Below are 57,671 nucleotides of genomic sequence, written 5' to 3'. Positions count from 1 at the left end.
GTATGCTTCGACAATATCTTTTCTGGCTTGTAGCTTCGTGAGCATTGAAGAGTTAAAGATTTTGCCTTCGTATTCGCCTTTTTGCTTATCAAGCGCGGCTTGCGTTTCCACCTCAGCAGTTTGCAGCTTTGTTTGAAGAGCGGTGATCTCAGTTCTGAGCTTGTCAAGGTCGCCGGATCCACCTGCCGCAGCAGTTTTGGCCGCTTCGATCTTGGCAGCTATTTGAGCCTTGATCTTTTCAAGCTTTTGCGGGCCTTTCTCTTTTGCGATGGTTTTGATATCATCACCTAAGATGTCAGCCCAGGAAGCAAGTCCATCATCGAACTTGTCCAGATTTCCAGCCTTTTTAGCGAGATTCGCAAATTCGCTTGTGGCCTGGTTTGCTACCGTATCAAAGAAACTTTGAACTGGTGCAGATACTTCATCCTGTGGCAATTCAGCCAATACGGCTTTTTGCTCATCAGTTAATTTCACGCCGGCCGCAGCCAGTAGTGATGTCAGATTATCCGCTAATTTTGCCATGTGTGTTTTGGGTCGCAACCCGTTAATAGTGTTTGCCCGCAGGCGAATAAACTGTTACTTAAAATTTGATTACTTCATCATCTTCCACATATCCGATCAGCTTGGCGCCTCTCAGTGTAGAATATGCCGGATTTCCTTTGTCGTCCTTTTTGAGGCCCTGCCAGAAAGCATATTTCACGTGTTGAATGATCTTCTCCTTCTTTACCGAGCTTTCGCCATCTTCTTCCACGTGAACCGGATTTTTGAATTCGATCACCACATCGTCCGAGGATTTCAGATCATCGAGCGTTTTCTTCTTCTTAGAAGCTTTCGCCTTTTCCGCAGCGGCTTTGTCAGCTGCTTCCTGATCCGCTTTTGCCTTATCGGCGGCTTCTTTGTCGGCTTTTACCTTATCCGCTTTTGCTTTTTCAGCAGCAGATTTTTCAGCGGCATCTTTATCCGCTAGTGCTTTTTCAGCTGCTTCTTGGTCGGCTTTCGCCTTGTCCGCAGCGGCTTTGTCGGCTGCTGCTTTTTCTTCCTGAGTCATAGCTCGTGTGTTTGAATGGAAAACTGATTTAAACTTTACTCGTAGCGTGGTACGAGTGAATTACTCTTTGACTGTGTAAATCCTTAACGTGGATCCAGTTGCAGTGTAAGCGATGGCCGGAATGGGTTTGTACCGTCCTGTTTTTGGACTTCTCAATGCCTGAAAGATTACCGACTTACCCGCTGGGATTGAAACCGTCTGACCGCTTACAACAATGGAGCTCGCCGCGGATGCGTGATCATTGGCAATCTCGATGTAGGAGAATGTACTCGCCGCCAACGTTCCGGTTGTCGTGCTGTTAATGATCACCTGATCCGTGACCGCGTCACCACCGGAGAGGAAAGCCGTAATGACATCCGTTACCGTGGCGCCATATGCTGTATTCTCAGCTTTGCGTACCTGGTCCGGTGAAAGTGTCAGCCCGAAACCTGCAAACGTGAAACCGATCTTGCTACCTCTTTGGGCAATTTTCAGATCCTTTGCGGGTGTGATGCGATGCAAACCGCCGTTTGCGCTGTCAACTCTGACCTGATCAGCGGAAGTATGGTAAATGCGCCAGTTTTGGGCGTTTGCTTCAAGGCCGATCAACAGGCCGAGCGTCATTATCAAAGCAATGCACTTTTTCATAATCAATTGTTTTGGTTTAAACGGTTATACAATTCTTTCGTAATTGGGCGAAGCACATCTATGCAGTTGTACCCGCCGCAAAGCCAAAAAATAGATTCTTTGGTCGTGCCTGGAATCTTCCCTTGCCATTCTTCATCTGCCCAGCTTTCAATTTCCTTTTTGGTGAAAGCCTTACCTTTTTTCTTGATGCACCAAGTTCGGCTGTGAGCCACGGCAACGCCATCATAGTAGTAATGGGCAAGGTCAAGCATTGTGCCGATCGAGGTTGAGTAATTCCGGTGAAACATCCATAAGCTTTGCTTCGCCTGGTTAAAAACATAGTTGGCTGGCAGCTCACTGGTATGCACCACTTCCTTTACCTGCTTTCTAAGATCAGCCAGACTTTGACCGCGCATTACTGCATTTTCCAAGGCCTGGCTTACCGGCTCAATAAATGCTGTTTCGGGTATCACGTCAACCAGCTGCTTCCTGACCCGATCAAGCGCTTCCTGTCCAGCCTGGTGAAAGAAAGTCGAGTACTTGCTTACACCGTAAGGCTCGTAATAACTTTCAATGGAGATGATCACATCTTTCATTCCGGTCAGCAGCTCAGTCACCGCCGCATCATAACCAGCAGAAGCCAGGTGCGACCGCAGGTAAAGCCGGTAGCGAGTGACAGTCTTCCAGTCGTTCATTTTGCTCTCCCGGCTCATTTCAAGATCATCCATGAGATCGATCATTGCGTCAAGAAATGCGCGGGCGACCTTCTTCATGTTTACCATGAAACCGTTCAGGAGCTTTTCCTGCTTTACTTCCGCTTGTTCAAGGAATTCCAGTTCTTCCATGGTTATTCATTCATCTGGTTGATATCCTTGGCATTTACCAGCGGCGCCAGCGTGCTCATTTCAATTGGTTGACCTGCCGGACGAACGGAGAAATACAGTTTGTTTTCCGCGAGCAATAGTTCATACTGCTCATTTACTGCCATTTCAAAAAAAGCATCGTTTTTCAGGATCACATCCCGAAGCACCGTCTCGAAGTTGATGGAGAATTGAAGCTGTTCAATTGTTCTGTTGAATTCTTCCGATTCCCTGTTCATAGTCAGATATGCTTGTGAGAGCAGAAATGACTTGGTTTCATCATTTTTGTTTCGGTGTGGATCCAGCCGCATCTTAACCCGGAAAGTCTTGTATTCGATTGAATCCTTGCCGACTGTCTGATCCAGATACTTCACTTGCAGCGCATCCTTCAATTCCTCCGAGTAATTGTTAGTCATGGCGTCATTGAGCTCTTCGCGCGTCATGTCAATTGAGCTGATATCAAACCTTTTCGGGCTGACAATGATCGGCACCTGATCACCAGCCTTTCCAACGGGCCCGTAACGGATCGCATCAGTTCCGGCATATACCGGCTGTAAAACGCGCTCAATCAAATGACGGGAAGCATCAGTGATCATCTGCTCGCCTTCGTGACGGTCGTAACGCTTGGAAGTTCCGGATGTGGCCATGAAGACTTGATCAGCAATGTGCCCTAAACCGATGGCCTGATATGCCTCAACCATGTTGCGCTTGTATTCCTCCCGGAACTGAACAATAGCATTAGGCGACCTTTCAATCATGCCGGCCGGTGGTGTTGGCAAGTGCATTGGCTTAGCATCATCGTCGCCGAAACTCGTCTGCGTAGGCGCGCTGATCAGTATCTTTTCAAGGGCCGAATCGTAGATTTCATATCCTGCGCCGCTGCACTTTGTGCATTTCACCGTGGTGTTTTTCCTGCGACCATTGGTACCCTCGACGAAGCTTTTAACCTGGCCATCGCCGCCACATGCTTTGCATTGCTTGGTGACATACTGCCACTCCAAGGATCCTGTGTGGAGCAGCGCTTCGATGTCGATATCAGACGCCCTTTGCAAGACTGATTTCAGAGCCGGGATCGCATCAGACACATAGGACTCAAACAGTTTGTGAATGCCGTCTTCACTGGTTTTCTTAATCAGTGATCCGATCTTGAACACGGGCATTGTGCGGAAATAGTGAAGCGGGAACGCTTCTCCAAATCCGACAAACTTACCAGCTTCGTCCTGCTGAGCGCTCATTCCAAGAATATCCCATTCTGTTTTTGCGCCACTGACTGAAACTTGTTTTGCAATGCAATAGCTTTCCTGATCAAAGAAATACAGAATTAAACCCGACTTTTCTTTCTTGCCATTGATAGTGATCTCATTTTTCTTCTGAGAACAAATGACAGCTTTCTGACCTTCGCCGTAATACCATACTTGACCGGATAGCGCCCAGATGGGAACAACCTCACGGTATTTGGTAGGATCTTCCGGGATTTGAGGAAGCAAGACAGCGCATGCATTCGGATCATCAATGAAATGCTGAATTCCCTGTTCCCAAAACCACTGTTCAAGCGATTTCCATGCACCAAAGGCTTCGGAGGTGTAGTAGCTCAGCGTGTCTTCAAAAGGAATTGCAGCATCGACGGCCGGAAATTCGATGGTAAAATCATCAGCATTACGGATGGCCGAGATGGTCCTGATCAGCCTGCGACGGAAAGGTTTTGTAATCGCCTTATAGATTGCGGCTCGGAACTTGGTATGGCTGGGCTTTTCCTTCTCCTTCGGTCTTTCTACTTTCAGAAAATCCGGACACTCATCACTGAAAACGCTTTCAACGAGCTTGCTATGCTTCACCGATTCTTCGTAGAAAGGGTGCAGCAGCTTAGCATCCGGCTTGTCTTGACCGTGCTTAACCAGGTAAGGAGCAATATCTCGTTTGAAATCCAGCATTTCAGTGTGTGTTTAAAGTTAGCCCTCGTTTAAAGGGCTATGGAATCCGGCCAACTTTACCCGGAGAAGTCGTTGTCGAAATCTCCGTTAAAAGTTGGCTCAACTAGTTTACCAGTACCTCGACATACATTTCACCTTTTACGCCGGTCGCATTTAGGCAAAATATTTTGTAGATGTACTTGCCAGCCGCAAGCGTGTTAGGCAAGGTTAATGTTGCAGTGCCGGAATTGAAGGACCCTTTACCAGCTGCTGGCAATGGTGAACCATCGGCCTGGGTGCAATACCAATCAACGCATGCATTAGCCGGGTCGGTGGCAAACTCTAAGGATCCAGCACTAGCTTGAAGTTTCGTAAACTTCTTACGTCCAATGGTAGAGCATGTCGCTGGTGTAACCAAAGTTGGTGTCGGCTCAGCAATTACAAACTTCACATCATTCTTCAATGAAGCCTGGTTAATTCCCAACTGCACTGGCAGGAAGCCTGCAAATGACTTGTACATGGACGTGAAACCACCTACGATCTTTGCATCCTTATTTCCTTTGGCATTTGAGATCGCAGAATAAGAGATTCCATGGTCATCATAATAAGCCGCCTCAACGCTGTTATTGGTAAACATGAAGAAGTCAAACTCACGGTTTGCCATTAGCATGTTTAAGAAATTACGAGCGCTGTAAGCATGGTTTAGTCTCCAAACCACAGTTCCCAGAAGTGTATCTGTCAAACGTGGACCGGCAGACGGGCCGAACGCCTCCGCCTCAGACGTGACAGCCGGATCAGCTTCCTGACCAATGATGTCCGAGCTTCCAAAAAAATAAGCTTGATCAGTCAGGCAGAGCTCCTTGACGATCGAGACGATATTGGCCGACGAAACAGTCTCAGCTTCATATTGACCGCCAAGGCGCAAACCAACCGAAGCATCGACCATTCCGAGAGCAATGTAAGCGCCGAGCGTCTGATCTGCCTCGCTGTTATAATTGTGAAGTGGTTGCAGGTCAACCCCCTTCGATGTTAAAAAGTAACCTAGCATGTGCTTTCAGGTTTAAAGTTTATACTGTACTATTTTTTGAGCACTTCCGCTCGGATTCTATATTCGTACGGGAGTGCCGCCGACAGTTGGATGCTGACCTTTCCCTCTTCAAGCCTGTATGAACCCACCTTTTTGTCATTAAGGAATAGATTGATCCAGCTATTATATTCAGGGATTGTGACGTGAACCCATGGACCGGTTTTATCAATCTCGATGATTGGTTTAACTTTCTTTTTAACCGACCTTACCACGTCCGCTGCATTACCTTGCTCGCTCATGAGAAATAATTGTTTAGTTTGATCTGCCTTACCAGCTCCTGGCTGGAATCTGACGCTTTTCGGCATCGAATCGTATACTCGCCTTCCTCTACGAAATGCACGGGGCCATCGTACCGACCTGTTTCATTTGGCTGCATGCCGGTACTACTAGCGACAGCCCAAGTGTGTACTCCGTCAATTTGAACCTCCACTGGTACGGAAGAATAGACCTGAACTCGTAGCGGCCGTAATCCAGGCGAAGTCGAGTTACCGTAGTCGCAGAAATAAATCAAATCCACTACCGTAGTCCCAAAGTTGATGCTGGCCGTAGGCATCACCAGGGAATACGTTTTGATGATAGCCTGAGCTTCAAGCTGATTAACACCCCATACCTTCACCTGATAATTGCCATTGTCAGAATAAGTCTTTGTTAAGCTCGTCCCCTGAGCGTCTCCATCAAATTTGGTTTTGTACCCACCGATGGCGCCAGTTATATTTTCAATTGCAACCTGAACCGTCCCTCCCTGACTCTCAATCTGCCTCAAAATGAATGATATGGGAACATCTATCGCCCGGTCAATGCTATCCTTATCTCGTGAGAAGTTGCGGCATGAGGCAGGATCATACAAGTCTGGTAACGGCATCCCACCTGCGAGTAAATAAGCATCGTAGGGCTGACCATCAACTGTCTCAGGCGTTTTCCATCCTGAACTTTCCAGCTCTGAATCTGTGACAATTATAGATCCTTGTGTGTCCCTTCCAAATTCGGAAACGTAGGCAATGATGCGCTGGCCTGAATAAAGGATTGGAGCCACAGGGACCAAAGCAACGCCGGATTCCGTTGGCGCAGAGCCAAGCAAATCCTTGGTTTCATCATCGTAAATGAGCACGATAGTTCCGTTGGCCACGTCGGCCGTAATAGATACGAAACCGCTCCCAGCGACAAAACCTGATGTTATGATTGCCAAATCCATGTTAGATCATTTACCGAATTGAACCCAATCCGTCGCTACGCCCCTCATTACCGGCTTAGATGAGCTGATCTCAAACTGTCCATTTACAGTGGAAGAGATCGATATATCTGTGTCAAGCGAAATAGATCCGGTAACGCCAGGTATTTGCGCTGCTTTATCAAGTATGCCTGACACAAGGATACGGCCCATTTTACCAACAGGAATCGGTTCTAATGCCACACCAATGAATTTCGATGCAGGATCGGCGGTTGTAATTAATCGCATATTGGTCCGGTCTGTATTATAGCCTACTGCATTCCACCTTGGTATACCAGTTGTCCCGGTATTTGTCAAAATCAAGATTCTGTCTTGAAATTCGGGATAGTACTCACCCTGTGCCGAGTTATATTCTGATGCGGTAGCAGACGACCCTAGCGCCGCATTAATTGTCGCAAGAATATTAGCATTTGTTTCAGACGAGAGATTCGTATTGAAGACAACATTTATCGGTGCTCCATTATCAATGGTTATAGTCAACGTTTTGCTGACTGTGCTGCAATCTCCAAGTCTTCTGCCGAGCGTATTATTAACAGTTACATTCTGTGCTAATCCGACCAGTATGCCAGAAATATCCCAGTGTCCGTAACTATACCCCTGCAATCCAACCCCGCCATCGATCTCATGCACGCGGCCAAAGATGGCCGGAACAGCAGTGCCGGAAACCCTGACCTTACTTCCAGCTGAAACCGAGTTACTTCGAATTCGGAGTGCGCGTCCGCGAGTCGCATCCCGGTACCCAACCATGGAAGATCCGGAGGCGAATATCTTATAGTCCGCATGGTTTGCGTACTGATTTTGTGGAATCTGAGAAATCCAAGGGGTGTCATCTTGCCTAATAAAGCCGGGGGTGATTGAACACCCATAGAGATTGACTAGATCGTTCTGACCACTGCCAAGCGACTGAACGACTATCACAGCATTGAAATTCTTGCGAGCCATTGCAGAATTTCGCAGTGTGTTGACATTTGGCTTGTTAAAGTTCAAATTACTGTGAACATAATAGGCCTCAACACCCTGAGAATAGAAAGATGTGTTATCGTAATTCTCAATCAAGCCAGATGCAGCTCCATAACCCCAAGGTCTAGCAGAAGCCCATACATTACTTACCAGTAGGCCGGATCCGCTGTTTGCGGTCCTCCAATCTATCATCCCCTGGTTGCCATAATGTTCCAAATGGCAGTTCACCACGTTATGAACGGCATCAGGATTTGCACCAGACTCTTCACTATGAACTGCATACCGCATATTTTTTGCGGTAATCTTTAAATTGACAAGGCTTGCGGTTTTAACCAGCCAGAGCGTAGACGTTTCACGGTGTCCATCTCCGGTGCTATCAGGCAGCTCACCTTTAAGCCAACAAGCATTTTTATCTGTCCCTCGCCACGTAACGAACGGCTTACTTCTCCATTCAACTTCGGTGTAAATGCCTGGGTAAATGGTTACGTCATACTGCTTGATCGGACTGCTGTCAGTAATGGCATCGTTTGCCAATTTGGGACTAAGATAGTCGCCTGTACCATCCGGTTTCACAGTCTTGGTTACCACTGTGATGGCCGTGGAGCTGTTCTCCAATGCACCTACTCGCCCGGCCAGCGTTGAAACTTTTCCATTCAGCCAGCTACGATCCTTCGCTATCGGATATGTATTCTCTGTTGGAAAGCCGAGTGGTGATGCATGAGAATATGTAACGTCCTGAATTTCAAAAAATGAAGTTGATGCTACGAGTGATATTGATGATAAAGAGATTTGAAGCGAAGGCGCCAAGATTGCATCATTAGCATCAGGCGTATATGTGAACCTGATTTGTAATACAGTGGGCGATAATTTTGTAATGCTCGTTCCGGTGATCGATGCGGTAAAATTCCAGGCACCTGACCGGAAAGCGGCCATGCTAACAGTAAAATTCTTTGTTGGGTAAAAATCCGCGCTCGTAGCGACCTTGAATGCAAATGAAACAGGTACACCAACAATATCATTCCAATTCGAGAATTCACTGATCGGTATTTGTGCCCTGATGTATGAGGTATGCCCGCTACTTCCTGACGGAATGGTAATCCTTTTAGTATTAGCCCCGGTCGCACCATTAAGAGCTTCACCTGAATAGGATGTCGGAATCGCAGTAAGATTTACGGATTTCGTCGCTATCGTGGTGTTGGCAGTGACGATACTTGTATTTATTGACTTTAATCGGTCAGTGATAACGTTGGTTTCTGTGGCGGGATTAACCACTTGCCAATACATACTTTGGACCGACACGACCCAAGGTGAGCCACTCGAATTCGAGACACTCATTCCAAGTATTTGAAGATATGGCTGCAAGAGGTCATCACCAGACTGAATGGTATATTCAAATTGATACCGGCGCGTGGTTGCATCTATGACATAGGTGCTGCTAGCATTTACTCCAACATTTGTTACAAAGCTGCCAGACCTACGAACAGAGAGAAAACAGCCAGCCTTGGTATTAGTAAGCCCGGCAACACTCTCTTTTACAACTACGAAAAACCTAATTCTAGCCCCAATCACCATTGCTGGATGATTTGAAAAAAGCATAGATTTCCGCAGGTTAGAAGCGAATCCGGTCTGACCTATCGGAATTGTAATCGTACCAGCCGAGCCGTCCACTACACCTCCGTTTTGTGCGAGCGTTTCCAGCGGTTCGGCAATGAGGTCAGAGATCGCCAATTGGTTTTCTACCGCTGCAATCTTTCCGTCTGTGGCGGAAATCAGCTGATTTGTAGCTGTTATACTGGTTGCATTGGTTTGAATAGCTCCCTCTACTGCGATAAGCTTCTCAGAAATTGGTGTCAGTTCATTTCCAGTCGCCTTAACATTGGCAACAATGGAACTCCAAGTCCAGGTTTGTGTAGACCCGGATGAATTAGTGGCGCTGGTAGCCATTTGCATCAGAGGTCTAAGTATCTCATCCCCCGATTGAATAGTATAATCCAGATCAAGCTGGATTTGTGTACTTGAAATCCGGCTCATTGAACCAATCAAACCAGTCTGAACAATACTTCCATTGCGCGTTACATTCAAAGAGAATCTTGGCTTCAAGGAAGTTGAAATGCCTGCTGTGTTTTCAGTAACAACGGAGCTGAAATGAATAGTTGAACCTACTTTCCAAAGTGGCCTTGATGAAATTGGGATTGGTTTCTGGATATAGGTGCCAAATCCGGAAGAACCGTTGGGGACACTAATGCTGCTTGCAGTCAAATCGATTGTAGCTCCTGCCGCAGCTTCCCCACCGCTTGAAATATTTAGCTTTTCAACTAACCGTGTATCTGTCTGGGCCTGAATAGCCTTTTGAAGTGCCATGTCGGACGGAGGTATATAAGCCCATTTCGTTCCCCGGACAATGATTTTTGACCCGACAACCATGTCGATTGCAGTGCCGGTAATTGATTGGGCACCCGCTTTAACAACATCAAAATGAGAGCCGTCTGCAAATGCTGGTGTTGTGCCTGGTGTGCTTTCTGATCCTGTGGCGGTTACTTTCGCTACGCCAGTGCTGGCATCATACTCGCCGATATTCTCGGCCAGAGATAAGGTTGTATAAATCGAATCAATAGCATCTGCGGAAGCACTGAACACAGACCGCAGCTTTGCGGCAGTAATAGCCTTCGAGTTATTCGTAGGTAAGTCTTGATTTATTCTTTGCCTAAATTTCGCAGTTCCGACCTGAGCAACGCTAAGATGCGAGATCAGAACCGAAATCGTTAGAAAACTCACCGAAAGCAGGTTTTTCAATCGTTTCGCAGTCATAAATTAATGTGTGATGTTGAGTTGATTCGCACTGATAGGTAATCTCTGGGGCTGCTGAGCAAGCACCTGAAAGGCTAATCTGGATAATCCAGTTTTCGCCTGTCTGCATTTTCAGGTAGTCCGATAGTCTGACACGTTGACCTTTCGGAAGAAACGCGACTAGATAAGGAGATCCGGCATGATAAATGGTTAGGTTTACGTTCTCGAATGTCTCAGCTATAAGCTGGTAAGCGGCAGTGTTAAGAAGCTGCCAATCCTCTATTTCTCGTACAATTTCAGAACTGCGTAACCACAGCTGCAACCTGCCTTTAATGCCCTCGCCGATAACTTTACAGAACCCACCATAAGCCCCTGATTGATAGTAATTTGACCTATACCGTGAAAAGTTGTTTTTCTCTTTCGAAAGTTCAGTTATCTCACAGGTTGCCTGACGAAGATCCTTACCACTAACAAGCATATTCTCGGTGTATTCACCGGCGTTATAATAGGCTTTGTCTCCAATGCGCAGGTGCTCATGTTTCAGGAAGCTGGCAAGTGTTACATGCATTGGCAAATGCCCCGCAGTTGTGACAAGCTTGCTGACATATACCAGTTTAGTCGTCGTCCTTCGGTATCCACCCATGAACTTGACGACCCGCTCTTCTTCTGATTGCTGCTTTGGAGGATTTATGTAAACTGGCATGCGTAAACGTTGGGTCAGTCCATTTTCGTAATATTCAAAGCCGAAAGCATCGCCATAGTCAGCCACTTCAATAAGCTCACCAACGGCCTTGCTTTTGACCTGCACATGATTGCCAAGTGAAATTAACGTAGGGATTTCAGTCTGCTTGTTGACGATGCCGAGTTGATAGGCTCCGCTTTCGATATCGCAATTGAACTCGGCTTCAAACACCAGCTGTGAAGATCTGGCCAACTTAGGACCTTCGGTGATTGTCACATCTGCAATATTGTTTTCATTGTAAAGAAACCCTTTGATGGCATAAGCATTGGGCTTTACACCAGTTTCGGTTTCAACGGTGAAGCTCACAGAGTCAAAACCAAAGTGAGCGGCGATGTCAAGAGCTGTGTCGTTGTCATCGGCTGTGTATTGCTGATCACCAAAATAGAAGATATTGCCTGACCTGACATCTGACCCAATGATGATTCGCCACCGTCTTACTGCGTAAGTGTTGATGTGCTGATATCCGGATAGGTTAATTGATGGAGTGTTTTTGTTTTCTATCACCTGAATTCCTGCCAAAAAACTAACCTGTGGTATAACACCGGTGGCAACCGTGTAAAAACTACCTGCATCTGTATTGAAGAAATCCTCAATGTCGTCGGTCGAGTCGCCGACCTTAACTGTGTAGCTTTTTGTCGTTTTGCCAGTTGCTGATACCTGTACGACATTTCCCGGCTGCGGTGTGCCATTCACTCGGATGTGATAATTATCATTTCCAGCGAGCACGCCGTCGAAAACCGCCTGAACTGTCAGTTTGTTGGTGTTAGATATGGTCCGGGTTCCAGCTTCCGCATAAGCCTCTACGGGCTGATCTTCCGGTACATTGTAGCGAGTTCCAGCAATGAGCTGCTTTAAAACCTTATCAGGCGTATCGCCCGCAACAGCAACGTAAGTGACGTTGTCGAGCGTGAACTGATTTCCTTCTAAGATGCTCGCGCCAATCTTAACCAAATAACTGTCCTGGGCAGGGTAATTAAAAGCTCCTTGATCGATCCGATCAATAACCGGGTTATTGCTATTTGAGATGGAGGTATTACCCAATCCGACGATCAAGCCCTCGTCTGACAATTGGAAAACGCCTTGTTTTTCCCAAATCCTGACACGCATCTTGCTGCCATCAACATCACAAAGAACCTTTGTATATGGAAATGATTCATAAAACTCTTTGAGGGCCTGCATGTATTCGGCTTTGGAAGTCTGCTGACCTTTGAAAGTCCCGATCACGATCTGACTGTTCGCTCGCTGTAAAGCGAACTGCTTCCAATTGTCAGCCGATGGCAAAGACCCCACCCAAATGCTCAGATCGACATACTTCTCGGATTCCTGGGGACGAATGATTCCAATTGTGTGACGAATGGCATTGATTTCAGGGACGTCCCCACAATCTGGGATATAAGTCGGTTTTACAAGGACGAGCGCAAGGTTTCGAACGTCAATCCCCTGTACAATGGATTTGGGAGCGAGCCAACGCCATACATCCCCCTTCTGAGCTTGCAGAGAATCGTGAAATTCTTTTGCAGCATAATAACTTTTATCGGTGCCGTCCGCTTTCTCAAAGCAGATCACATGTTCGTATATGTTCATTGTAACTCGATTGCTTTGATTGATACTTTGCCGGTGGAAAACCTGTAACTGTCATCGATGATCAGCGCCGCCTTCTCCGTTCCGTCATGATCTAAGTATTCGACAACCTCGCCTATGTCAGAGTATTGTCGCATGCTCATTCCGGTCTCGATGATCACGCTACGGTCTGAAAAGATTTGATTCTCACCAGGCGAAACATCGGCGCTTTCTACAATGCCATCAATTCGCGCGGCTGTATTGCCAGTGCCGGAGGTGAAAGAGGCCTTGCCATTCACACCGAGCATGTTCATCCATCTGGTTAAAATGTTGCGCGGGGAAAGCCCGCCATTAATTGCATTTTCTGGGTTGATGACATTTTCGACCGATCCGGTTCGGGCAACGTAAATGGATCCTGCTCTGTCAGCCTCGATCACAAACAGCTTTTCATCTTGGCTCGTGTCGGCCTTCTCTGAATTTGGATTGCGTCGGAGCACTTCCATCGTTTTACCGGAAGCGGATATGTTGCTGGCCATAATCGAAAGCGTTGCCTTCATTTTCACCTGGCTGGTTTGATACGTGCGCTGAGTGCAAAATTCATCGCGCCCCGCGGCTGTTCCAGACTGCCAGTCACTATAACCCACCTGATAAGATGAGAAATAATAGGGCGATGCTGAATGTTCCAGCGTTTCAAAGTCCGTGATCCGAGACCGGCCCACCTTGCCGATCATATCTGCTTTGCTTTCAATATAGAGCACATTGCCACGCTTCCAACATGCTAGGTTATCCAGCATATTGATATCATCAAAGAACGATTTGAACGACAGTTGAATGTCTGACCGGTAGCCTCGCAGGTTCATTTCACTTGTCAAGGTGCGAGACGCGCCAACGCCTTTCGAGAGATAAATACTCGACAGCGTCACGGATCCTGCTGTTAGTTTTTCGAGTAGACCTTCGATGGCCTGTTTAAACGTCAGCCCCCAAATCAGCGAAGAATCAGAATCCGAGTTCTCAAATATTGTCAGGAAACTTTCAGCATTGTAAGTCACATTCAGACCGTTACTGCCTGACACAACCAGACGCAAATATGCACCTTGCGGAATCTCGATGCGTTCGGAAATAAAGGAGGTTTGCTGAAAGCCGGACGCCGAAAGGATCGAAATAACGCGGCTATCTTTCGTGACGCCGTCTTGTGTCACCTCTGCGATCAGCCGCACGTTGCCGCCCCCATTCCATACGCCAATCACTTTGCCTTCCAAGTTCAGGATAGCCTTTCGATCTGTGCTATTGCGATAAATCGGCTCGATTGCTCCCAGCGTGGATGCGGATAAGCCATTTCCCTCACCTGATTTCGAAGTTGCAAAAGGGACTGAGTGTGTTGATCCGTCAATCCTTGCCGGACGAGACAACCCTTCACCAACTGCATATTCAATGCCCGCCGATATAGTTTGCTCTGGTAGCCTGATTTGTATTTTCGGATCAATGGCGACTGTCATCGATGACAGTGCGTCCAGCTCGGTATCCTCATCTCGAAAACTTACATTGAAGTAACGGCCATTATCTTTCCAGATACCGAAATCAATCTCCGCACTATAAATCGCTTCGCCACCTTCTTTCACCTCAAATGTCGCGGAAGCGTTAACGCCATATTTTTTCCAAAGCGATTTCAGGATGTAGCGAGCTTCGCCATCAAAGCCTACTTCACCAATTCCCATCACCTTTGCAGTGCGATGGCGCCAAATACCAAAGTAGCCCGGGTGTCTGACCCGTGTCCAATATACGCCCGACCATCCGACCGGCTCGTTTATCTGTGTACCATTGAGATAAAACATCAGTCAGCCAGTTTATAATATTCGGTCGTACGCCTGCGATAATTCTTCAACTCGCTTTGCAGCTTGCGGGCATTGTGATTGATGTTAATCCGGGTTTGAGCGGTTTCGCTCTCCTTATTGATCAGCATGGTCAGGCAGGTGATGATCTTGTCAAGCTCGACAATATCAAACACTGCCACCGGTGTAACGGTCTTGATCTTACGTTCTTTCTTTGCGGATTTGGTTGCAGGCTTTTTCGGCGTGATAGAGGACATATTATTGTTTAAAAAGTGTGTCGTAGTAAGTGGCTTTATGGCTTTCCCATTGCTCGGAGATGCTCACCGCATTTCCGTCGATATTGACTTGGAGCAGTGATTTATTGGCAAACGTGTTGTTAAGCTGATCGAGCTTTCGCTCAACCCGATCCATAGAAATCACATTTTGATTACTCACAGAGAATTCAGGAAGCACCATTTGCGGAATTTGAGCAACCGACGTATCTGGCATGCGGTCCATGAAGTTTGCGTACTGCAGATATCCATGCACGAGCTGCTCGTTGGAAACGTTGGCACCTAAATGCTGATTGAGATACAAAGGCATAAGACGCTCCCCCTCATGAGTCCTCATGTAAATTTCGTCAAGACCGTATTTTGCATCAGGATCCCATTTTGCACGAGTTAGCCACGGATCACCATTGAATCCAGGCCGTGGGCCGTTTGTGCGCCCGTCATCATCCGGATCATTGCCACGAGGCGTGTTTGGTCGTGGCGTAGTCCCGCCGCTGCCATCGCCACGAGATGGATTTTCGTATCCATACGGGTTTCCGATACCACCCATCTCGCCAATTGCAGCTTCTAAATCTCCAATGGCCTCGTTAATCTTGCCTCTATTGAAAATATTGCGTTTGGATTTGAGCAGAGCAATTTCAACTCGGAGCTGGGCAATGGCCATTTGCCGCTCAGCCTCAAACATCTGCCCTTGCGTATGTTTTACATAATCTGCATACTCCTTTTGCGCCGCTTGCTTGTCAGCTGATACCTGTTGTTCTAGTTTTAGGATCTGATCTTTCAGGACCTGGATTTGATCTTTCGTCGCACCTTCAAGCTCTAAGATCTTATCTTTCTCCTGGGCCTTTTGCTCCTGAATGGCAAGGGAAGTTTCTTTGTCCTTATTGCCTCTGGCATCCGAGTATTCCGCATGCTTCTGGGTAATCAGTTCGTTAAAGGCATTTGTAATCCGGGCTATTTCTTCGGAGGATACGTTTCTGCGCTGAGCTTCTGCAATTTCACGTTGCTTCGCCGCTTCAAGCATGGCAACTTCTCTTGCTTCGCCCTGTGCCATTAATTGCGCCCTGAACACATCATCCTCTTGCAAGCGCAATTGCTTGTCGGACGAGCTCTGTTCCATTAAGCTCTTTTCCTTTGCAAACCGCTCTTCCAACGCGGCTATTTCCGCATTTTTGGTTTCCCGGAATTTTTCAAGCTCCTGATCCCAGAGCTCAAATTTCTTTTGTAGTAATTCTTGCGCTTGCTGCAATTCAAGGTTCCACTGATAAAGGCGACGTTCGTTCATCCTGATAATGGATTCCTGTTCGTTCTGTTCACGCAAAGCGAGCTGCTCTTTCCAATGCGTACCCATATCAGAAAACATCTTCACAAGGCTTCCGATGGTTGCGCCGATATCTCCATTCAGGGCGCTTGTTATAGCAGAGAACCCTGCACTAGTTTCTTCAAAACCATCCTTCAACTCTTTCATATACTCCGCGTTCTCGCCGCGCAAGTATTCAAAATCGTTTTGAGCACGAAGGATTTGCCGCTGGGTTTCCATAGCATTCTTCAAGGCCTCTGTGGTTTGCTCGTAGGTCAGCGTAGTATCTGCCAGGATAGCATCCATGGCCTCTTCGTTCGCTTCTTTTAGTCCGTCATAAGCTGCAATAGCATTTTCATACGCACTATCAATTTGCTCTAACCCTTTATTTATTGCGTTGTAATATGCTTCAAAGCCCATCTGCGCAAGTTTAACCAGTTCGGCAAACCAGTTCGCATTCATTTCAGATAGATTCGCCTGAAAGCCTTCATATTGTTTGGTAGCCTCTGCTAGATCTTCTTCATTTACAAGAAAATCTGCAAGGCTGCTTTCATATTCCTCGCTATTGCCGCCGTACAATTCGAGCATCTTAGCCATGTGGTCCGCCCGCTGCTTGCGGATTTCCTTATAGCCTTCGATTTCCTGCTCCTTAACTTTAATCCAGTATCGGGTGATTGCGCCCTCCCTGGTTTCCCAAAACTTCTTATTTTCTCCCGCCTCCATTGCGCCCTGCTTAGCCATTTCCTCGTAAGCGCGCTTGGTAATATCAACAAGACGATCGTGCGTTTTAATAGCTTTATCAATATCCTCCAACCTCTGTTTTTCTTGCAAGGCCGCAACGTACCCGTCCAAATTTTCAATCTCCTCAGCCTCTTTCTCTTTGATTGCTATATACTTATCAGAAGCAGCCTGAGCCGCTTTCAAATCTTTCATATCGTAGTCAATACGACTCTCGATTTCCTTGCGCATTATTTCTTCACGCTTGGCTGCATATTGTAATGTCAGTGAGGTGAGTCGATTGTGAAGATCGGTCTGGCTAGTGATGGTGCGACGAGCTATCTCCTTCTGCAATTCTTCCTCTTTCTCCAAAACCTTCATTTTTTGCATGTAGGTTTGCTCGACAGATTTCAGCTCTTTCAGATCATTCTCCAATGATAATTCCAGCGTGGACTTTTTCTTAGCGACTTTACTATCCTCGAATTTGTGGATCTGAGTGCTGGTTTTGCCCGCTAGTTCCTGGACCTTCTTTTCGTGATCTGCTTGGGCTGCTTCGTACTCCTTCGAACCTTTCTTCATTTGAGCGGAGACTGCTGTCCATCTTGTATTCTCAGCAGCAACGGCATTTTGTTGCTCCTTTTTACTGAGCGTTTCACGGCGTTGAGATGCTGCTAAAATCTCCCTATCAACTTCTTTCAGGCCCTTGGAAACAGCATCGGCCGATTTAAGGATGCTGCCGTTCATGGCGTTATCCCATACGTTTTTCAGCAAGCTGCCTTGCCCTTCAAGCTGTTTAAGGAATGATGTGCCGCCCTTGCGAAGCGCCTCCATCAACTTCTCGCTATCGCCGTTGATTTGCTTGTAAAGTTCAGGAGAGCGCATTTTGATACGCTCCATCAATTCAAACTCTTCTTTCAAAAGTTCGGAGCGCTTTTCTTCCAGTTTGCTGATGTTATACGCCTGCCTGGCTAGATCGATCCGTTCCTTGTAGGAGTTATTTACCTGACCAAGGATCTTATTCAGTGTTGCATTGTTAGTCCCTTCGGCAGACAGACCTCTGAAATATTCAGGGTAATTGCTGATCAGGCTTTCCATTGCGATCCGACGCTTATCGGTACCTTCCTTCAAAGCCATCACGGCCAGAACTGAATCGTTGAATAGTTGCTTTTGGTTTTTAAGTTTGATCTCTTCCTCTCCCAATGCACTTATTACTTCGGTCTGAGCTGCTCCCCACATTTGGTATACACCGATAGCGGCAGTGATCACAGTGATTAATGCACCCCATGGATTTGCCTTCATCACAGTCCACAAGCCGGATAAAGACGCCCGCAACCCGGTTGTAGCAGTTGACATTGTAACCGTGGCCAAAGTCGATGCTTCCTTTGCCGCCAGATCTTGGAGTGTAGCAACCTGGTTTGCTTTTAGTGCGGCAGAAGTAGATAGAACAGCAGCGCGATACGCTACCCACATGGTCAGTGCGGCACTAAAATACTTTGTCAGTCTTTCGATTGCCGAAGCGCTGCCGATGGTTGCATCTATCAGATCTCCGAGCATTCCAATGCCCTTCTTGATGCCATTCTCAAAGAAGTCGCCAACTTTGGCTTTTGCCAATGTATACTTATCGGCAAGGTTGGCCACTTTACCACCAAGCTGCTCGGCTTGAACGGCCATCTGTCCATAGTACAAGCCGCCTTTTTGAGTGGACTGCATTAATGCCTTTTCTACATCTGCAAAAGCTATCTTATGATCATGAGCAAGTTTGACTACCTCTTCACGTGGCTTTTGCATCGATTTCGCCAACAAATCAAACAGAGGAATACCATTTTCCGTGAACTGCTTTATTTCTTGCCCCATCAGGATGCCCTTGTTCTGGACATCCGTCATAGCCTTTGCAATGAGAGGAAGCTTCTGAGTGCCGACGACCGAAGCGATATCACCCAGCATGTTTACGTACGGAATGAGCTTGTTGGTCTCAACTCCCATACCTTGCAACTTCTTGGTTACTTCCTGAATCTGATCAATGGTGAAAGGAGATTTTTGAGCGATCTCCATCAGCTTTGCATTCAGCTCTTCCGCTTTTAATCTGGAACCTAGCATCTGTTCCATGGAAGCGACAAAGCCATCTTGTGCAGATTTGGCCGCGATCACCTCCATGACGTAGGTCTTCAACTGATTAACAGCCCATGCGCCGGCTGCGAGTTGAGCCAGTCCGGAAAGCGTCTTGGAAAGTAGGTCGTACTCCTTGCGAAGAGCGCCCATCATATCAGACTGCTGTTTTACACCCTGAGAAGTGGTAGTATTTGCTTTGGTTTGTGCAGATGACAACTGCTCGATCTGCTCACGTTGCCTTTGTATAGCCAGAGCTGTCGAAGTGGTATTCTGCTGGGTAAGTTCGTTCTGGGTTTGTTGAAGTTGAATCAGCCGTTCGAGCTGCTTATTGACATCAGGAATGTTTGAGGTTGCCTCAATTATCCACCTTGTTCGTTTGTCTGCCATTCCGCGTTAGAATGATTGCGTTCTGGCCGTTGGCGATTCTTTTCATTGTTTTCTTTGATCTTCTGGTTTTGCTCGACGTGATACGACATCAGTTTGTGGAAGTCGTATGCAGGTAGTCTAAGGAATCGTTCACATTTGCCCACATCTCCGTTTGCGAGTTCAAGGAGTCTCTTAGTTCGTTGCTTATCCTTGAAAACTCGCCACTCTTGGACCGAGTGAATATCTGGTTCTGCAATATTTCCGACAGAGCCAGGTCCCTGATAGCATTCTGCAAAGAGCTGTCCAAGTACTTGGGCAAAGCGTTCCAAACGTTCTTTGCCCATCTCTGAAAAAAACCGGTAAGCTCCGGCCGGGTTTGAAAGTCCAGTACTTTCTTTCTGTTTCGAATCGGGTCATTGATCTCTGGATCCTCATCCTCGGCCAGGAACCAGATTGCAGATATTTCCCAAATGCGTTCGACTGATGCACCCAGCATAAGGCGCTGTTGTGTCGTTTGAGCCCTGAACCTGGCCTGTGTAATCAGGTTCAAGCATTCACGCGGTTCAGTGTTGACAACCATTAGCGCCTCGGCAAGTGTTTCCTCAATGAAAGTCATCGCTGTTTGCAGGTCCTCTTTTCTGGCAACAAAACGGTTGTGTTCATCCAGAAAGTCAGAGAAGGCGTAAAGCCTGGACTGCGTGAATTTCTCACCTGAATTGGAGAAAACATAGTACTTGGTACCGTTGACTTCCATGTGGGAATTGTCAGACATTAAGGCTGGTTCGACGTAACCGCGTTCGAGGGCGAATGATAGTTGTGGGTGCATTAATCCAAATCGGTTAAACCTTCCAAGATCATGAGATCCTCACGATCTAAGGTCGGCAGTGTGTATGAATAGGAAATACGGAATGCGTTGTATTCGGGATTGTGCCCGAACTTCTCCTGATTGATTCCCCAATGGGAGTAAAGGATCCGTTCTGTATTGTTGTCGAAGTCCGTAGCTGAAATGTTGTACGATTCAAGCTGTTCGAACACAGACATAGCCAGTAGCCCGGCTGTTTTTGGAACGCCTACGCCCAGCCAGCTGCATTCGACGGTGTAAACCGGAACATTAATGCCGAATTCGACCTTCTGCTTCCGGATCCTGTCAACCAGGTGACACATCTGTAAATCGTACTGATCTTCACGGACAATAAATGAGTTGCCCTGATCATGCATGTACCGGATGGAATCAGCAGTATTCCAAACCAATTTGCCTAGGCCGTTGAGTTGATGGCGCCAAACGGATTCACCGCACTTCGTTGGAAGTAGGTCCGCAAATGTTTCGTTCAATAAGTTTATGTGATGATTTATCATACTTTATCAATCAGTTTCTCAATGCGTGACATGGCATCTTCCATGATATCATCTTCCTCCTGTTCGGATGGGACGAAGATCTCAGCTCCATAATATTCTTCAAGCCAGCCTGCTTTTTCATCGGACTCGTCCGACAGGAAGCCGACGCCTACCGCATGCTTTGATCGTTCGGTCAAGTTGTAGTCGAGCAGCATCTTGCCGGTCATGTTTAGGTCAACACGTGCAGTCTGGCGCCCTGCTTCTTTCCGGACGCCTGCATATCGCTTCGAATATGCACCGGACCGGCTGGCTGACTTCGTGTCAAGTGTACCGCCGAGAGCGTCCTTGCCTTCTCGCTTGATACGGTGTGAAACTACGACCACCACATCGGCCCCGGCTCTGAGCAGCTCCCTTTCGAGATCTTCCTCGATCAGCTGACCAATATTTTGAAGGGAGATTGCGACTCCCAGTACTTCGCTGCTGTCTGATTTCGAGATCATGGATTGTCAGATCGGTTATCAATTGTTGTAAATCAATTTCTGGCGGCTCTTCAAGTCTTTTGATTTCAGATTCTAACAGCTCGAATACATTCAATCTGATGTTAACTTTTGAATCTTGAAACTCATTAAGGTGCTCGCAATACAGAAAATAAGTTGCTGGATCGAACGCAAATACAAAAGCGATGTGGTCGATGTCTTCAATATCTCTAAACATAGTCGCCAACGAAATAGCCCTGCTGATCATCTGGCCGCGAGATCAGAGCAAGCTTCTCCTGTTCAACCTGACCATAGATCTGGCGGCATGCACCGGCCATCTCCTTTTTCAGATCAGCTTTCAAATCTTCCAGGTTCTGCTTTTCAGCATCTCGGTTTACCATTGTCCAACGGCTGGCCCGCTTTGATTTCAATCCGCGATCAATGATGCCGATTGCACACATGATCGCGTAAGTCCTGCGAAGCCTGTCAGCAAACTGAGCGATTACCTGGTCAATGGAAAGCCTGATCTCATATTCGAGAGCGACATAGCAATCATCCATGTCATTCAGGTTTGAAAGGATCGGAGCATCCGGGGTTGTGAGATTGTACAGGTAAGCGCCCGCGTAGCTGCACGGGTTCGACCAGTTGAAAGACCGCAGCTCTGTATTCTCGTCTACAACCACACCAATGAAGATCGAACGGTTTCCCGTTTTGCTGCAATCGACAGTGACATTTACTGGCATGTGCACCTGGTTAGCAACAACGACTAGAATGTCTGCTCCGATCTGAACGCCCTTGTCAACATCAAAGATCTTAATTGTCACACTTTCGGGAGTTTGACCCGGTGCATGGTCCACATAGAGATTACGGATGAACAAGGACTGATACCGGCTTTTCGGCATAGTGATCATCACGCCAATGATACGTTCCTCTGTGAAGAAGATCGATTCAGGATCATTGATCAGATCAGGCAGTTCAGAACTTTCAACCACTTCACGGAAGTTGGCACGCTTAGCCATTTCGGAAAGCAGGTCAGATTTCAGACAGTCATACGCCTCATCCTTTACTTCCTGCCAGATGGTTGCAAGGCCAGTCGGATCACTCACTGACTTTTCTTCCGATTCGGCAATGGCTTCGATCAGCTCAGCATTGACGTTGGGCATGCGGTTGACATACATCCGGTTCGGTCCAGTGTCAACGGGTGAAAGTCCTACGATAGATTCAAGTGCGTTCATGCTGCTTGTTTAAGTTGGATTTCCGATACAAACAATTGCTGCCTTGTGTGATTGCGAAGCGTTACGAAAATGCCTACCCATGTTTTCGGCCTCGATACGGTGATCCGCTTTGATTTGCCATTGGCCACACCGAAGAATTCGAATTTTGCAATCCATGGGAACGGTGACTTTTGCAAGGGCGGGCGTGAGCTGGCCGTAACAATGCAAGTATTGCCGCGCATGCTCTTGTGCTGGAAAGCCCAAACACCATGGCTGATGCTGGTAATCTCGTACCCGAAATAATGGAACAGCTTCATTACCTGGTCCAAGTCAACTGATAGTGTGTGCTTCATTGCTTATTTGACTTTGTGCGTTTTGAGTGCCATTTGAAATTGCTCACTGTCTTTGCCGTACGGGTCAAGCCCATAATCCCGGAAGGTTGAAGCGAACTGGCTTTCCAATTCCTGCTGTTGCCTGGTAAGGTCAACGAGCTGCTTCAATGGCTTCGCTTGCTGCCTTTGCATTTTCCTGCGTTCTCGTCGTGCTGCTGACATATTAGTATGCGTTGTTTTTAGCGTTGTTATCCTCGACCTGGAATTCCTTAGGAACGGCGATGTTCTTCTTCACGTCAAGCCAGATGTCAAAACAGAACACCCAGACAAAGTATCTCAGGGTATCAAGTAAGTGGCCAACGTCATTATCATCACAGAACTTCTTATCTAAATCGCCTTCTGCATCACAGGGAACTGAAACGATGTCAGCCCAAAGCTGGGTGCAGCTCTCATCGATGGCGAAGTTTGCTCCCAGCTCCTTTGTGATGGCGTTGGTAACAAACCGGCTTTTCTTTCTGCGCGGGTTACTGTTCAGCTTGTTGTAGGTTAGGAACTCACAACCGTGCTTTTTCAGATAACCGTATACAATCTTGAAGGCCTCTGCATTCCCTTTGGTCAAAGCGCTCTTGCTATTGCCAGAGCTGTCACCACTGAACGAGATCTCACGTTCACCATAATCCTCGGCGATGATTCGGCAGATCGCTTCCAGATCCGTATCCTCCGTTCCACCCATCCGTATTTCGCGAAGGCACTGAACATGCCAGCCGTCTTCCTCATCTTCCCACTTCTGCCAGATCGAAACCGAGTTCTTTACATTGAAGTCAAAGGATAGGATAATGCCCTCATCTTCGTTGTCAATGACTTTTACCGCATTAAGATTGCGGCGCAAGTGCATCAGGTACGGATTCTTGGCGCGGATAACACCCCATTCGCCCCAACGGTAAATGCGGTACTCATCCTCATCGATTTCTTTCAATGCTTCAAGCTCAGCGTAATCATCAGCGGTTGCAAAGCGGTTGTCATCGATGGTGAACACATGATGTTCAGCGCGATTTGCGTAATGCGGCGTATCGAACAAGATCTCTTTGATCCAGTGATTTTCGCTGACCGGGTTAAAGATGAAAATGAACTGAATGCCGGTGACACCGCGGAAACGGCGAACGAGCTCTTTGAAATCCTCGACTGTGAATGCATCCGCTTCTTCAAGTATCACGCGCTTGATGCCGACAATGGATTTAAGCTTGTCCGGCTCATCGAGTCCAGACATTACGATCCGGTTTCCACCGATCCGGCAAACCATTTCCCTTTTGTCTCCCGAATAGTAGAAATCAAAAAGGTGAAAGATGCCCAGCTGCTTGGAAACCATTTTAAGGTTTTCATAAACCGAATTCCTCAGCGTGGATCCGTGCTTTCGAAAAACGATCGCGTTTTCATTTCCCTGCAAAAGCCAAAGAACAAGATGCTGGTAATTAGACCAGCTTTTGGAAGAGTTGCTACCTCCCCGCAAAATCACAAACCGCGCTACTGCTGCACTTAAAACCCAGTAAGCCCGGTTAAAAAACCTGCGATCAATCCTCAGTTTCATCCGGTCCGTCAGTGTATTCAACTGTCACATCAGCATTGATGGACATATCTTTCTTATCAATCAAGCCGAGATCACGGGCAATGATGTTCGGATTCAAAAAGCCCGATGCAGCACCAGTGAACTTCTGTTCGTAAATGGTTTCTTTAATGCGCGTGATGATGCGAGAAAAACCTTGCTGATCGTCCTTTAACCGATCTTCAAACTGACGGAAGTATTGTGTATTACAATCCAGATAGCGGCAAAGCCCCTGCATTGTGAACGGCCTCATCTTTGGGATATGAACTTCATCTGCATCCTTACCACGGAAGTCAACCTCCATAAGCGGATTATCTTCACACCATTCAAAGTATTCACATGCAGCTTCCCACATCATGTCAGGTGATTCAAACAAAGTATCCCTTCCATGCTTACTTCTTAGAGTCCAGAAGCTATTTCCTTGTGCAGCGCTCATTTGGATTCAAACAGTCTACAAGTGTGTGTATTCTTTACAAAAAAATGTCCGATGCCACATTTGCTGCGGTGCATCGGAGGTAAATTATCTTTTGCGGGAAGCTGGACAGATTCTATGTGCAGGCAATTCTGACAAATTGAAGCTGATTGATTAATACGATAATCCTGATCAGCCTGCACCTCCTTGAAATTAAAGGCCATGGGAAAGTGAGTGTATAGAGTTGGGTTATACTATGCGAGCCGGCTTCCTGGTTGATCATCTCCATTTCACCGGCTCTTTTCCGAGTTGTTCCTTGCGTGTGTGCTATGTAGTTCAAAGATATAAAAACTGAATCCATTTTTTGGGATTCAATCGCAAAATAATTTTAAGTTGACAGTTGTCAGAATAGATTTTAACTTTCAAGAAACTACAACCTATGGATACTTTGCTCCTTATTGTCGGACAGCAGATTAAAGATGCGAGAACAAAACTTGGTATGAGTCAACAAGAGCTGGCTCAAAAATGCGGTATTGAGGAAGCTGTCATTTCAGACATTGAGAATGGAAAACGAGACATCAGTTTGCTAACACTTCAAAAAGTGACATCTGCCGTTGATATGGAAATTCGGCTGAACTTAGAGGAAATGTTTCCTGACCCCGAGGAATGGAAAAAATATGAGGGGAAGTTTAACGGCATTAAAGCTTGGATCGTGCTCGAAAACTCTATGGTTTATAAAGTGATCCTGAACCATCACTTTGGAGCTAAAACCGTTCAAAACTTTGATGGGACACCCTGGGAGGGAGATATTGATAAAATTAAGGAGTGGCAGCACTACTACCCGGAACTTAGATACTTCAATTAAAAAGAGTGACAAGCTTTTTGCCAAAGTCTGTGAGGGAGTAATAAACAAAGTAGCTTTCACGTCTGGATGTCAATATTCCATTCGAGTGCATATCCTTTAAGTATTCCGTGACCTTATTAGCCTTAATACCTGTTACACCTGCCAGTTCATCGGCGCTCGCTTCTTTGAGCTTGTGAATCTGCGTGGCTATTGATAATTTTCTCGGGTTCGAATACACCGAGGAAATGATCCGGCTTTTGTCTTCTTCTGTCAGTACAGGTTTGTCCATTTTAATAACGCTGAGTAAAATCAGTATTTTGTCAGATTTTAGGCGACTTCAATTTTATCTTTCCATTCCCTGACGATCCTTCTTTCTTTGATCCGGCCGTAGTGCTTGACTTGCCGCGTCGTTGTATGCCCGAGCATCTTTGCCACCACTTCATCCGACAAACCATAGTCGTTCAAGCACACATCTGTAAAAGTTTTCCGGGCCATTTTATTGGTCATGTTCTTTGTGATACCTACGCGTTCGGCAATCAACTTTAGGTAATCATTTGACTTTTGTCCCGATATCCTGGGGAGATTATTCAAACCTCCGTACTTGTCAATGATTGCAAGAGCGTCGTTACTCAATGGAAACACTGCCTCCACATTGGTTTTTATCCTGCGGACCTTCATGAACTCCACTCCCTCAAAAGTATACCGCGCCTCCTGCCGAACATCTCGATAGTCTCCAATATGCAGACCCGTATAACACATGAAGAGAAAAGAATCGACCACACGTTGAAGCCTCGGACTCCATTCATATTCTTTAATCTGTTCCAACTCGTGCGGGTCCAGGGCTGTGGTATCTAATTCCTTTTTCCATTCCAGTGTATACCCTGAAAATGGATTCCGTTCAAACAGACCCTCCCTTATCCCATACCTGAATAAACCAATGCAGGCCTGTACAATCTTGTTACAATAGTCGTTATGGAAATCCCGACTCTTCAACCATAGCCAGAACCCGGCCACGTGGCGCCTTTCAATAGATCCGACTACCATATCAACTTTCAGGTAATCGGCCAGGTAGGCAAAGCATCTTTTATACCGGTTCAAGGTGGTTTTCGCCCTTCCCTTTAAGACAAGCTCATTGTGATAGTTTGCCGCCATCTTCGAATAGTAGAAAGTGATTTCTGTTTTACCTAAGTAAATGTCTTTCACTTCCAGGGCTGACAAATGAACTCCCCTTGACCTGGCTGAAAGATAAATCTCTTCCAGTTCTGATTTGATGATGTCGAGCCTGCGGTTTATGTCCACCGCACTGTTGGCAGCGCCCTTGACTCGCTGTAACTTACTATCCCACTTTTTTGGATCAACCGACAGGCCGACGGCAAATTCACTTGTTTTGATTTTATTGACAGTAATACGGCAATTGACAGGGCATGTCCCTGCCTGATTAAGCCTTGCCCTTCGGATTACAAACCGGCTGCGCATTCTAATTAGTTGGTTTCTGAGAAAGGTGAACATGAGTAGTAAATTTGGTAAGAACCGAAAAAGACTACCATGTTCTTTAGGCTACCATTTTGCCACCCTTTTGTTTCTAAATTTATAACGGTTACAAATTGCCTTTAAAAGAAATAGGCAGGGTATTAACCTGCCTATGGCCTCAATTTAAATGTGTTTGTGGAGATGCGGGGAGTCGAACCCCGGTCCAGAACAGGGAAACCCTGCGCCTTCTACATGCTTATCCGTGATTAGGTTGTCGGGCCAGACAAGGTGCACGGCGGACCCGCGTCATGGCCTTAGATACTGGTGTCTCGTTGAATTTCCGTATCACTATTTCAACCAGCGCTGATTTGCGACACCCCGGAGCCCAACCATCAGCACGTAGGTTGGAGGAATGATGGCATTAGCTAAATCCTCCGGATTAGGCTGCCATGGCGTAAGTAGATTCGCCAGTTATTGTTTGAGACCATTATTTACGGGAGGTAATCTCAACTCCCGACATGCTTACACACAGACTTCCAACCCGCTGTCAATTCCAGTCACCCCCATAATTTAGTTGGCTTTGGACTTTACAATAGCAGCAAAATACCGCCAGGTTAAAGCTTAATTGCAAATCAAATTACAACATTTCAAATCAAAAAGTTCACACTAGAAAACACTTTTTTCAAACAACCCCACTAACAAACTGATCTGTAACCAATTAAAAAAACAAGATCACCCCATTCTCTCATTCACTCATTCAATCATTCACTCATTCAGCGCAGCGGCGCCCGATCATTCAGCGCAGGGGCGCGCGCTCATTCAGCGCAGGGGCGCCCGCTCGTTCAAAATTCTAAAACTCCCAACGATAGCTCAACACGGGAATTAGCCCCAGTTGATATTGCGTCACCACCGCATTCTTTCGCTTATCAAAATAACGGTAAGCTTCGTTTTTTGTGCCTGAGACGTTTTGCAGGTCGATGGCCAGGGTCGTGTTGAATCTGGCTCTGCTTTTTTTCCAGTAGATCCGCAGATCGGGCCTGAAATAGTCTTTCATTTTTACCGAATAATGGCTTTGTTCTTCGTAAAGGGTGGTTTTCAACGTTTTGGAATATTCGACATCAATGGGCTTGTCCCGGAAACCACCCAGCCAGAGCATTTTCACATTAACACCCCACAAGCTTTGGTTCCTGGTCTTGAATTCTTTTCCACCCGTAAAACTGAATGTATGCCGTCCATTGAATCTGGCCGTGTGCCTTTGACCAAAAAAATCGACGTAAGTGGCATCATATAACGACCCTGAAATCAGCATGTAATAATCATCTGTCAGCAGTTTCTGAAAACTTGCCTCGATGCCGTAGTTTCTTGCTGTTCCGTTGTTTTTCATAAACACGTAAGGGATTTCTTCAACCAGGTTCACAGCTGAATAATTGTCTCGCAACGTTTGTCCAACAGGCACATCAAACAAATGTTGCCAGTAAGCCTCTACTTTCAGGCTGCTGTTTTTGGGAAAAGTCCTTTGATAGCCTACTACAATATGTTGAGAGCGAGTTGGAGAGAGGCGTCTGTTATTGTAATCGTCGGTATCATAAATGTGAGTTGCATACACTCCCGCCGTTTGCAATTGGCTGTGCAGGCCATAAGATGCGCTGATTTGGTTACGCTCATTGAGCTGCCATTTGATAGCAGCCCGCGGTTCGGGCAATGCACTTACCTTATCTGTTCTTTCCATTCCGCTCACCATGGCATGAAGTCCGGCCTCTGCCGAAATCCGACGCGTCAGCTGAAAGGACCATTTTACGAAAGGCTCAATCACCAAACTTTTCAGTTCCGTATTGACAGACCAAACATCCGTCGTGTATTGATTCAATGTCACGAAAATCCCTCCCTGAAACCTGAAACGAAGATTGTAACGATATGTGACAGATGTATGCAACGAAAGCTTGCCATTGATAAGCTCTTGATCACCCAGGAGCTCCTCTCTTTCCAGATTCCGACTATTCACGGCATAAGCGACTCGGGAAGTATACAGCGTTGAGCCAACCAGAGCGGCGCGCAGCGACAGTTTCTTGCCAAGCGGTTGTTCAAAAGTCAATCCGCTGGCAAACATTCTGTTTTTATATAAGATATTTTGTTCATCCTTTGCAAATTCCCAGGTTGTCGTGTCTTTTTCGGGCTCAAAAGTGTTGCTGCTCACGCCGCCCATTCCGAAAACAGTGAGCTTCCCTCCTTTTGCCGTTGGGAAATTGAGATTAAACGACAAATCCTGAAACCGGATGTCCTCTCCGCCAAACTTTACGCCCACAGCGCCCAGCAAACCTGTAAAAGAATAGCGGTAATTGACCAGATACGATGCTCTTGATTTTTTGGAAAATGGCCCTTCGGCTGCAAAATCAAGCCCTAGTAAGCTGGCTTGGGCGGTAAATTCGGTCTTCTGATCATTCCCGTTTCGCAAATGCATGTCCAGGATGCCGCCGTTAACATTGCCGTATTGGGCTGGAAATGGTCCTGACAGAAACTGTGAAGTTCCCAAAAGCTGCGTACTCAGAATGTTCACACCGCCGCCTGTCGATGTGGGCCGGTCGCTGAATGTGCCTGCATTGGACAAGTGGTTAGGGTTAACGATCTCTACGCCTTCCAGCCTCCACTGCATACTGTTGGGCGAGTTGGCCCTGATCACCAAGCCATTGGCCTGATCATTGGCTGCTGCAACGCCCGGAAAAGAAGTTGCGACCCTTGCCGGATCCATATAAGTGGCGGCGTACCGGAGTGTTTGCTCAATGGTTATTTCCTGGACGCTGTTGAATGCGACCGGTCGTGCGCCGGTGACGGTGGCCTCGTTCAACTGTTTGCCGGCTGGTGCGAGTCTGACTTGCTGCACATTTTCCTTTCCCGATTCCAAAAGCAGTTCGGGAATGCGGACCGTTTCATATCCTACATACGAAACCATAAGCTGATAGCGTCCCGGCGGCAGGTTATCAAATCGGAATGTGCCCGCTGAATCAGTGATTGTTCCGGTTTGTGGTGACGTCAGGGATACGGTTGCGCCTGCAAGTGGCGATCTTGTATCTAAGTCACTCACCGCGCCACGGATCGTTGATGTAATGGTCTGGGCAAAACCCTGTGTTATAAAAAACAGTGAAAAAAGCAGAATTCTAAGCATTGCAGAACGTTATAAAGTCTTATCGACAAAAATAAGTCGTTACCAGTTACAAACTACCCTGCGCCCTATCTGTATTCTAGAATTGATGACTGGATAACCGGATGGATGTTATATAAAAAGCGAGGGCGACCCATTGGCCGCCCTCGCTTTTGTTTGTTATGCACAGATCTTAATAACCTGGGTTTTGCGTCAATGTAGGCTTACCATCCAGCTGGCTGTTCAGGATTTCATCCTGTGGCAGCGGATAGTAGTTGTTTTTCTCCGTAAAGGTTTTACCAGCCATGTAACCTCTTTTGCTAAATGTCCGGCCAGATGGCTCTTTGCCAGGAACAGCTTCCTCAGCAGCGTACTTATTAAGCACTTTGGCTGCAATGCCCCAGCGAACCAGGTCAAAGAAACGGTGGCCCTCCATGGCAAATTCAAGTCTCTGCTCCATACGCACTGCATTTCTTGCGTATTCCACGCCTTTGCTTGCAAATGTTCCTGCTGGATACGGCTCCACTTTGTAAGTAACAGAAGCATCCTGCACCGAACCTGTTTTCGCGCGAAGGCGGATTTGGTTTACATAGCCTTCCGCAACTGCAAGGTTTCCAAGTTCAACTTCGCATTCAGCCAGCCACAACAATACGTGTGAAAGTTTGATCATACGGAAGTTGTTGTTCACATTACGCTTGCTTGTAGAGTGCGTTGTGCTGTTTTCCTCAGCCAGGTAATACATCCATTTTTTTCCTGTAAATGGTCCTGCATACACCTGATCACGGATCCAGGCAGAACCTGGCATCGGGCCCCAGTCCAGGAAGTTCACACCGCGGCGGCCAACGGTCCAGTCAAGGCGTGGGTCCACAGGAACTGTTTTGTCCAATGTAAATGCAGCCGAAGTCACAATTCCCTGGTCATTTGGCAGATCCACTTTGTTGTAAGTGTCCAGCGAGCCGTCGCCGGCAGCACCGATCATAGGTAGACCGTTTTCTGTCTTAAATGCATTCACCAGATTGTGTGAAGGCTGATAAAAACCGCAGCATCCACGTCCGGGAGCACCCGCAGAGTAAGGCCAGTTGAGGTTATCACCTGCATTACCGTTGTTACCATTCGTTCCGTCATTCACAGAGAACTGCACCTCGAAAATCGATTCTGTGTTGTTGTTTCCTGTTGTTCTGTAATTGTCGTGATAGTTGGCAACCAGCTTTTTACCGGAATTTTTCACCACATCATCGAGCAAAGTCTTAGCAGCCGCCCATTTCTTTTGAAACAAAAGAGATTTTGCAAGGAAAGATTTGGCGGCCCATTGTGTCGCTCTTCCTTTTTGAGCTTGAACGGCGGGCAATTTATCAGCAGCAAACTGGAAGTCGGCTTCGATTTTTGGCCAGATATCCTCCGTATTAGGGATTTTAGTAGAGTTAGGATCCGCAGATACATATACCGTTTCATCGATATAAGGGATCTTATTCCACATTTTCTTGGCTTCAAAATGAAAGAAGCCTCTCAAAAAACGCGCTTCTGCAATCACCTGCTCCTTTTCAGCATCGGTCATGTCCTTAACCAGCTCCCCGGTGACGACCTGAATCACTTCGTTACATCTTGCGACACCGTCATATTGGTGCCACCACTTGCCCAGGAAATAAGTGTTGTCGGAAAGCCAGTTATACTGCTCAATGAATGACTGCTCAGGCTGGTCACCGGCATCTGTTCCTTTCACCGCGTCATCACTGGCAATCCCGCCAAAAACATAATTGGAAACAGTGGACTGACGACCCGTATTTCCGGAACCAACACCGTCAACGAGCGAGTAGGCACCTATTAACAAGGCATTTACACCATTCTTGTTGCTCAATTGTTCGACAGATGCACGGCCTTGGGGTTTCAGATCGAAAAAGCTGTCAGAGCAGGAAAAGCTCAGTCCAATCAGAACGATTAATATGGTTATTTTTTTCATTGTAATAATATGAAATTTCGTGAATGTCAAAGGATTAGAAACCAAAACGCAAGCCTACCAGATATGATTTAGAAACCGGATAAGCACCTTCATCCACACCCATGTGCTTGTCTTCGTTGTTGTTACCAGATCTTCTCAGGTTAATGTCCGGATCAAGTCCTGTGTATTTGGTGAATGTGAACATGTTCTGTCCTTGCAGATAAACCTGCGCCGAAGCGATTTTCACCCTTTTGAGCAATGTGGCTGGCAAAGTGTAAGTCAGCTGAACATTTTTCACACGGAAATAAGAACCGTCTTCCAGGAAGTAAGATGAGACCTGCTGGCTGGTTGCATCACCTGAGTTAAGGCGTGGCAATTTGGCGTCGTCACCTGGTTTTTTCCAGGAATTGTAAAGCATATCTTTCGATCTGTTACCCTGGAAAACGTTGAAATCCGTCCAGTATCTAACATAGTTGAAGATCTCATTACCTTGAACTCCCTGGCCGAACACCGTCAGATCAAATGCTTTGTAACCAACATTCAGGTTAACACCATAGTTGAAATCAGGGTGCGGGCTTCCGATGATCGTACGGTCGGCGGCAGTAATGATACCATCGCCATTCACATCACGGAATTTGAATGTTCCCTCACGTGTATACGAACCAAATTTAGGCGCTGCATCTGCTTCTGCCTGATCTTTGATTACACCATCCACAAAATAACCATAGTAGCTCGCGATCGGGTAACCTGCTTTGGAAGCGGACATGGCCGGCAGACGCGTTGAGAAACCAAAGATCGTTGCATTAGGATCATTATTCAACTTAATCACTTCGTTTTTATAGTGACCAAAGTTCACACCCGCTGCGTAATAAAAATCTCCTTTTTTGTCACGGTAGTTAAGTCCGATGTCAAAACCTTTGTTACTAACCTCACCAATGTTGGTATACGGGATCGTTCCTGTTCCGGCTGTTCTCGGAATGGCGATCTGCGTTAACATATCGGTTGTTTTACGGTTGTACAAGTCGAGCACAAATTCCATTTTACCATTCAGCAACACGGCGTCAAGACCAATGTTAGTAGAAGTGTTGGTTTCCCATTTACCATTGTTGTTACCAAACTGCACCAGGTCAAATCCGCCCACGATGGAAGTTCCTGTTCCGTTGATATCGTAAGCATTGTTCTGAGGATCCGGCGCGTACAAGGTGTAAGCATTGTAAACGTTCGGGATGAGCTGGTTACCTGTTTTACCCCAACCAAAACGAAGTTTTAGGTCATCCAGCACTTTCTTGGTTGGCTTCATGAATTCCAGTTCCGTCAAGCGCATACCCACCGAGAATGCAGGGAATATACCGTAACGGTTGGCTTCTGAGAAGCGGGAAGAACCATCGCGGCGTAATGTGAAGTCAGCAAGCAAAAGCTCTTTGAAACCGTAGTTGATTTTTCCAAACTGAGAGAAAAGTGCAGTTCTTTCCGCACCTGCGCCCGCATTGGCCAAACCTGACGCCGAACCTGCATCCAGGTAACGATAATCCAGGTCATCGAACGCGAATCCGCTCCGTGTGGCCTGGAAAGCAGCAAAATAGGTTTTAACAGCTTCCGTACCAACCAGGAAATTGAAGTTGTGCACTCCAAACGTTTTTGCATAGTTCAATGTGTTAAACCAGGTGATCGAACGGTCAAGGTTGTTGATCACGTTCAGGTTATTCGCATTTCTGGATTCTGCTGCTTCAATGTCGCGATGGAAATATTCAGAGCGGTTTGTCTGATTGTATTCCAAACCAAAGCTTGTACGCGCACCCAGTCCTGGCAAGATATCCACCTGTGCAAACATGTTTCCGAACACGTGCGTACCTCTTGTAATGTTGTCTTGCTCACGATACAGACGTGCCAATGGGTTTGGCGCATTACCCAGGTTACTACCACGGCTTCCTGCGAATCCATTGTAAGCAGATGTGTTGGTTCCACCCAATGCGGCAGGTCCGCCGGTGATGTCAAAAACCGGGATGATCGGGTGAACACGGATGGCGAACATGATCGGGTTACCCTCATCATTGTTTGTGATTCCTTGTCTTTCGTCATAAGAGAATGTAAGGTTCTCTCCCACAGTGATTTTACCCTTTGTAAACTCTGTATTTGCCCGAACTGAATACCTTTTGTATTTGGTATATCTCAAAATACCGTCCTGCTTGAAATGGTTAGCAGAAATCGCATATTTAGCTGATTTGGAGCCACCGCTCGCACCGATCTGATAGTTGGAAATTGGTGCCGGGTCGAAGATTACGTCCTGCCAGTCTGTTCCTTCCTTGTTGGCCTTGGTGATGTTGAATGCTGTTTTACCCAGCGCCGGATCAGCAATGTCGTTTGTATAAGTGTAATTGGATGGCAATTCACCGTAAACATTTGGATAAATGTAATCCGCGATCGTTTGGTTGCCGTTTTCGTCAAACTTATATTGTACAGAAGGTGAAGTAGCAGAAGGGTTTTTACCTGCGCCCAGATCCGACTGATACAAATACTGCCCTAACTCCTTTGTATTAAGCAGATCCAGCATCTTACCAGGTCTTTGCGTTCCTGTGTAGAAGTCGAATGTAATGCTGGGGTCGCCTTGTTTTCCTTTTTTGGTCGTGATGATCACAACGCCATTCGCTGCGCGGGCACCATATATAGAAGCCGCAGAAGCATCTTTCAACACCTGCATGGATTCTATATCATTCGGGTTCAGCTGGTTAAGCGTTCCCTGTGTAGGAACACCATCAATTACATACAGCGGGCTGTTGTTATTGATAGACCCAAATCCGCGGATACGGACCATTGTTCCACCACCCGGAGAGTTGTCATTTCCAACCGTCACACCGGCCGCACGTCCCTGCAACATTTGCGTAACGCTTGCAGAAGGCACAGCCGTCAGTTCCTTGGTGTTGATTACCGTCACAGCCCCGGTAATGTCCTTTTTACGTTGCGCTGCATAACCCGTTACAACAACTTCTGTGAGTGATTTCACATCGGCGCTCATGGAAATGTCGATCGAGCTTCTGTTTCCGATCTCAACTTCCTGGGTGAAATAACCGATGTAGGAAACTACAAGTGTTCCTGTTTTGGAGGGAGTGGCAAGCGTAAAACGGCCGTCAGCATCCGTCGTCGTTCCCGTTGTTGTTCCTTTTAAGAGAACGCTAACTCCGGGTAATGGCACATTTTCGGAGGCATCGGTAATGCGTCCACTTAGCTGGTTTTGTGCCCAGACGTGCAGCACACAGAAACACAGTAAGAAAGTCAGGTAGAGATTTTTTTTCATTAACTGTTCGGGTTTGTTTAAATATTAATAAAAAAGAAGTATTTGTAACCTACTGTCACATAACAGGCCGGGCAAAAAATGATGTCTGCGAGTAAAATAGGCTATTACTGGCAAATTATAGAAAAAATCATAGATACCAAGAGATTCGGATGCGAATTAGCAACATTATCTTTCAAACGACGTTGTGAGCGTTTTTTCGGTATTAAGTCACCTTTTGTTTACATTTTTATCACTATTCTGGCTGAAAGTTTACTTAATCTAATTATTTCGACGCAGCGTTCCTGGCTCTCATGCTAACCCATGCCTGTTTTGCAGATCCGGCCGGGGGACGTTTTAAGTTTTATCGTATTTTTGCCCGCTACGATAACGGTTAGGTATGAAGGTTGACGAAATAGAAGCTTTTTTTAAGGTATTGCAGGACAGCATTTGCAGTGCCATTGCGGAAACGGATGGGACAGGAAAATTCAAGGAAGACTTGTGGGAACACCACTCCGGCGGCGGCGGCAGAACGCGGCTGATCCAGCATGGCAGCGTGCTAGAAAAGGGCGGAGTTAACTTTTCCAAAGTCCAGGGCGAAGTGCATCCCAGGCTACGGCAGCAAATGAACCTGGGCGACAATGACGATTTCCACTTTACGGCCACCGGCGTTTCGATCGTCATGCATCCGTATAATCCGCACGTGCCTATTATACATATGAATGTGCGCTATTTCGAGTTAAGCAACGGCACCTGCTGGTTTGGCGGAGGCATTGATTTAACCCCACATTATATTAATGAAGCAGATGCAGCTTTTTTTCACAATTATCTGAAACAAGCATGCGACAAGCACCACATTGATTTTTATCCCAAATTCAAAACCTGGGCCGACGATTACTTTTTTATCCAGCACAGAAACGAAACCCGTGGCATAGGAGGCATTTTCTTTGACTATCTGAAACCCGGCGATGCGGGAAATGGAAATGGGTTGTCGAAAGAGGAGCTTTTTGCTTTTGTAAAGGAGGTCGGCGAATCGTTTGCGCCTATTTACACGACGCTTATGCAGAAACACCGCGACGAACCATTTACAGAAGCGCAAAAACAATGGCAATTTCTGCGCCGGGGCCGCTATGTTGAGTTCAATCTGGTTTGGGACCGCGGGACGAAGTTTGGCCTCGAAACCAATGGGCGCACGGAATCCATATTGATGAGCTTGCCGCCACAGGCCAATTGGGAATACAATCATGAACCCGAAGCAGGCTCGCCGGAAGCTGCTACTTTGGAGGCGTTAAAAAAAGGGCTGAATTGGGCTTCCTGATTTGTCGTAGGTAAGGTAACCATTTTGCACAACCAGCGGCGACTCGAAATTATTGGTATAAAGCTGGCCCGTTCCCAAACCCTGCGGAAGCGGATTTTGATAGGAAGCCGTAAACTGTGCGATCGCGCTGAGGCCAATGTTGGATTCCAGTGCAGATGTGATCCACCAGCCAATGTTGAGCCGGTTTGCTATTTCGATCCATTCGGCTGTGTGCCGGAAGCCTCCGAGTAATGTGGGTTTCAAAATGATAAAAGGAGGCATCAGCTTTTTCAGCATGGCGAACTTCTCGCGGTAATCGAAAATGCCGATCAGCTCTTCGTCCAGCGCAACGGGGATGGGCGATGAAACGCACAATTCCTGCATAAGCTGATGTTGTCCGGGCTTCACCGGCTGTTCAATGGAATGCAGATCGAATTCAGCCAATCTTTTCAGCTTATCATCCACGTTATCCGCTTCGAACGCGCCGTTTGCGTCTACCCTTAATGTAATGTTCTCTTTATCAAAACGCTTGCGGATGGATTCCAGAATGCGGCACTCCTGATCAAAGTTGATCGCGCCGACTTTCATTTTTAATGTAGAAAAACCCTGCGCTAATTTGTCCTGCACCTGCTCCGACATATTTTCATAGGAACCCATCCAGATCAGCCCGTTCATAAGGATGCCGCTTTCACCTCTCGAAAAGGCATTTTTGAACTGAACCCTTTCCCCGCCATTCATAATATCCAGCAAAGCCATTTCAATCCCAAACCGAACGGAAGGCAGATGTTGCGGGATAACCTGATCGAGAATGATGCCGAGATTGAAAGGAAAAACATCCAGGTCCATGTCGTTAAAAAGATCACAGACGGCGGCTAGTTGCTGCTCATAGTCGGGCATGTCGTCGACGCTCAGCCCTAGCAGCGGGCCGCATTCGCCGTAACCTTCCACGCCTGGTTGCTCAGAATCGGTGATTTTTATGAGCCACGACGTCTTTTGTGTAAGAACCCCCCGGGAGGTGCGCGCTTCATTGCGAAAATGCAGCGTGTACGGTTTATACACAATTTTTAAAGGCATGTTTTTGAGGTGTCAGCGTTTTTCGGGGCACAATATTAGCCAAAAAATACGTAATTATGCACCAGTTATGAAAGAACATAATTGGATAAAAATCGCATTGACACCGTTTTCGTGGGTATATGGTTTGATCACCAACCTCCGCAATCTGTGTTACGATTACCGGTTATTCTCTTCCGGAAGGCCTTCCCAATTCGTTATTTCCATCGGCAATCTCACCGTCGGCGGAACGGGTAAAACGCCTGTAACTGAATATCTCACGAAGTTATTTTCCGATAAAATCCCCACAGCCATATTAAGCAGAGGTTACGGGCGAGAAACGCGTGGTTTTCTTTTAGCTGATCCCACATCAACGCCCTCCGGGATCGGGGATGAGCCTATGCAGTATTTTTTAAAATTTCATCCCAATGTTACAGTGGCTGTTTCGGAAAACCGCTTCAAAGGTGCTGAGAATATTGCGGTATCCAATCCTGATAAAAAGCTGCTGCTCCTCGACGACGCGTTTCAGCACAGGGCCATTGCCCGGGATGTCAACCTGCTTTTAAATGATTTCCAGAGACCGTTTTACAATGATCTTCCCTTTCCGGCCGGCCGTCTCCGTGAAAACCGCAACGGCGCCCAAAGGGCCGATGCCATCATTGTGACCAAGACCCCTGCCCTGCTTGCAGATGATGTGCGGAAAGACATTACCATGCAACTTCAAAGATACAGCCGCCCGGAAACACCCGTCTTTTTTTCATTTATTGAATACGGGCATCCCGAAAGTTACGCCGGAGAGCCATTATCGTTAAAGAAAGTTAAAATGGCGGCCGGCATTGCAAATCCTTTACCATTCTCTGCACATCTTCGGGCCCGGTTTGACGTTACAGATGAGGTTGTTTTCCGGGATCACCATAATTACACTTCCGTAGACGTGCAAGAACTGATTAAGAACTTAAAAAACGATACTTTTGTGGTAACAACCGAAAAGGATATGGTTAAGTTGAAACCCCTGGTTGAAGCGTTGGGCGCGGCAGGAAAGTTTGCCTATATTCCTGTTACCGTGAGTTTCGGCAGTGATACCGGACGCTTCCATGAATGGATTTTTAAACAGACCGCTCACCTCTTTCAGGCAGAACGATAGTTGCTTCTATGAGAATTGCTTTTTATATAATACTGTGGGTTTTAGGCAGTTTCATTTTTTTCACTCCGACCATTCAGGCGCAGGTAAGGATGCCGGGCGGCATGCAAATGCCAGGTAATACGGGTAGCGGCGGCGCCCGAGGACAGCAGGGAAGCACAACTAACACAGGCGGATCCCAGACAGGCGGCGTAATCCTCGATGACAGCACCAAGAACATCTACGGCCCGAGCACGACGCACCATTACTTCGAAAATGACATTCTAAATAACCGGGATTCAACACGTTACCGGGTAGATACGAGCTTAACGAATTTTCACCGCTGGACGCCGGTGGACCGGTCGTGGGGAAAGCTGACTGATCTTGGAAACACCGTAACTGCCACCCGGAACCTGCTTTTTGCACCACGCGAGGACATTGGGACGCAACTCGGTTTCAGAGCTTACGACGCCTATGCGATCAAGCCTGAGGAAGTGCAGTATATGGACACCAAATCGCAGCATACGGAACTCAATTTCATTTCGGGAGCTCGAAAAACCTCGCTAGGAAGCTTTTCTTACACACAGAATGTGCATTCCCGTTTCAATTTTGGGCTTGGCTTCCGGAGGCTTACTTCCAATAAGCAATACGGATTTGTCAATACATTGAATTCGGGTGCTTTTCTGGGACAAAACTGGACGCTTCTGGCGCATACCAGCTTTTTTTCTAAAAACAAAAAATACCTGATCCTCGCCCATTACCGCCACATGAACCAGAAAGTGCGCGAACAGGGCGGAGTAATTCCAAATATTGGCGAGGACGGCATCGTTGAGAAATATTCCTACGACGGTGCGGCCAGAATCAGCGATGACGCCAATTCCTGGGAGCGAAGACAGGGACTGCACATTTATCAGCAGTATCGACTCGTCAACGGGTTCCAGCTATTTCAGCAAGCTGATTATTCCACGGTGATAGACCGTTACACCGACCTCGACATTACGCGCGGGTTGGAAAAGGAGGTTTACCCAGCTGCAAAATACGATCTGGCAAAGACCAGGCAGGACATTTATTACAAGCTTTTTGATAACAAAATCGGGATTAAAGGCTTTTATTCCGGTTTCAATTACCGGGCTTATATCCGGCAACGCTTCTATGGCATGCGTGCGGCCACGCAGCTGGGTAACGAGATCGGCGAGACTTACGCCACTTACCGGACCGGTTTAAAATTTGACAACATTATCGGTGCATGGCTTGGTTACTATTTAAAAGACTCCGTTAATTATCTGACTGCCGAGGCCGACCTCAACCTGGCTGCCAATGTGGAATATCGCTTAAAAGGAGAGCTTAACACGCGTTGGGGAAAGGCTGGTTTTCAGAGCATCCAAACAGCACCGGATCTGCTGGTGCAACGTTATTTAAGCAACCATTTTGACTGGCGAAACAATTTCGACCCAACCAAAGTGCAGACCATTTACGCATCCCTGCCCTTAAAAACGGATAAAATATCGTTCGTGCCCGAGATTCAGATCCATCAGGTGAACGATTACATTTACTACGACACATTGGCCCTTCCGAAGCAGCTGAATTCGGGCTTCCGGTTGCTCAGGGTTGGTTTTAATTCAGGGATCAATCTCAACAAATGGAATTTCATAACGATGGGTTTCCTGACTTTGAACGACAATAAGGATGTGATCCGCATTCCTGCCTTGTTTGCCAGCGGCGAGGTTACTTATGATTTTGTGTATGCCAAAGTCCTTTTTATACAGCTTGGTCTGGCAGCCCGCTATCGTTCTGGTTATCTGGCGGATAGTTATATGCCTGTTACTCAGCAATTCCACATTCAGAACAGTTACAGGCTGGGACAGAATGTGATTGTGGATGGCTTCGCGAATGTGCGCATCAAGCGCGTAAGGCTGTTTTTCAAAATGCAATATCTGAACCAGGGCGGCAATTTCGGTCTTTTTCCAAAAGGATATTACATTGCTCCCTCCTATCTCGGGCTGGCCAGGTCCTTTTCTTTCGGCGTAAACTGGCCGTTATTTGACTAATTAATCCTGAACATTATGGCTGCATCGCTTACCACATTGGGACTTGAACTGCCAACCGATCCGCGTTGGACTGACATCGCGGCCATGCAGCTGGACGAAATCCTGATCGACCACGCCTACTGCGAGCAAAAAGCCGCTTCGACTTGCATTTCCATCATTGTACATTATCCCGAACGAACAGAACTGGTCGAAACCCTGACGCCCATCGTAGCGGAAGAATGGGGCCATTTTCAAAGGGTTTTGAAGGAGCTGAAAAAGCGTAATATTCCTTTGGGACGTCAGCGGAAAGATGAATATGTAGGCCAGCTCATGAAGCTGGTGCGTAAGAAGGGAGATTATGAAGGCGCTATGCTCGACCGCCTGCTTATCAGCGGATTAATAGAAGCGCGCAGCTGCGAACGCTTCAAACTTTTATCGGAATCTCTGGAAGATGAGTCGCTTCAAAAATTCTATCGTGAGCTGATGATCTCGGAAGCAGGACATTACCGCACATTCATTGAACTTGCCGAAAAATATCTGCCGGTGGAGGAAGTAAGGGCACGCTGGAAGGAGTTATTACACCAGGAGGCAGAAATCATGCGCTCGATAACGCCCCGCGGCGACCGGATACATTAATTTTTTCACGAACACATTCGCATGCAATCCTTTCTTAATCTTGTTGCAAAACACATTCTTGGTAACCATGCAACGCTGGAGAGGGTAAATATCATTGTGCCCACGCGCCGGGCAGCCTTTTTTCTGATGCAGGAACTGGCAAAGGAAACGACGGAAGCCATTGTGAGCCCGAATGTGGTTGCCGTGGACGACTTCGTTGAAAGCATGTCTACGCTGGAAATTGAAGATCCGGTGCATTTGCTGTTTGATCTTTATGAAACATTCCAGGAGATCGATCCCGATGTGCAATTTGATCGCTTCATGGGCTGGGCTTCTGTGCTGCTCAATGACCTCGACCGCATTGACCAGTATCTAGTAAAAACCTCCTATCTGTTTGATTATCTTACAGAAGCGCATGCGATCACGCGCTGGCAGGAAAGCATGCCTGCCGGAAAAACGCTTCAAACAGAAGGCGGAACAAAGCAATATTTTTCGCTTTTTGACAATATAAACAGGGTCTACATTTCATTTCGCAGCCGCTTGCTGGCCAAAGGCAAGGCATACCGCGGCATGGCTTACCGCGAGGTGGCAGAAGATGTCGAAGGGATTTTGGTTGAAAAAAGTGATTTTGAAAAACTCTATTTTGCCGGTTTCAATGCATTCACAGAGTCCGAAAAAGTGATTGTCAGCGCATTGATCAAAGCTAAGAAAGCGGAAGTGCTTTGGGATACGGATCGTTACTATATGTCTGAAAATGCAGGCGTTGAAGCGGGAAAGAGTTTGAGGGAATATCAGAAAAGCAATGCATTTGGCACTTGGAGCTGGACTACGGACCATTTAATGTCGTCTGAAAAGCACATTACCATTTACGGCGTGCCCAATGCAACATTGCAGACCAAGGTTGCCGGACAACTTTACAAGCAAATGCGGGAGCTGGATGCCCAGGGCGATGCTATTCCCACGGCCATTGTGCTCGCGGACGAAAACCTGCTTTCGCCCATGCTGTATTCGCTGGACGAAAGCGTGAGCGACTTGAATGTTACCATGGGCCTCTCTATGCGTAACTCGCTGCTTTATACATTGATAGACAGCATTTTTGAGCTTCAACAGAATGTTGTTGAATTTAAAAATAAAAAAGGACAACTGATCCGGATCCCGAAATTCGGGCATAAATCGATCAATAAGGTCCTTAACCACCCTTTTATCAGACATTATGAATATGTGGCGCTGAAACCGCTGAGCGGCGGGCAAACGATCATTCAGAAAACGCTTTGGGCAATAACCAGCGGCAATCAGGTGTTCCTGAGCCCCGAGGACCTGATGGCGCTGAGTGATAGTCATCCACTGTTCAAAATCCTGTTCACACATTGGCAGAAAAACAATTCCCGGCAGGTTATCCAGACTTTCTACCAGCTGATTGAACTGCTCCGGGAAGTGTATAAGGATTACAAAAATGCCCTGGAAACAGAATATCTCTATCTTTTTTATACACTACTCAAACAATTTGAACAGACGATCGAGGAAAAATCGGAGCTGATCACCTTACGGACATTGCGTTCGTTTATGTTTGAGTTGATCCGCCAGACCAAAATCCCTTTCAGCGGCGAACCGGTGAGCAATCTGCAAATCATGGGAATGCTCGAAACCCGTGCGCTTGATTTTGAGCGCATTATCATTCTTTCGGTGAATGAAGGAATGATTCCGCAGGCAAAAAGGCAAAACTCACTTATTCCGTACGACGCTGCACAGGCCGTTGGATTGCCTACGCACCAGCATCAGGAAGCGGTCATGTCTTATCATTTTTACAGGCTTTTGCAGCGTGCAAAAGAGGTGCATATGCTTTATACCAGCACCAATGATGCGCCCGGCGGCGGTGAAAAAAGCCGGTTCATCCGGCAGGTGGAATATGAGCTGTCGCAGTATAATCCGCTGATCCGTATCGAGAATAAAACCGTTGTGCTGGAAAGCCGGAAGCAGGACGAGCTGGATGAGGTTGTGCATAAGGACGAGGCCATGCTGGCCGTCATCCGGAACTATCTGGCTGGTAAGGGCATTTTCCCTACACATTTGAATGAATTCATCCGCTGTTCCATGCAGTTTTATCTAAAACACATTGTGGGCGTGAAGGAGAAGGAAGAGGTGGAGGAAGAGCTCGGCATGGACAAGATCGGGACCTGGCTGCACGCCTCGCTGGAAAGGCTGGATAATGAATTTTTTCTTCAAAAAACAGATCCTTCGGAGGAACAGATCAAGGCTGTTTTAAGGGAAGAATTCGATGATAAATTCAAGGGTTATGTGACGGATATGGGCCTTAACCGGATCTATTATCAGGTGGGTGAAAATCAGATCCTCGTTTTCCTGAAACATCAGATGTCGCAACGGCCGCGCCGGGAAATCCTTGCGGCAGAACAACCACTAAGCACCAAAATCCAGCTTATACTGCAAGGCGCTTACACACCCGTGCGCATTGGCGGCAAAATCGACCGTATCGAACAAAGCGAAGACGGAACATTATATGTGATGGATTACAAAACCGGAAGCGTTGAGCTGACCGGAAAACAGAAGCTAGCCGATCCTGTGCGCCGTGAAGAAGTGATCCGCAATGATCCGGACCGGAAAATGGGTTACGTGCGGCAGCTTTGGATGTATGAATATCTGATGTACCGCAAAATGCTGGATGAGCAGGGTTTGAAAATTGCAGGAAAAAATCACGCTTTCGGCGACTACGCGGTAAAGTCAGGTTTCTACTCCTTCCGCGATCCTAAGAACCTGATATCAAACCCGCTGGACCTTACCGAAGAACTTGCTCCTGGGCAGTTTATTGAAAAGTCGGAAGTGATTTTGACGGATATTTTGAATGTACTGCTGGATCCCGATGTTCCATTCCGCAAAACGCCTGACCTGAGCACTTGCCAGTATTGTGATTTTGTCGGGATTTGCGGCAGATAGTGCATTGTAAACGAAAAAAGCGATTGGGATCACCAACCGCTTTTTCATTTATCAAGTTTTTCTTATTTCTTTTTGAATTCCAGGTAACCTTCGTAGGAAGTTTTTCCGTTGTCTGGGTCAGCCAGTTTTATATTGGTATTCAACTGCGCTACGCCGGAAGCGCCAGCCGCTCTCGTCGCAATGCCCGTTACCACATGCCTCAACGGCTTTCCGTTGTCCTGTTTTACATCCACCGTTTCGTTGATCGTGAATGAATCCTTGGTAGTCTTTACGTCTTTCAGATTATATTCCTGAACCACATCCACTTCGGTGCCGGCAATTTCAACGTGGATATTTCTGGTGTAAACGATCGCCAGTTGATTTTTTCCGGTTGCCGTGATCACCCAGTCATTCTGAACCGAAGTTGGCCCGTCCACAACCAGCGTTCCGTAACTTCCAGCGTATTCAGGCGCATAATCAACTTCTGGTTCCACATCGTCTTCTTTATCTTTGCAAGAACCCATTAAAACGACCAGGCAGCAAAAAATCAGCTTTTTCATACTTTAACTTTAAGAGTAAATAACATCTAAATTAATAAGCCGGAGTGCGGCAATTTTCTACTAATAACGGCAATGAAGTGTTAACCGCATATTTAACCGCAACTAAATTGTAATCACTTACAAAAGTCGCGCCTGAACGCGGCTAAAATGGCAATTTTCCAAGATCCACATTTCCACCGGTTAGGATAATCCCTACTTTTTTCCCTTCGAATTGACCCTTATTTTTAATGAACGCAGCGAGCGGCACTGCACCCGATGGTTCCACAACGAGCTTCATCCGCTCCCACAAAAAGCGCATCGACTGAATGATCTCTTCATCGGAAACCGTAAGAATATCGGTAACATGCTGCTTAATGATCGGGAATGTTTTGTCGCCCAGATAGGTCAGCAACCCGTCTGCAATGGTCTTAATATAAGGCGCTCTTTCGATCTTATCGCTTCTGAATGAAAGCACTGCGTCCGCTGCGCCTTCGGGCTCGCCCGCGTAAACTTTGGTTTCCGGAGAAAAATAATGTGCTGCCAATGCAGTTCCGCTCAGCAAACCGCCGCCGCCAACCGGGGCGAAAATAAGGTCCAGTTTATCGCTGCTGTCTTCCATCAATTCCTTCGCTGCGGTGGCCTGCCCGGCTATCACTTCGTAGTTGTTGAACGGATGAATAAATGTTGCACCCGTTTTCTTGGTTATTTCCTGCACTGTGCGCTCCCTTTCCTCAGGTGTATTTTTACAAAAAGTAATTTCCCCACCGTAATCTTCCACCGCTTTGATCTTCACCAAAGGAGAATTGTCGGGCATAACAATATATGCCTTCGCCCCCACTTTTGCCGCCGAAAACGCAATTGCCTGGGCATGGTTTCCACTTGAATGAGTGGTCACTCCATTTTTCAGCTGTTCCCGGGAAAGCGAAAGAATAGCATTAAGCCCTCCCCTGGCCTTGAATGCACCGATTTTCTGCAAGTTTTCACATTTGAAAAAAATCTCTGCTTTACACAGATCATTCAGGAAGCTGGAAGTGAGAACGGGCGTGTGGTGAATGTATGGCGCGATAAGCTTGTGCGCCGCCTCAATTGTTTCCCTGTTTGGTACAGTATCAGACATTTGAAGGATTTGTTTTAAAGGTCATTTGATGGGTCAAAGTACTCAGAATTTATAAAAAAAGAGCCCGTCGTACCGGACGGGCTCTAAAAATAAAACAATCCAACTATTACTTGCCAGCGTTAGGCGTGTAAAGGTTAAAGAATTGATCCAATTTCGGCGTAATGATAATTTCCGTGCGACGGTTCAGGCTGCGGTTAGGTGCCGAATCATTTGCCACTTTGGGTAGATATTCGCCACGGCCACCAGCAATCATACGAACTGGCTCTACACCATATTTCTTTTGAAGCGTACGGGCAACTGACGTAGCACGCAATACGCTAAGATCCCAGTTGTCAGCCACTCTATCTGTTGCGATAGGCACATTATCCGTGTGGCCCTCGATCAGGATTTCGATTTCTTTGTAGTCATTCAGGATCTTTGCAACTTTGCTCAACACCGACTCAGCTTGTGTATTGATCACAGAGCTTCCCGATTTGAAAAGCATTTTGTCTGAAAGTGAAACGTATACAACGCCTTTTTTCACTTCAATCTGAACATCTTCATCACTAACATCAGCCAATGAACGTTTCAGGTTCAGCACAAGCGCCATGTTAAGTGAGTCTTTTTTCTGGATGCTGGAATTCAGATCACGGATCTGCATGCCTTGTGCGTCCATCATAGCAAGTGATTTCTTAATGCTTTCCGAACCTTCTTTGCTGATAACCGACAGATCAGACATGCGGTCAAGCAGATTATTGTTGTTCTTTTTAAGGAATTCAACTTGTTCTTCCAGCTCTTTCAATTTTGCATTTTTGCTGGTAAGCTCATCATTTTTGGCCTTCAAATCATTATTTAATCCAGCAGTTCTGCTGTCGCAATCGTTAAGATCAGCACGCGCTTTGTCAAGTTGGATCTGGATTTCACTGGCTTGTTTCTGTGCAGACAGCATTTTTTTCTTGCTCGCGCAGGAGCCAAGAATAAAAAGCATGGCAACGGCCAAAATCGTTTGTTTCATAATAAAGGGTGGTTAATTAAATCAACAGTGTTAAGTATAAAAATCGGTACGTTAGGAAATTTTCTAAAAATATCGAGCCAAACAAAAGCAGGCCCTGCCCGTTTCAGGTCGCAAAGGTACAAAAAAAGGGAAGATTGTTCCAGACAATCTTCCCTTTTTACGCTTTTTGGATAATTCTAATTAAAAACTAATATGGCATGGACCAGTATGGATTGCGGTGTGCTTTCATGCTGTCACGAATATGCTCAGCAACCAACTGTTCGTATTTTAGTGTATCCAGCTTTTTTCCTTTCATCTTCTTGGGTAGCGCCATTTCTTCACCTTTCACCTCTCTCAATTTCACTTCCTTGGCCGTAATGACCACGTCGCCTTCATTAATATCCAGTTCAAGGATCAGGCCGGGCAAACCAGAATAAAGCTCCGGACCAGCGGAAACGGGAATGTTGTCTGCAAACCAGGCTGTGATTTTCTGACCTTTCGTTGTATCCTCGGTCACGGCCATCATGCACATATAGCCTGCGATTTCCTTGATCTTATTCATGACCTTCCATTTGGGCACTTTCAGCGAATCTTCGAGAATGTAAGTTTTGCCCAGCATAGCAATGATGTCCGTCCGTTTTTCCTTTTCAAAATCCCGGTATATTTTGTACTCATCTTTCTGCCACGAATAGCCGCCTTCGGACAGGTCTTCTTTCGCCGGATAGCTGTAATAGCTTTGTTTTTCATTGAACAGCAGGACAAAATCCTGTTTCTGCTCATCATTGTTTGCCCATGTCGTAGCCGCACGTTCCTTCTCTTCCTTGCTTAAAAAGGTCATCCGGTTGTTGATCCGTGACCAGGTTTTCACGCGTTCGTAACTGATTTCGCCCGAGGTTTTCTGCGCCGTTGCAGCAAATCCCAGCAACATGAATATGAGTAAGCTAGCTGATTTCATAGGTGATCGTCTGTTTTAAAAGTTATTGCGTTTCACAGAAGCCGTTACACCGCGCATATTATACGTAAAGCTCAGCATGAAATACCGGGACAATGTCGCCACTTTTCGTTCAGTATAATAGTTCTGGTTGACATTTTGGGTGATTCCCAGGTTTTTCTTGAACACGTCATTGGCAGTAAGCCGGATCTCGCCTTTTTTACTTTTCAAAATAATCTTATAAACAGACAAGTTGAGGATCGGCAGTTTTTGATCAAAGCCAAACTGGTCATTTTTATAAATCCTGTAATTGAAACGTGCATTGAAATAAATGTCTCTCGGCCCTTTCGCATTCACATCAGCGCCGTAAGTCGCATTGAAGATCTTCTGGTTCTGATTCGTATTGATAGAATATTCCGAGTTACTGAAACCCCAGTTGGCATTTCCATAGAATGTAAATGCATCGCTAGGCGTCAGGTCCAGGCGCGTTCCGAAATTGTAGCTATTTGTATTTGTTTCGTTTTCAACGTTGTTAATGTAGGTAATGTTGTTGTTCAGATTGACGCTCGCATTCAGGTTCATCGTAGCCTTTGTTTTCTTCAACGGAAACCCGAATCCGCCATAAGTGCCGTAACTGTAACCGCCTGAAACGTTGATCGGCTTTGTAGTTGTGATCAGGTTCTCGACATTCACCGTGCGGTTGTAGACGATCTGGTTCACATTATAATTGTACGAAAGACCGATATACACATTCATGAATGTAGCCGGATTGAACATATTATAACCCGCATAAACGCTGTGTGACGACGACGGAATCAGGTCCGGATTTCCTTCCGTGATGAACAGCGGGTTGCTGTTGTCAATGATAGGCTGCAAGTCGGTAATGGAGGGCTCGCGAACATTCAAACCATATTCCGCGTAGATATAGCGGTTGTTTTTAAGGTCATAATTGATTGACACATTAGGCACAAAGGTGAAATAGCTTTTACTGACCCGCATAAAATCGGCGGCAGCTTTGTCCGCAGCAAATTTTCCTCTGAGCTCGAACTGCACACCGGCAAGCCCGGCAGCGACATTGAATCCTTTGTTCGAGTAACGCACGCTGGTCCCAATGCGGTTATAGGTGAAATCGTTGGAATAAAAACGGGTCAGAAAAGGGTTAACCTCGCGCTCGGTGCCCGAAACGTTGAATACATCGCGGTCTACTTTGTCCTTCCGCATGCTGTAATTGTAGAATGTCTCCCAAAAGAATTTCTTGGCAAAAGGCTCGATATAGGACAAACTGCCTTTAAAGTTGCCGCGCGAGCTTTCGGTCTCATTCAGCTGGTTGATAATGCTGTTCCGCGTCGAATCCTGGAAGAAAATATTGTCCGATCTCAGGTTTTTGTTCTCGTCGCCATTGTTGACGTTGTAAGCAACGCTAGCCGCAAAATTCCGTCCTTTCTTCTTAAACTTATGGCGATAGATGAGCAGGTTAGCCATCGCGAAAGAGCTGTATTCGCTTACATTTCGCACGGTTGACTGGTTAGTAGCATTTCCCTCATTCAGGAACGACTGCTGGAAACTGTTAAAGCTGTCATCCCCTGAGTTGATCCGGGAATTGCTGATCAGGATAATGGTGTTCAGCGAATCAATGTTCTTTTCAAACCGCAGGCTTGGACGATGGTTTCCTGTAAATCCGATTGTTTTGGAATTGGCGATCGAGCTGTAAGAATCGTTGGTCAGGAAATTCTCCGTGCGCGACTCCACATCCATGATCGCCTTTGTCTGGTTATAAAAATAGCTGGTGCTAAGCTTTGTTTTTTTGTCGTCATAATTATAGTTGGCGCCGCCCGCAAAGTTCTTTGTAAAACCTTCCGATCCACCTCCGCCCCAGTTGGGCTGAATGGTGATTTCATCGCCTCCGTAATAACGGCCGCTGTTGAAACCAAAATCCCCGTCATCGCCCCAGTTGAATGACTGGCTTCCCTTGAAATCCTGGTAATCGTTCCTGGCAATGCCCGATTGGTTCGTATTGTTCCCGAAACCAAGGAGCGCAAACTGCTGCTTGTCGTTAAAGCGGTTATAGCTCACTTTTCCTTCCAGACGCTTATCGGTTCCCACACCGGCGATCGCCTTTCCGAAACCGCCCTTTTTATGGCTGTCTTTCAATTCGAGGTTAACCGTCTTCTCCCGTTTCCCATCGTCCACACCAGTTACTTTGGACTGTTCCGTTTTACCATTGAAAACCTGGACTTTATTGATGGCTTCGGCCGGCAGATTTTTGGTCGCCATTTTAGGATCATCGCCGAAGAAGCGCTTACCGTCGACGGTTACACGTTTCACTTCTTCGCCCTGAGCTTTAATGTTCCCGTCGGCATCCACCTGCATACCCGGCAACTTGCGCAGCAAATCTTCTACCGTCGATCCAGGCGGCACTTTAAACGCGCGGGCATCAAACTCCACGGTATCGCCTCTGATACTCAATGGCGCACGGGCCGTTTTGATCACGATTTCATAGAGTTCTTGTTGCAGCACTTTCATTTTCATCCTGCCCAGGTCCGTCACATCGCCGTCCTTGGGATTGACTGTTTCCTGGTAAGGAACAAATCCTACATAAGAAACTTTGAAAATGTACTGTGCACGTTTCAGGTTTTTCAACTCAAATGCACCTTCTTTGTTGGTTCTTCCGAAATTCACCAGCGATGAATCTTTGGGAAGCAGCAGCATCACCGTAGCTTCGGGCAGGGTTGCGCCAGAGGTGTCTGTGACTACACCTTTCAGCGTGAAACGTCCCCCGGTCTGTGCATGCACAACCGCCAGGTGAAGACATAAATAGAACAGAAGTAGGATTTTTTTCAAGGCCATTCGTGGTTAGATGAGTCGAAGTATGTAACTGATAAATTACAATACGCAATAATATAGAAAGTGCTGCAACTTTACAACTAATAAATTAGTTTGAAAGCCGTTTTATAAGATGTTAATAAAAAATTAACTTTAATTAAGATTTGAAACCTAATATATGAAAAGGTTATATATAAGTTACTTTAATCTTCAAGAAAAATAAATTAATTTATTTTGCGGTTACAAAATGCGGGGAATGTTTGCACTGAATTGATATTTATTTAAACAGAATGAAAACAATTGGCTTAATATCAGACACACACGGCTATCTGGACGAACGGGTCTTTGATCATTTTAAAAATTGTGATGAGATATGGCATGCAGGAGATATCGGATCGGTAAAGATCATTGAGCAGCTGGAAGTGTTCAAGCCCTGCCGCATTGTTTTTGGGAACATTGATAACAATGATATCCGGGCGAGGACAGTGGAAAACCTGCATTTTGAGCTGGAAGGGTTCCGGGTCTGGATCACGCACATTGGCGGCGCGCCTCCGCGTTACAACCCGATGGTCATGCCGGAACTGAAATCACAAACTCCTGATATTTTTGTGTGCGGGCATTCGCACATCCTGCGGGTGATACGCGACAAAGCATTGAACAATATGCTTTACATTAACCCCGGCGCGGCAGGGCGGGAAGGTTTTCATAAATTCCGCACGCTGCTGCGGTTCAATATACACGAAGGATTGATCAGCCAGATGGAGGCTATTGAGCTGGGAAAACGCGGGGCGATGATCAGTTAGAAAGTGATTGAAACCTTTTTCGTTTCGGATCCACGTAAGAATTCTGCGTCCACTTTTTCTCCCTTTTCATGCTTGCCGAGCACTTCCATGTAATCGTAAATAGATGTTATCTCTTTACCGGCAAGCTTAGTAATGATGTCACCAGCCTGTATCCCGGCATTTTCGGCTGGACGGGCTTTGGAAACGCCGTCGATTTTCAGGCCTTTGCCCGAATAGCTGTAATCCGGCATCACGCCCAAGGTTACCTTGAAATCAGATGTTTTGTTGCCTGTATGCGGATTGTCGGCTGTTATAAACTGTGGATCCGTTGTTTCTTTATCTATGTTTTCCAGCAGACCAGCAATAATGGTCAGGATTTTGGCCTCACCTTCAAAATTAATGCGCTCAATGTCATCGCTAACCTTATGATAATCGCCATGACCGCCTGTAAAGAACTGCACAACAGGAATATTTTTCAAATAAAATGAAGTGTGATCCGATGCGCCTACGCCAGAGGAATCAACCGTATATTTCAGATTCTGCGCCTTGACAAGATCAGGAATCAGCTTTCCCCAGACCGGGCTTGTCCCCCAACCCGATACAATGATCCCTTTTTCATCGCTGAGCCTTCCGATCATATCCATATTGATCATGCAGGAAACGGACGCAAGCGGGATGGTCGGATTTTCTGTAAAATACTTGGAACCGATAAGCCCTAGCTCCTCGCCCGAAAATGCCAAAAAGAGGTAATTATGCTTTTCAGTAATGTTGTTTTTTGCAAAATGCCTTGCCAGTTCAAGCAGTCCCGTTGTACCGGAAGCATTGTCGTCCGCACCATTATGGATTTTGTTGCGACTATCCGGCGTGAGCGAACTTCCCTGAAAACCTTTTCCCAAATGATCGTAATGCGCGCCGATAACGATTGTTTTCCTGGCACCATTATCTAAAAATCCCGCAACATTGCGGGCTGTAACCTGGTGTAAGTTGCCTTCAATGGCATATTTTACCTGAAATGGCTGAAAGAAACCGGCATCCGTTCCAGCAGGTTTCAGGCCCAGTTCCCCGAACATCGTGGCAATGTAGTTCGCCGACCGGATTTCCCCCAAACTTCCCGTTCCTCTTCCTTCCATATCATCCGATGCCAAAAATTCAATGTGCTTGCGGATCGCCGATGCCTGAAATTTCTGCGCATAGGATGAAAATGAAGCACAGCCAAGCAGCAACAAAAGGAAATATTTCATGGGTATGGATAAATTAAAACGGCGGGAATTTACAATGTCTCCTGCAATTCCACCAGGAACTTCCGGACACGCATCAAGCGCTGGATCAGCAGCTGCGATTCCTCTTTTCTGCGCATCTGCTCACGCGCACCTTTGATCGTACGCCCCTGCTTGTCGCGCTGGTGCATAATCTTTTTAATGATCTCAATATCGCGCTCCGTATATCTGCGCCTGTTTCGTGCGTCCCGTTTGGGGTTCAGCTGTGGAAATTTCTTTTCCCAAAAGCGCAGGGCAGATGGCTCGCAGCCAACCATTTCGGCTACTTCGTTGGTATCATAGTAAAGTTTGGTGTTCGGTTGCATGACTTTCGGCGGTGATAACTACAAATATACTCACCCCCGCAATTAAAGTCTGTTTTCCGCCAGATTTTTGATTTTCTCCAATGCCGTTTTTGCGAACTCTACAGAAGCATCATAGTAACTCTGCCCGTCTGTCAAAACCGCGAAATCGCCAACTTCCACTTGCAGCAAAACGCCCTTTTCATCTTCTGAGAGCCTGTATGTATACGCAATGTCATACGCAGCAGGCGACTGCTCCCACTTATCCACGTACAGCGAAAGTTTCAGAAGCGCATTAGGCTCGTGCGCCGTGACCGTCAGCCGCGACCTGCCCGACCAGTCGATTACCCTTCCAAGTTCCAGGTAATAATCGCCGAAATCCGAAGGAAGCTCATCCCACTGCCTGATGTATTTCGGGGCTATCAATATTTCCCACACTTTGCTCAACGGAGCTTCTATATTTATCTGATCCTGAACACTTAATGCTTGATCCATCATATTCAATTACTTTTTGCACTATACGTTTACTAGCGATTAACTAAAATTATGCCGATTGAGCCTGAAATGCACAGTTTCACGGAAAATCACGCCCGGCTGCTCACAAATTACAACATGAAGCAAACTTTAACTTACTTTACAGCCGGATCCCAAACCGCAAAATTTTACTTAACAGAATGAATCAGGAGATAAAGCCGGTCAGCAATCCCTTCGAGTCCAAGATCAACAGTATACAGGTTCTCAGAGCGGCTGCGGCACTAACTGTCACCATTTACCATCTTAAAGACGTCATCGGAAAAGGTGAACCCTTCAAGCAGGAACTTGACTTTTTTTTCAATTCAGGCCCTTCCGGCGTTGCCTTGTTCTTTGTGATCAGCGGGTTCATTATGGTGTACATTACCAAACACACCACATTTTCACTGCTTTCGGTTTATAAATTCATGGCGCGCAGGTTTATCCGGATCTGGCCCACCTATGCGATCATTACCCTTCTTTACTTTTTATTCCAGGTCAAAGTAGGGCTGCAACCAGGCGCTGTTAAAAGTGTGATCCTGAGCTTACTTTTCATCCCGGTCACGCATACCGATCCGCCATTTTACGGATATGCCTTTCTTCCGGTTGGATGGACGCTCAATTATGAGATCTATTTTTATGCGCTTGTGGCCATTTCCATGTTCTTCTCCAGGTTCAGATGGTATGTGTTCTTCGTGATCGTGATCATCACGTTGATCATCCTTCCGCTTACATTGGGTTACATTACATTGGAAACCCAGCGAACCGCCGACTACGGAAGCGGATACCTGAATATGATCACCAATCCTATTATCTGGAATTTTGTATATGGCGTCATTATCGGCCTCATTTATACGAACGAAAAACTGTTTCCTATTCTCGCATCCGCGTTTGCAAGGGTCTGGCTTGTGTTTCTGTTCGTTTCCCTTGCATTATGGCAGTACTGGTCGGGCTTCTTTGGTGGCTTGGGGCCTTCACAATGGGGATTTGGGTCGAGTCTGCTTTTCACCGCATTCATCTTTTATAATGCGCGCCGCCCGATTAACTTTCCCGACTGGCTTGTTAGAATCGGCGATATGTCGTTTTCGGTTTACCTCGTACATATGCCTATTGTGGTCATTTTAGGTCAGTTTTTCAAAAGCCTGGGGTATCCGGTTTACAGTACCGGCACTTCCATGTTTTTCCTGGCGCTGTTCCTGACAATGGTGGCGTCTTACCTATCCTATCAATATCTTGAATTGAAATTGTCCACCTATCTGAAACAATTCCTGCCCTTCATGAAAAAACGATAACGGATATCAGGGAAGTTTGATATCCTGAATGGTTTTCATGTCCTCGACGGTCGTTTGCCGCAAGTCTCCGGACCAGAACCGCTTCATGAATTGGGCGTAACGGTTGGCGATATATTCCTGGGAGTAAGACAGAATATGGCCTTTTCCCGGCTGATAATTGAGGTCATAAGGCACTTTCAATGAATGCAGCCGCTCCGAAGCAGGTTTTGCACCCAGCATCCACAAGTATTTTCCGCATGAGAATAAATTACCTTGTATATAAGGCAGCACACTGTCGCTGGTTCCCTGAAAAAATACGGTTGGCTTCGCATTGGATCTGTTAACATAAGTTGTCTTGAAAACAGAGTAACCCATATAAGTAAGCAAACTACGAACGCGAAACTCGGTGCCTCCGGTAGCAGGATCCAACCGTCCTAGCGTTTTTGTAATTCCAGGTTGTAAAGCCTCAAAATCGGCCTCATCCATATAAACCAGGGCAGAAATAATCATTGAACCTGCACTGCTTCCCGCCAGCATCATCTGACCAGGGTCTATTCCAAACTCGTCGGACTTATCAGCAAAGTAGTGTAATGCTGTATACGTATCCTGAACACCGCGATAAAGAGCCTGAATTACTTCCTTATTATTGCCGCCGCAGGTATTCGTTTGGCTCCCGCCCTCAAATCCAAGGCGGTAGTTGATAGCAGCCGCTGCATAACCTTTCCTGGCCATGGACCTGGCTTTCCCCATTTCGCTACCGAGATCACCATAAATAAATGCGCCTTCATGGAGGAAGAGCACAAACGGGCGATATTTAAGTGTGTCGTTTTGTGGGGCGATGAAAGAATAATTGAGGTTCGCAGTGCCCCCTTTGTAGTCCGGTGCCTGCTTGTAAGTGCCGGTGATAATGCCGAGCTCTGATTCGCTGTAAATGTTGGCAGTGCCGAAGCCTTTGGACAAGGCCAAAAACCGATTGCTGTTACGCGGCTTTAATGTATCAATAATGACGGGGCCGGGATTCGAATGTCCCGTGGTGTCAATGCCGCTGGTGTCGATGGGTTCCGGCTCTTCGCCAGGTTCTCCAATGGGCTCTTTAATGGGGGGCTCGAAGGGACTTGGCCCTTCGCATGCAGCGAACAATCCAGCTAAAAGTAAAAAAATGCATTGTAGGTAGACTGTCCGCCACATTATCCAGGTAGAGTATTTATGCTTGATTTGCCTGGTAATCAGGCCTTTTTAATTATTAATGCTTGACGCAAGCTGTCCTGCTGTGCCATCCGTGGCCAGTTCGCTTTGGTGGTAAAAATACCCTTCAGTTTTGTTATTCCCGGTAAGTTCATCCTGTTTTTTTTCAGCGCCGAAATTTCTTTCCATCTGTCTGAAAAATTTGTTGAAGAAAACATACAACACAACGCCTGAAATTGCTCCTACTGCCAATATCTTTTTCATGATTGAATCGGTTTGATGAATTTTTGGTCACTTTTTATATTACAGTAAGCAAAAAGGATACCAATGCATCACGTCATAAGGTTTTCAGGGCCGTTTTTTCACGCTGGTATGATTTTAACATATCAACCGCAAACACCCACTAAACACATAAGCAGATGGACTTTATCATATTTCTGAAAGCAATAGGCAACCTGGTATTCGCAGTTATTCTTTTCCTGGCAATATTTATTACTGCCGGATTTTCAGCTGTGCTGAACCTGTTGAAACAGTTCGGGCACGCGCAATTATCAAGAAGGAATATCAGTTTCAGAAGAAAATGAATGTTGCAACCTGCTATGAAAGCAGGTTTTGCCTGAGCAGGAATTCCAGCTGACCATTCACTTCGATCAGCTTTTCAATGAGTTCCTTGTTCTTCTCCCGCAGGTAAAAAATCTCGTGTGCATTTTTGATGATGATTCGCAGCTGGGCTTCATCCCACGGCTTGTTGAGATAATAGTAGATGTGGCCCTTGTTCACTGCATCAATCACGGCTGATACGTCGGTATAGCCTGTTAACAGAATGCGGACAGGCTCTGCATAATCCTTTAACACTTCTATCAGGAAGTCAACCCCTGTCATTTCGGGCATGCGCTGGTCCGTAATGATCACGTGCACTACATTATGTTTCAGCAGCTCCAAGCCTTCCCTTCCTGATGTAGCGATCAGAATGTTAAAATCTCTTCTAAACGCAGCCTTGAATGAATTGAGGTTGTTGATCTCATCATCTACATACAGGACGCTTATTTTTTCTTTGGTTTCCATTATTACAAAAATCTTTCTATTTCGGAGGTTGTTTTATATTTTAGTTCGATCCGATACGCTCAACTAATTGATAATATTATAATATTAATTCTATAATAGTATAAAAGCGCTAAGTGCTTTTTACAAATTAACTTTTTACGTCTGTGTAACCAACTACTTGTCAATGAATTTAGACGCTTTCAAATCAAAAATTTTGTCCTCGATACAACCTGTGGTAGTTTTAGAAAAATAATTTCAGCAATTTGTGTAACTATTGATAGACATAGGATCGCCCGCCCGGTTACAAAGTTTCTACGGCAGCGATTTTATACGAAGATCAATACATTTCGTCGAATTTTAAATTTTACGTGAGTTCTTCTGGGAACCGTCCTCCTAATAGCTTAAAAATGTATCCCTATCCAGCAAACAATACGATCTATAAGCCGATTTTTATCTTTCACGAACAAAGTGCTGACAAACAAAAGTTTAACGCAGTCCTT

At 46.4% G+C, this 57,671-nt stretch carries 48 protein-coding genes and 1 other RNA gene (2 of these 49 only partly in view); 10 read left to right on the top strand and 39 right to left on the bottom strand.

The genetic code is table 11. The annotated features are described in order from the left end of the window. The 21 genes from G395_RS0110810 to G395_RS29155 all read right to left on the bottom strand — a co-directional run. A protein-coding gene (locus G395_RS0110810) for a hypothetical protein (protein WP_026630062.1) crosses the window boundary here: on the bottom strand, positions 1-522 show its 5' portion. The gene continues 300 nt to the left of window position 1, outside the view; 522 of the gene's 822 nt are visible here — the first part of the coding sequence; the start codon lies at positions 520-522; its stop codon lies off the left edge, out of view. A gap of 58 nt (positions 523-580) precedes the next feature. After that, positions 581-1,048 (bottom strand): hypothetical protein, encoded by a 468-nt coding sequence (locus G395_RS32530; RefSeq protein WP_026630061.1) that lies wholly within the window; start codon positions 1,046-1,048, stop codon positions 581-583. Between the two features lie 60 nt (positions 1,049-1,108). Further along, entirely contained in the window at positions 1,109-1,675 is a 567-nt protein-coding gene (locus tag G395_RS0110800) for a hypothetical protein (RefSeq protein WP_026630060.1), read from the bottom strand. A 2-nt stretch (positions 1,676-1,677) separates the two neighbouring features. Next, positions 1,678-2,499, bottom strand: a complete 822-nt coding sequence (locus tag G395_RS0110795) for a hypothetical protein (protein ID WP_026630059.1) — start codon at positions 2,497-2,499, stop codon at positions 1,678-1,680. A 2-nt stretch (positions 2,500-2,501) separates the two neighbouring features. Further along, the gene (locus G395_RS0110790) at positions 2,502-4,445 is read right to left on the bottom strand and encodes a DnaJ-like cysteine-rich domain-containing protein (protein ID WP_026630058.1); all 1,944 of its coding nucleotides are present in this window, start codon (positions 4,443-4,445) and stop codon (positions 2,502-2,504) included. A 103-nt stretch (positions 4,446-4,548) separates the two neighbouring features. Next, complete coding sequence (locus tag G395_RS0110785; protein ID WP_026630057.1) at positions 4,549-5,472, bottom strand: hypothetical protein; 924 nt, start codon at positions 5,470-5,472, stop codon at positions 4,549-4,551. Positions 5,473-5,501: 29 nt separating this feature from the next. Continuing rightward, on the bottom strand, positions 5,502-5,750 hold the full coding sequence (locus tag G395_RS0110780; RefSeq protein WP_026630056.1) for a hypothetical protein: 249 nt from the start codon (positions 5,748-5,750) through the stop codon (positions 5,502-5,504). Continuing rightward, positions 5,747-6,703: a patatin-like phospholipase domain-containing protein gene (locus G395_RS0110775; protein ID WP_026630055.1), complete on the bottom strand. Its 957-nt coding sequence runs from the start codon at positions 6,701-6,703 to the stop codon at positions 5,747-5,749. The genes G395_RS0110780 and G395_RS0110775 overlap by 4 nt, the downstream gene beginning before the upstream one ends. 6 nt (positions 6,704-6,709) lie before the next feature. Next, positions 6,710-10,507: a hypothetical protein gene (locus G395_RS0110770; protein WP_157486657.1), complete on the bottom strand. Its 3,798-nt coding sequence runs from the start codon at positions 10,505-10,507 to the stop codon at positions 6,710-6,712. Then, on the bottom strand, positions 10,434-12,812 hold the full coding sequence (locus G395_RS0110765; protein WP_026630053.1) for a hypothetical protein: 2,379 nt from the start codon (positions 12,810-12,812) through the stop codon (positions 10,434-10,436). The genes G395_RS0110770 and G395_RS0110765 overlap by 74 nt, the downstream gene beginning before the upstream one ends. Continuing rightward, positions 12,809-14,503, bottom strand: a complete 1,695-nt coding sequence (locus tag G395_RS0110760; RefSeq protein WP_157486655.1) for a hypothetical protein — start codon at positions 14,501-14,503, stop codon at positions 12,809-12,811. The genes G395_RS0110765 and G395_RS0110760 overlap by 4 nt, the downstream gene beginning before the upstream one ends. Before the next feature lie 116 nt (positions 14,504-14,619). Further along, a complete protein-coding gene (locus G395_RS0110755; RefSeq protein WP_026630051.1) occupies positions 14,620-14,874 on the bottom strand; it encodes a hypothetical protein in 255 nt (84 codons plus the stop codon). 1 nt (position 14,875) lies between these two features. Further along, a complete protein-coding gene (locus tag G395_RS0110750; protein WP_026630050.1) occupies positions 14,876-19,399 on the bottom strand; it encodes a tape measure protein in 4,524 nt (1,507 codons plus the stop codon). 88 nt (positions 19,400-19,487) lie between these two features. Beyond that, the gene (locus G395_RS0110745) at positions 19,488-20,204 is read right to left on the bottom strand and encodes a hypothetical protein (RefSeq protein WP_026630049.1); all 717 of its coding nucleotides are present in this window, start codon (positions 20,202-20,204) and stop codon (positions 19,488-19,490) included. Beyond that, positions 20,204-20,629, bottom strand: a complete 426-nt coding sequence (locus G395_RS0110740) for a hypothetical protein (RefSeq protein WP_211237764.1) — start codon at positions 20,627-20,629, stop codon at positions 20,204-20,206. The genes G395_RS0110745 and G395_RS0110740 overlap by 1 nt, the downstream gene beginning before the upstream one ends. Positions 20,630-20,730: 101 nt before the next feature. Continuing rightward, positions 20,731-21,213: a hypothetical protein gene (locus G395_RS0110735; RefSeq protein WP_026630047.1), complete on the bottom strand. Its 483-nt coding sequence runs from the start codon at positions 21,211-21,213 to the stop codon at positions 20,731-20,733. 206 nt (positions 21,214-21,419) lie between these two features. Next, positions 21,420-22,424 (bottom strand): hypothetical protein, encoded by a 1,005-nt coding sequence (locus G395_RS0110730; protein WP_026630046.1) that lies wholly within the window; start codon positions 22,422-22,424, stop codon positions 21,420-21,422. After that, a complete protein-coding gene (locus tag G395_RS0110725; RefSeq protein WP_026630045.1) occupies positions 22,421-22,756 on the bottom strand; it encodes a hypothetical protein in 336 nt (111 codons plus the stop codon). Before G395_RS0110725 ends, G395_RS0110730 begins: the two co-directional genes overlap by 4 nt. 3 nt (positions 22,757-22,759) lie before the next feature. Further along, a complete protein-coding gene (locus tag G395_RS32045) occupies positions 22,760-22,957 on the bottom strand; it encodes a hypothetical protein (RefSeq protein ID WP_157486651.1) in 198 nt (65 codons plus the stop codon). Between the two features lies 1 nt (position 22,958). After that, positions 22,959-24,320: a PBSX family phage terminase large subunit gene (locus G395_RS0110715; protein WP_026630044.1), complete on the bottom strand. Its 1,362-nt coding sequence runs from the start codon at positions 24,318-24,320 to the stop codon at positions 22,959-22,961. After that, a complete protein-coding gene (locus tag G395_RS29155; RefSeq protein ID WP_035360914.1) occupies positions 24,304-24,771 on the bottom strand; it encodes a DNA-packaging protein in 468 nt (155 codons plus the stop codon). Before G395_RS29155 ends, G395_RS0110715 begins: the two co-directional genes overlap by 17 nt. 415 nt (positions 24,772-25,186) lie before the next feature. Between G395_RS29155 and G395_RS31095 the strand changes: the two genes are divergently transcribed. Continuing rightward, on the top strand, positions 25,187-25,612 hold the full coding sequence (locus tag G395_RS31095; RefSeq protein WP_051350108.1) for a helix-turn-helix domain-containing protein: 426 nt from the start codon (positions 25,187-25,189) through the stop codon (positions 25,610-25,612). Here G395_RS31095 and G395_RS0110700 read toward each other — a convergent pair. The 6 genes from G395_RS0110700 to G395_RS0110680 all read right to left on the bottom strand — a co-directional run bounded on the left by G395_RS0110700 (position 25,605) and on the right by G395_RS0110680 (position 35,425). Further along, positions 25,605-25,880 carry an ArsR/SmtB family transcription factor gene (locus G395_RS0110700; protein ID WP_026630043.1) on the bottom strand — a complete coding sequence of 92 codons (276 nt, stop codon included), beginning with the start codon at positions 25,878-25,880 and terminating at the stop codon, positions 25,605-25,607. The two genes, G395_RS31095 and G395_RS0110700, sit on opposite strands and share 8 nt — an antisense overlap. Before the next feature lie 38 nt (positions 25,881-25,918). Continuing rightward, on the bottom strand, positions 25,919-27,067 hold the full coding sequence (locus tag G395_RS0110695; protein ID WP_169720024.1) for a site-specific integrase: 1,149 nt from the start codon (positions 27,065-27,067) through the stop codon (positions 25,919-25,921). A 187-nt stretch (positions 27,068-27,254) separates the two neighbouring features. Beyond that, positions 27,255-27,626, bottom strand: a transfer-messenger RNA (tmRNA) gene (ssrA, locus tag G395_RS31650). A gap of 285 nt (positions 27,627-27,911) precedes the next feature. Further along, positions 27,912-30,221 carry a TonB-dependent receptor gene (locus tag G395_RS0110690; RefSeq protein WP_026630041.1) on the bottom strand — a complete coding sequence of 770 codons (2,310 nt, stop codon included), beginning with the start codon at positions 30,219-30,221 and terminating at the stop codon, positions 27,912-27,914. 169 nt (positions 30,222-30,390) lie between these two features. After that, a complete protein-coding gene (locus G395_RS0110685) occupies positions 30,391-32,154 on the bottom strand; it encodes a RagB/SusD family nutrient uptake outer membrane protein (protein WP_026630040.1) in 1,764 nt (587 codons plus the stop codon). Between the two features lie 34 nt (positions 32,155-32,188). Next, positions 32,189-35,425, bottom strand: a complete 3,237-nt coding sequence (locus tag G395_RS0110680) for a SusC/RagA family TonB-linked outer membrane protein (protein WP_026630039.1) — start codon at positions 35,423-35,425, stop codon at positions 32,189-32,191. A 376-nt stretch (positions 35,426-35,801) separates the two neighbouring features. On the opposite strand from G395_RS0110680, the gene hemF reads away from it, so the two are divergent. Then, positions 35,802-36,719, top strand: coding sequence for an oxygen-dependent coproporphyrinogen oxidase (gene hemF, locus G395_RS0110675; protein WP_026630038.1), 918 nt, complete (start codon positions 35,802-35,804; stop codon positions 36,717-36,719). Here hemF and G395_RS0110670 read toward each other — a convergent pair. After that, on the bottom strand, positions 36,690-37,772 hold the full coding sequence (locus tag G395_RS0110670) for an o-succinylbenzoate synthase (protein WP_026630037.1): 1,083 nt from the start codon (positions 37,770-37,772) through the stop codon (positions 36,690-36,692). The genes hemF and G395_RS0110670 overlap by 30 nt on opposite strands. Positions 37,773-37,839: 67 nt before the next feature. Between G395_RS0110670 and lpxK the strand changes: the two genes are divergently transcribed. From lpxK to G395_RS0110650, 4 genes are read left to right on the top strand one after another with little or no spacing between them, the layout of a single operon-like run. Beyond that, positions 37,840-38,892 (top strand): tetraacyldisaccharide 4'-kinase, encoded by a 1,053-nt coding sequence (gene lpxK / locus G395_RS0110665; RefSeq protein WP_026630036.1) that lies wholly within the window; start codon positions 37,840-37,842, stop codon positions 38,890-38,892. A gap of 8 nt (positions 38,893-38,900) precedes the next feature. Next, positions 38,901-40,916, top strand: a complete 2,016-nt coding sequence (locus G395_RS0110660; RefSeq protein ID WP_026630035.1) for a putative porin — start codon at positions 38,901-38,903, stop codon at positions 40,914-40,916. 15 nt (positions 40,917-40,931) lie between these two features. Continuing rightward, positions 40,932-41,531: a MiaE family protein gene (locus tag G395_RS0110655; protein WP_026630034.1), complete on the top strand. Its 600-nt coding sequence runs from the start codon at positions 40,932-40,934 to the stop codon at positions 41,529-41,531. Positions 41,532-41,552: 21 nt separating this feature from the next. Further along, positions 41,553-44,459, top strand: coding sequence for a PD-(D/E)XK nuclease family protein (locus G395_RS0110650; protein ID WP_026630033.1), 2,907 nt, complete (start codon positions 41,553-41,555; stop codon positions 44,457-44,459). Positions 44,460-44,521: 62 nt separating this feature from the next. Here the strand turns inward: G395_RS0110650 and G395_RS0110645 are convergent, their stop codons facing one another. The 5 genes from G395_RS0110645 to G395_RS0110625 all read right to left on the bottom strand — a co-directional run bounded on the left by G395_RS0110645 (position 44,522) and on the right by G395_RS0110625 (position 50,845). Next, positions 44,522-44,998, bottom strand: coding sequence for a hypothetical protein (locus G395_RS0110645; RefSeq protein ID WP_026630032.1), 477 nt, complete (start codon positions 44,996-44,998; stop codon positions 44,522-44,524). 142 nt (positions 44,999-45,140) lie between these two features. After that, complete coding sequence (locus G395_RS0110640; protein ID WP_026630031.1) at positions 45,141-46,094, bottom strand: threonine ammonia-lyase; 954 nt, start codon at positions 46,092-46,094, stop codon at positions 45,141-45,143. A 106-nt stretch (positions 46,095-46,200) separates the two neighbouring features. Beyond that, positions 46,201-47,088 carry an OmpA family protein gene (locus G395_RS0110635; protein WP_026630030.1) on the bottom strand — a complete coding sequence of 296 codons (888 nt, stop codon included), beginning with the start codon at positions 47,086-47,088 and terminating at the stop codon, positions 46,201-46,203. Positions 47,089-47,275: 187 nt separating this feature from the next. Next, positions 47,276-48,022, bottom strand: coding sequence for a GLPGLI family protein (locus G395_RS0110630; RefSeq protein ID WP_026630029.1), 747 nt, complete (start codon positions 48,020-48,022; stop codon positions 47,276-47,278). 15 nt (positions 48,023-48,037) lie between these two features. Next, a complete protein-coding gene (locus G395_RS0110625) occupies positions 48,038-50,845 on the bottom strand; it encodes an outer membrane beta-barrel family protein (protein ID WP_229204129.1) in 2,808 nt (935 codons plus the stop codon). 266 nt (positions 50,846-51,111) lie between these two features. On the opposite strand from G395_RS0110625, the gene G395_RS0110620 reads away from it, so the two are divergent. Beyond that, positions 51,112-51,624, top strand: a complete 513-nt coding sequence (locus G395_RS0110620; protein WP_026630027.1) for a metallophosphoesterase family protein — start codon at positions 51,112-51,114, stop codon at positions 51,622-51,624. Here G395_RS0110620 and G395_RS0110615 read toward each other — a convergent pair. Genes G395_RS0110615 through G395_RS0110605 form a run of 3 tightly spaced genes read right to left on the bottom strand, consistent with a single transcriptional unit; the run spans position 51,621 to position 53,659 of the window. Continuing rightward, on the bottom strand, positions 51,621-52,844 hold the full coding sequence (locus tag G395_RS0110615) for a M20/M25/M40 family metallo-hydrolase (protein WP_026630026.1): 1,224 nt from the start codon (positions 52,842-52,844) through the stop codon (positions 51,621-51,623). The genes G395_RS0110620 and G395_RS0110615 overlap by 4 nt on opposite strands. Positions 52,845-52,873: 29 nt before the next feature. After that, entirely contained in the window at positions 52,874-53,185 is a 312-nt protein-coding gene (locus G395_RS0110610) for a MerR family transcriptional regulator (RefSeq protein WP_026630025.1), read from the bottom strand. Between the two features lie 42 nt (positions 53,186-53,227). Then, positions 53,228-53,659 carry an SRPBCC family protein gene (locus G395_RS0110605; protein WP_229204128.1) on the bottom strand — a complete coding sequence of 144 codons (432 nt, stop codon included), beginning with the start codon at positions 53,657-53,659 and terminating at the stop codon, positions 53,228-53,230. Positions 53,660-53,835: 176 nt separating this feature from the next. Between G395_RS0110605 and G395_RS0110595 the strand changes: the two genes are divergently transcribed. Further along, on the top strand, positions 53,836-54,963 hold the full coding sequence (locus tag G395_RS0110595) for an acyltransferase family protein (protein WP_051350107.1): 1,128 nt from the start codon (positions 53,836-53,838) through the stop codon (positions 54,961-54,963). A gap of 6 nt (positions 54,964-54,969) precedes the next feature. Here the strand turns inward: G395_RS0110595 and G395_RS29145 are convergent, their stop codons facing one another. Then, positions 54,970-56,082: a carboxylesterase family protein gene (locus tag G395_RS29145; protein WP_051350106.1), complete on the bottom strand. Its 1,113-nt coding sequence runs from the start codon at positions 56,080-56,082 to the stop codon at positions 54,970-54,972. Between the two features lie 96 nt (positions 56,083-56,178). Beyond that, positions 56,179-56,391 (bottom strand): hypothetical protein, encoded by a 213-nt coding sequence (locus tag G395_RS0110585; protein ID WP_026630022.1) that lies wholly within the window; start codon positions 56,389-56,391, stop codon positions 56,179-56,181. Between the two features lie 155 nt (positions 56,392-56,546). Here G395_RS0110585 and G395_RS32040 point away from each other — a divergent pair, with 155 nt between their 5' ends. Continuing rightward, positions 56,547-56,711, top strand: coding sequence for a hypothetical protein (locus tag G395_RS32040; protein ID WP_157486647.1), 165 nt, complete (start codon positions 56,547-56,549; stop codon positions 56,709-56,711). Between the two features lie 13 nt (positions 56,712-56,724). Here the strand turns inward: G395_RS32040 and G395_RS0110575 are convergent, their stop codons facing one another. After that, positions 56,725-57,192, bottom strand: a complete 468-nt coding sequence (locus G395_RS0110575; protein WP_026630021.1) for a response regulator — start codon at positions 57,190-57,192, stop codon at positions 56,725-56,727. Positions 57,193-57,578: 386 nt separating this feature from the next. Here G395_RS0110575 and G395_RS0110570 point away from each other — a divergent pair, with 386 nt between their 5' ends. Next, positions 57,579-57,671 carry the 5' end (the start) of an Rv1355c family protein gene (locus tag G395_RS0110570; protein ID WP_026630020.1) on the top strand. The gene runs 2,184 nt beyond the window's last position, so the window shows 93 of its 2,277 coding nt (coding positions 1-93); its start codon is at positions 57,579-57,581; its stop codon lies off the right edge, out of view.

Origin of the sequence: Dyadobacter alkalitolerans DSM 23607 (assembly GCF_000428845.1) — a bacterium.
Taxonomy (GTDB): Bacteria; Bacteroidota; Bacteroidia; order Cytophagales; family Spirosomataceae; genus Dyadobacter; species Dyadobacter alkalitolerans.
The sequence above is the reverse complement of the archived record's forward strand: the minus strand, read 5'-3'. Positions and strand labels throughout refer to the sequence as shown.

Bases quoted from the DNA above. Each gene is read 5' to 3' on its own strand.
- G395_RS32530 (WP_026630061.1), bottom strand. From the start codon at position 1,048: ATGACTCAGGAAGAAAAAGCAGCAGCCGACAAAGCCGCTGCGGACAAG.
- G395_RS0110800 (WP_026630060.1), bottom strand. From the start codon at position 1,675: ATGAAAAAGTGCATTGCTTTGATAATGACGCTCGGCCTGTTGATCGGC.
- G395_RS0110795 (WP_026630059.1), bottom strand. From the start codon at position 2,499: ATGGAAGAACTGGAATTCCTTGAACAAGCGGAAGTAAAGCAGGAAAAG.
- G395_RS0110790 (WP_026630058.1), bottom strand. From the start codon at position 4,445: ATGCTGGATTTCAAACGAGATATTGCTCCTTACCTGGTTAAGCACGGT.
- G395_RS0110785 (WP_026630057.1), bottom strand. From the start codon at position 5,472: ATGCTAGGTTACTTTTTAACATCGAAGGGGGTTGACCTGCAACCACTT.
- G395_RS0110780 (WP_026630056.1), bottom strand. From the start codon at position 5,750: ATGAGCGAGCAAGGTAATGCAGCGGACGTGGTAAGGTCGGTTAAAAAG.
- G395_RS0110775 (WP_026630055.1), bottom strand. From the start codon at position 6,703: ATGGATTTGGCAATCATAACATCAGGTTTTGTCGCTGGGAGCGGTTTC.
- G395_RS0110770 (WP_157486657.1), bottom strand. From the start codon at position 10,507: ATGACTGCGAAACGATTGAAAAACCTGCTTTCGGTGAGTTTTCTAACG.
- G395_RS0110765 (WP_026630053.1), bottom strand. From the start codon at position 12,812: ATGAACATATACGAACATGTGATCTGCTTTGAGAAAGCGGACGGCACC.
- G395_RS0110760 (WP_157486655.1), bottom strand. From the start codon at position 14,503: ATGGGAATTGGTGAAGTAGGCTTTGATGGCGAAGCTCGCTACATCCTG.
- G395_RS0110755 (WP_026630051.1), bottom strand. From the start codon at position 14,874: ATGTCCTCTATCACGCCGAAAAAGCCTGCAACCAAATCCGCAAAGAAA.
- G395_RS0110750 (WP_026630050.1), bottom strand. From the start codon at position 19,399: ATGGCAGACAAACGAACAAGGTGGATAATTGAGGCAACCTCAAACATT.
- G395_RS0110745 (WP_026630049.1), bottom strand. From the start codon at position 20,204: ATGCACCCACAACTATCATTCGCCCTCGAACGCGGTTACGTCGAACCA.
- G395_RS0110735 (WP_026630047.1), bottom strand. From the start codon at position 21,213: ATGATCTCGAAATCAGACAGCAGCGAAGTACTGGGAGTCGCAATCTCC.
- G395_RS0110730 (WP_026630046.1), bottom strand. From the start codon at position 22,424: ATGAACGCACTTGAATCTATCGTAGGACTTTCACCCGTTGACACTGGA.
- G395_RS0110725 (WP_026630045.1), bottom strand. From the start codon at position 22,756: ATGAAGCACACACTATCAGTTGACTTGGACCAGGTAATGAAGCTGTTC.
- G395_RS32045 (WP_157486651.1), bottom strand. From the start codon at position 22,957: ATGTCAGCAGCACGACGAGAACGCAGGAAAATGCAAAGGCAGCAAGCG.
- G395_RS0110715 (WP_026630044.1), bottom strand. From the start codon at position 24,320: ATGAAACTGAGGATTGATCGCAGGTTTTTTAACCGGGCTTACTGGGTT.
- G395_RS29155 (WP_035360914.1), bottom strand. From the start codon at position 24,771: ATGAGCGCTGCACAAGGAAATAGCTTCTGGACTCTAAGAAGTAAGCAT.
- G395_RS31095 (WP_051350108.1), top strand. From the start codon at position 25,187: ATGGATACTTTGCTCCTTATTGTCGGACAGCAGATTAAAGATGCGAGA.
- G395_RS0110700 (WP_026630043.1), bottom strand. From the start codon at position 25,880: ATGGACAAACCTGTACTGACAGAAGAAGACAAAAGCCGGATCATTTCC.
- G395_RS0110695 (WP_169720024.1), bottom strand. From the start codon at position 27,067: ATGCGCAGCCGGTTTGTAATCCGAAGGGCAAGGCTTAATCAGGCAGGG.
- G395_RS0110690 (WP_026630041.1), bottom strand. From the start codon at position 30,221: ATGCTTAGAATTCTGCTTTTTTCACTGTTTTTTATAACACAGGGTTTT.
- G395_RS0110685 (WP_026630040.1), bottom strand. From the start codon at position 32,154: ATGAAAAAAATAACCATATTAATCGTTCTGATTGGACTGAGCTTTTCC.
- G395_RS0110680 (WP_026630039.1), bottom strand. From the start codon at position 35,425: ATGAAAAAAAATCTCTACCTGACTTTCTTACTGTGTTTCTGTGTGCTG.
- hemF (WP_026630038.1), top strand. From the start codon at position 35,802: ATGAAGGTTGACGAAATAGAAGCTTTTTTTAAGGTATTGCAGGACAGC.
- G395_RS0110670 (WP_026630037.1), bottom strand. From the start codon at position 37,772: ATGCCTTTAAAAATTGTGTATAAACCGTACACGCTGCATTTTCGCAAT.
- lpxK (WP_026630036.1), top strand. From the start codon at position 37,840: ATGAAAGAACATAATTGGATAAAAATCGCATTGACACCGTTTTCGTGG.
- G395_RS0110660 (WP_026630035.1), top strand. From the start codon at position 38,901: ATGAGAATTGCTTTTTATATAATACTGTGGGTTTTAGGCAGTTTCATT.
- G395_RS0110655 (WP_026630034.1), top strand. From the start codon at position 40,932: ATGGCTGCATCGCTTACCACATTGGGACTTGAACTGCCAACCGATCCG.
- G395_RS0110650 (WP_026630033.1), top strand. From the start codon at position 41,553: ATGCAATCCTTTCTTAATCTTGTTGCAAAACACATTCTTGGTAACCAT.
- G395_RS0110645 (WP_026630032.1), bottom strand. From the start codon at position 44,998: ATGAAAAAGCTGATTTTTTGCTGCCTGGTCGTTTTAATGGGTTCTTGC.
- G395_RS0110640 (WP_026630031.1), bottom strand. From the start codon at position 46,094: ATGTCTGATACTGTACCAAACAGGGAAACAATTGAGGCGGCGCACAAG.
- G395_RS0110635 (WP_026630030.1), bottom strand. From the start codon at position 47,088: ATGAAACAAACGATTTTGGCCGTTGCCATGCTTTTTATTCTTGGCTCC.
- G395_RS0110630 (WP_026630029.1), bottom strand. From the start codon at position 48,022: ATGAAATCAGCTAGCTTACTCATATTCATGTTGCTGGGATTTGCTGCA.
- G395_RS0110625 (WP_229204129.1), bottom strand. From the start codon at position 50,845: ATGGCCTTGAAAAAAATCCTACTTCTGTTCTATTTATGTCTTCACCTG.
- G395_RS0110620 (WP_026630027.1), top strand. From the start codon at position 51,112: ATGAAAACAATTGGCTTAATATCAGACACACACGGCTATCTGGACGAA.
- G395_RS0110615 (WP_026630026.1), bottom strand. From the start codon at position 52,844: ATGAAATATTTCCTTTTGTTGCTGCTTGGCTGTGCTTCATTTTCATCC.
- G395_RS0110610 (WP_026630025.1), bottom strand. From the start codon at position 53,185: ATGCAACCGAACACCAAACTTTACTATGATACCAACGAAGTAGCCGAA.
- G395_RS0110605 (WP_229204128.1), bottom strand. From the start codon at position 53,659: ATGATGGATCAAGCATTAAGTGTTCAGGATCAGATAAATATAGAAGCT.
- G395_RS0110595 (WP_051350107.1), top strand. From the start codon at position 53,836: ATGAATCAGGAGATAAAGCCGGTCAGCAATCCCTTCGAGTCCAAGATC.
- G395_RS0110585 (WP_026630022.1), bottom strand. From the start codon at position 56,391: ATGAAAAAGATATTGGCAGTAGGAGCAATTTCAGGCGTTGTGTTGTAT.
- G395_RS32040 (WP_157486647.1), top strand. From the start codon at position 56,547: ATGGACTTTATCATATTTCTGAAAGCAATAGGCAACCTGGTATTCGCA.
- G395_RS0110575 (WP_026630021.1), bottom strand. From the start codon at position 57,192: ATGGAAACCAAAGAAAAAATAAGCGTCCTGTATGTAGATGATGAGATC.